We start from the raw sequence: 57,671 nt of genomic DNA, 5'->3' as shown, positions 1-57,671 counted from the left end.
TACTGGGCGGTCACCGGCGGCACCGGCATCGAGCCCGAGGACGAGATGTACACCACCATCGAGAAGGTCCTGTTCCTCCAGCGTGTCCCGCTGTTCTCGCGCGTGGCCGGCGACGATCTCGTCGCGCTGGCGCGCGGCTCGCTCGTGATCTCGCTGGCCCGGGGCGACGTCATCTTCCGCCAGGGCGAGCCGGGCGGCGCGCTCTACTCGATCATCTCGGGCGAGGTGAGCCTCACCCTGGACGGCCGCGAGATCGCGCGGCTCGGCGCGAACGACGTCTTCGGCGAGATGTCGCTGTTCGACAGCGAGCCGCGGGGCTCGACGGCCGTGGTCACCGAGGACGCGGAGCTGCTCCGGGTCTCCGCCGAGGATTTCCACGAGGCGGTGCGGGAGACGGCCGAGATCGCCGACGCCGTGATCCGGGTGCTGAACCGGCGCCTGCGCGAGGCCGATCGCAAGCTGGCCGACGCGCACGCGCGGCTGTCGCTCCTGCCGAAGCCGCCGCCGCTGCCCTCGCGAGAGCCGCCGCCGTCGGACGAGGAGGCGCCGGCGCTCGACGACAGCGACCTCGATTGAGGCAAGGGCCGCGAGGAGCGACGGCGCGCGGGCCGAGCTCCGGAACGAAGCTTGCAGCGCGCGGTGACTGTTCCGGCGCGCGAGGACGTCTGAAGAGACCCGAGGACGCCCGAGGCCAGCCCGACCTCTTCCTGGCATCCCCCTCGAGAAGGACCCATCATGCACCCGATGCCTCTCCCCCCCGCTCCCCCGAAGCGCCCTGCGCCTGCGGCGTCGGGCATCACCAGGGCCCGGCTCCGCCGGCTCGCAGGCGCGCTGCCGCTGCTCGCCGCGCTCGTCGCCGCGCCGTCGAGCGCCGCCGCCCAGGGCCTGCCGCAGGGCTACACGACCGACGAGCCCCTCGCCGCCGGTGAGACCGCGGCTTCACGGCCCACCGAGACCCAGCCGGTCCAGGCCGAGGTCGGCGTGAGCGCCGAGCTCGCGGTGGACGAGTACGAGGACACCGACCCGAGCGCCGTGATCGAGTTCCAGGAGCCGCTCGCCCCGTACGGCACCTGGATCGACGACGCGAGCTACGGCCGGGTCTGGGTGCCTTCCGCGGTCGTGGTCGGCCCGGGCTTCGCGCCCTACCAGACCGCGGGCCGCTGGGAGCTGACCGACGACGGCGAGTGGCTGTGGGTCAGCGATTACGAGTGGGGTCACATCCCCTTCCACTACGGCCGCTGGGTCTGGATCCCCGTCCACGGCTGGGCGTGGATCCCGGGGCGCACCTACGCCCCGGCGTGGGTGGTCTGGCGCGTCGGCGACGGCGGCTACATCGGCTGGGCTCCGATGCCGCCCACCTATTACTGGAGCAGCGGCGTCGCGGTGTCGCTGTGGACGGTGCCGCCGGCGGCGTACGTCTTCTGCCCGACGACCTACGTGTTCCACCACCACGTGCACCGGCACGTCGTCCGGGATCGCGAGGTCGTCCGGCGCATCGCCGCGCATTCGCACCCCTACAGGCCGGCGCGGCCGACCGTGAGCAGGACCGGGCGCGACGACGTCCGCCCGGACGGCAGGCGGGGGCCCTCCAGCCCGTCCCACGGCATCCGTCCTGGCAGCTACCGCCCCGCATCGCCCTCGCTCGCCGAGGCCCGTGTCCCCTCGTCGGCTGCGCCGAAGGCCCGCGGCAAGGCGGATCCCCGCGCCCTCGCCTATGCGCGCAAGAGCACGACGCCGAGCGCGCGCCTCGCGCCCCCGTCGTCGCGCCGTTTCTCGGCGCCCCCGGCGCCGTCGGGCGATCGGCGGGCGTCGCCGTCGCTGCGCACCCCGAGGTCGCACGACGGCGACGCGCCGGCCTCCGTCGCCAGGCCCGGCCTTCCGGGGCGGGGCTTCTCCGGCGCGGGCCCCCTGCCCCGCGCCGGCGCGCCGCACCGCGCCTCGAGGGCGACCGTCGCGCCCCCGTCGGAAGCGCCCGCCCCGACGCCGCGCGCGCTCCCGGCGCCGCGCGTCGCCCCCTCGCCGCGCACCGTCACCGCGCCGCCCGCGCCGCGCGTCGACGCCACGCCGTCCGCGCCGCGCGCCGTCCCGCAGCGGTCGGCGCCGGCGCCGACGCCGGCGCCGCAGCTGAGCGCGCCGGTCGCGAGGCCGCACGCCCTCCCGAGCGCGCCGCCGGCCCCGCGGCCCAGGATCCACCTCCCGTCGGGCTCGGCTCCGGGGCGGGCAGCGCCGGCGCCGCCGGCGCGTCCGCGGTCGAGATAGCGATTGGTCCACGTCTTGCGACGTCCACGGGCAGGAGCAGATGCGATGACGTTTTCCGCTGACTTCGTGAAGCTTCGTTCACTGGGACTGTGGTCGTTCCTTCTCGTCGCCGTGCCCCTGGCTTCGTCCGGCTGCATCATCGTCGACGAGGACGGCCACCACCGGGGCCACCAGCACGGCGATGGGGACGGCTGGGAGGACGACCACGACAACCAGCCTCCCCCGCCCGCGGACGAGCCGAGGCTCGTCGCCATCGACACGGACGCCGCCCTGAGCAGCGAGCCGGGCGAGGGGGTCGGCATCTTCGTCGAGTACGCGGCCGGCGGGACGTGGCGGCTCTGGACGACCTGCGACACGAACCGCTCCAAGGTCGTCTGCAGCTTCGATCTCTACGCCTCGGTGGACACGTCGTCCGAGCTGTTCGACATCGTGGGGACCGACCTCGAGAAGACGGACGCGACGCGCCTCGCCGACGACGGCATCGCGTACCTCCACGCCGAGACCGGCTCGGACATCGACGCGATGACGTTCACCACGACCGAGGGCGCCATCGTCCGGCTGGAGGCGTACCTCGACGGCGCCCAGGAACCTCGCTACGTCTACTGGTTCGGCGACGGCGTCCTGCACGAGGGCGCGCCGACGAACCCGATCGATTTCCAGCCGACCTCGCCCTGAGGGCGCGGGCGCCGACCTCGCCCCGCAGAGCGCGCGGGGACGGCGCCGCTCCTCCCGCTGCCCGCGCGGCGGGAGGAGCGCGGGCAGCGGGGACGCGGGCCGCTCAGGGCGCCTTCTTCGGCTGGATCGGCTGCCCCTCGACGTCCCACGCCTCCGGCTCGCCGAGGCCGATCGTCTGGAGCTGCGGCAAGATCTCCTGCCGCGGGCCCACGAGCACGAGGGTCGCCCCCTTCGGATCCACCGCCCTCGCCAGCTCCGCGAGGCCGGCGAGCGTCGCCTGCTGCCGCGCCTGGCTCGCGGCGCCGTCGAACGTCTCCGGCAGCGAGAGCCGCGCCAGCGTCCCGAGGCGCAGCGCGGTGCGGTTCACCGTCTCGTAGGCGGAGACCAGGTCCGCGCGGTCCTGCGCCTGCACCTTCGCCAGCTCGTCCCGGGTCAGCCCGGAGTCTGCCATCTTGGCAAGCTCGGCGAGCATCTCCTTCAGGGCGGGTCCGGTCGCCTCGGTGACCACGGACGCCCGCGCGACGAAGACGCCCGGCCGCTTCGTCTCGCTGAACGCCGACGCGGCCCCGTAGGACCAGCCGTGATCCTCGCGCAGGTTCTGGTTCAGGCGCGACGTGAACGAGCCGCCGAGCGCGGTGTTGATCAGCTGGAGCAGCGGCCGCCGCGGATCGCTCGCGGTGACCCCCTCCCGCACGACCGCGATCACCGACTGCGGCGCCCCCGGGCGGTCGACGAGCAAGAGGCGCGGCGGCTTCCAGGCCGGGGCCGCGGCGGGCGCGGCGGGCGCGCCCTTGTCGGCCGGCGCGGCGCCGGCGGGCGCGCCCTTGCCGGACCAGGCCCCGAGGTCCCGCGCGATCGCCTGCATCACCTCGTCCCGGGTGATGTCGCCGACCACGGAGATCACCGCGCGATCGGGGCGCCACGCCGCCTTGTAGAACGCCTTGACGGCCGGGAGCCCGATCGATTTGGCGTCCGCGAGCAGGCCCTCGACGGGGTGCCCGTACGGCGTGCCCGGCCCGTAGAGCGCGGCCGTCGAGACCAGCGCCGAGACCCGCGTCGGGTCGTCGCCGCGCTTCCGGAGGTCGTTCTGCCAGAGCTCGCTGACGCGCTTCCACTCCTTCGCCTCGAAGCGCGGGCGCGCGACGACGTCGGCGAGGAGCGAGAACGCCTTGTCGAAGTTCTTCTTCAGCACGGAGAGGGCCGCGACGCTCCCGTCGGCGCGCGCCCCGACCGAGAGCGTCGCGCCGAGATCGTTGATCGCGCTGGACAGCTCCACCGCGCTGCGCTGCCCCGCGCCCTCGTCGAGCATGTCGGCCGTGATGTGGGCGAGGCCCGCGGCGCCCTTCGGGTCGTCCGCCGACCCCGACGCGACGGAGATGGACACCGCCACGATCGGCAGCGCGTGGCGCTCGAGGAGCCACACCTTGATGCCGTTCGGGCCGTCGAGCACCACGGGCGCGGGCGGCGTGAACGGCTCCGGCTTGGGCAGCTCCGGCTTGGGCCCGAGCGGGTCCGCGGGCTGGGCGGCCGCGGCCGGGGGCGCCTTCTGCGGCGCCTCCGCCCGGGCCGGGGACTGCGCCGGCGCCTTCGGCTCGCAGCCGACGGCCGCGGCGAGCAGCGCGATCAGCGCGCCTGCGTTCCTCGCTCTCATTTCGTCACCGCCTTCTTCGCCTCGTCGCTGCCCTTCTTCGCCTCGTCGCTGCCCTTCGGCACGACCCTCACGATCACCCGCGCGTTCGGGTCCAGCGTGCTCTTCGCGGTCGCCTGCAGCGACGCCGCGGTCGCGTCGCGGTAGCGCTTCAGATCTTGCTCCACGAACCCGGGCTGGCCCGTCCACGTCTCGTACCGGTTGAGCATCGAGGCCCGGCCGGCGACCGACTCGAGCGCCGTCACGAAGGCGGTCTCGTACTGGTTCTTGGCCCGATCGAGCTCCTCGCGGCTCAGGTGTTCGTCGCGCACGCGGGCGAGCTCGGCGTCGATGGCGGCCTCGAGCTTGTCGAGCGGCACGCCCGGCCGCGCGATCGCCTCGACGGTGAACGTCGAGCCGAGATCGCCGGAGCTCTGCTGGGCGCTCACCTCCTGGGCGAGCGCCTTGTCGTAGACGAGGGCCTTGTAGAGGCGGCTCGCCTTTCCCTGCTCGAGCGCGGTGGCGAGCAGATCGAGCTCGGCGTCGCCCGGCGCGAAGCGCGCGGGGCTGTGCCAGGCCATGACCACCTTGGGGAGGTTCACGTTGTCCTCGATCGTCTGGCGCACGACGCCGCTCAGCTTCACCGGCGGCGGCGCGGCCACCGTGGGGACCGGCCGCCCCGGGATGCCGCCGAAGTACCGCTCGATGGTGTCGCGCGCCTTCTGCGGATCGAAGTCGCCGGCCACGACCAGCGAGACGTTGTTCGGCACGTACCACCGCCGGAAGAACGCGGTCACGTCGTCGACCGTCGCGGCCTGGAGGTCCTCGTGCGAGCCGATCACCGGGTGATGGTAGGGGTGCCCTTTCGGGTACATCAGCGAGGGCAGGAGGAGCTCGACCTTGCCGTAGGGCTCGTTCTCGCTGGTCTGGCGGCGCTCGTTCCTCACCACGTCGCGCTGCGTGTTGAGCTTGGCGATGTCCATGCTGTCGGCGAGCGACGCGAACCGGTCGGCCTCGAGCCACAGCAGGAGCGGCAGCGCGTGGGCCGGCGCGACCTCGTGGTAGTCGGTGCGGTCCTCGCTGGTCCACGCGTTGTTCCAGCCGCCTTCGGCCTCCATCCACGCGTCGAACTGCTTCGTGGGGACGCGGCGGGTGCCCATGAACATGAGGTGCTCGAACAGGTGCGCGAAGCCGGTGCGCCCCGGCTCCTCGAACCGCGAGCCGACCTTGACCATGAGGTTCAGGGCGACCATCGGCAGCGCGTGGTCCTCGTGCAGGATCACGGTGAGGCCGTTCTTGAGGGCGTACTTGGTGAAGGGGACGTCGAGCTTCGGCGCGGGAGAGGCGGCGGGCGGCGCTCCCGGCGCGGGCTTCGGAGCGGCGGCCTCGGGCGGCGCGGCCGGGGCGGCCTTCGGCCCGGAGAGAGAGAAGGCGGCGGCCACGGCGGCCAGGATCGGCCCCGTGGAGCGCGGGAGCGGCGGGTGACGCGCGCGGGTCTGCATGGGCCCGAGGGTTGCGCCGGTCCCAGGCGGGACGCAAGCGGCCGGGAGCACCGAGGGCGAGATGCGGCCGGCGAGGGTGCCGTTGTCAAGTTGTCACGGACAACGGACGCACGGCGGAAGCGGAAGGAAAGCGCGGCGCGGGCGCGGGACAGCCGGGCTCACGAAGGCGGAGCGCCGGCCGGGCTCGCGGGCGCTGCGGGCGGAGGCGCCGCCCCCTGCCGGTCCTCGATCGGACTGCTCTCCGCGGCCTTGCGGGCCCTCTCGTCTCATTTCCGGATCGTCCGCGCCTCCTGCCCGGAATCCACAACGAGAGCACCTCGGGCGGCACAGGGCCGGTCGAGGGTCGAGGTGGAGCGCTGGGGCAGTCGGGCGCAGCGGCCTCTCTCGCTGCGTGCGCCCACGTGGAGATCGGTGGAATGGGTCAGTACGACATCGCCTTGCGGCACATCGCGCTGCGCTGCGGCGACGAGCTCGCTCGGGGTCTGACGCTCGCATTTGCGGTCGACTCGGTCTCGTGGGTCGAGACGCAGCTGACCGCGCTGGAGCGCAGGATCGACCGGGTCCTCGAGCTCCGCGGCGGCGGTGAGCGGCGCCTGGTGCAGCTGGAGTTCATTGTCGCGCCGGGCAATGACCTCGCGCTCCGCATGTTCGAGTACGCGGTCCTGCTCGTGCTCTCGCTCCGGGCCGCGGTCGACCCGGGCCGGGGCGACGGCGCCATTCCCCCGGTGGAGAGCGTGGCCGTCCTCCTCAGCGGGCGCGCGGCTCCGTGGCCGCTCGAGGGGCAGTTCCGCACGAACTGGCCCGAGAGCGAGCGCTTCTGCGGACAGCGCTTCCGCATCGAGGCTGTCTACCAGCGCAAGGTGGCCGAGCTGATGGCGCGACCGGGCGTGTTCTGGCTGGTCTTCACGCCCCTCGCCGTCGACGCCACGGAGGGCTCGATCCGGCAGGTGGTCGAGGAGATCCGCCGCCGCGAGCCTCGCGACGAGCAGCGCGCGGAGCTGTATGCCGTGATGCAGGTGTTGGCGGAGCTGGCCCCCTGGGGGCACACTTGGCACAAGGAGATCAGGATGCGAGTACAGGAGCTGGATCAGCAATCGATCCTGGCGAGCGAAACCCTGCGGGAGGTGTTCGAGCAGGGTATCGAAAAGGGCGTGGAGCAGGGTATCGAGAAGGGACGCAAGCAGGGTATCGAGGAGATGCTGCGGGGCGTGCTCGCGCGCCGGCTGCGCCGCGAGCTGAGCGCCGTGGAGCAAGCCGCCGTGGCCAACAGGGCGAGCACGCTGGGCGATCCCCAGGCGGCTGCCGCCGTGTTCGAGCTGGACACCGAGGCCCTGCTGGCCTGGTTGCTCGGCCCCGACGCGGAGTGAGCGCGCGCCTCCGCGACCGGCGGCGTCGAGCAGGAGGGCTTCCCTCCCGAACGACCGGTGCTCGATGCGCGGCCGACGACGCGCGGCGCCCCGTCTGGGCGGGCGGAACTACTCCCGCGGCACCCAGCGCGACAGGACGACCCCCGGGATCGACGCGGCGAAGGCGATCGCGAAGAACGCCGTGAACCCCACGCTGGCGGCGAGGTAGCCGCTCACGCTGCCGGCGAACGTCGCCGAGACCGACATCAGCGCCGACCCGATCGCGAAGTGCGACGACTTGTACCCGTCCACGCAGCGCCGCATCAGGAACACCACGAGCACCGCCGTGCCGATCCCGGCGGCGAGCTGCTCGAGCGTGACGAGCGCGACGATCCACGGGAGCGCCGGCCTGAGCCACGCGAGCGCCACGTAGAGCAGGATCGCCAGGCTCTGCAGGAGCGCGATGGGGAAGATCGTGCGCGCGAGCCCCCACCGCTTGATGAGCACACCGCCGAGGGTCGAGCCGGCGATCGAGGCGACCGTGCCGACGCCGGCCACGTTGCCGCGCGCCGCCGTGTCGAGGCCGAGGTCCTTCAGCAGCGGCGACGACATCGCGAACATGAGCGCGTCCCCCGCCCGGTAGCAGAGGATGAACGCGAGGCTCGACGCGATCCGGGGCTGGCGCAGGAACGCACGGAACGGCTCGACGTACCGCCGCAGCCCGGCGGCTCCCGGCGCCGCCACCCCGGGCGCGGCCGCAGCTCCGGACGCCGCGGCAGCTCCGGACGCCGCCGGAGCGCCCGCCGCCGGGGCGCCGGGCGCGGGCGCTACCGCGGGGCGTGGCAATCCCACGGCGTGCGCGCCCGCGAGCAGCGCGAGCGCGGCCGCCGCGACGGCGAACGACGCGCCGAAGGACGCCCAGCCCGCGAACGCGACAAGGAGCGCGCCCGCGAGCAGCGCCAGCCGGTACGCCCCGACCCGCAGCCCCGAGAACGCCGCCTGCGCGTCCTTGTCGAGCGCCTGCAGGTAGAAGCCGTCGACCGCGATGTCGTGCGTCGCCGCCGCGACGGCGACCAGCCCGAACAGCGCCGCGACGAGCCCGAGCGCGCCGCTGTCCGCCGTCGCCGCGAGGCCGAGGAGGATCACCGCGAGCGCGATCTCGGCCCCCACGAGCCAGCGCCGCGCGCTGCCGTGGAGATCGACCAGCGGGCTCCAGAGGAACTTGAGGTTCCACGGGAGCCCGTAGAGCGACACGAGGCCGATGATCTGGAGGCTCGCCCCCGCCGCCGTGAAGAACTCCCCCGCCACCTTGTGCGCGATCGCGTAGGGCAAGCCCTCGGCGAAGTAGGTCGACGAGATCCACAGCCCCCGGCTCGCCGCCCGCTCCGCCGCCGCGCCGGACACCGCCGCCGCGCCGGACACCGCCGCCGCGCCGGGCGCCGCCGCCGCGCCGGACGCTCCCGCGGGGGCGCCGCGCCTCGCGGCCTCCGCGCCCTGATCGGACAGCGCGGTGCGCGCCGGGGCAGCGGGCTCGACGGACTTGTGGGATGTGACGGCAGCCTCCACGCCTACCCTTACACGAAGCGCCCCGGGGCGGAGCAAGTTCCAGGGCGCTCGGGGGCGCAGACCACCGCGCAGCACCGTGCGCGCCGCGCGGAACCGCGCCGACGCCGACGCGAGGGAAGCAGCGGACTCCATTGCGAGCGACGCTGTGGTATCGGTCCGGCATCTGGTTTAACGGTGAACTGCATGCGACGGGCTCGCGCTCCCTCGGTGTCCCCCTGCCGTAACGGCCGCGACGCCGATCGTGGCGCCGCGTGCCCGGACGGCCGCGCGGCCGCCCCGGCGCGCGCGGCCCTCGCGCCGACCTGCCCATCTCCGGTACTTCCGAGGGAGCGAGCGTGAACGAGTACACCCGGCGCGAGGAGGTCCGCGCCACCTTCATCGCCTCGGCCATCCTCGTGCTGTGCATCGCCGTGGCGGTCCTCCGCCTCGTGACCGTGGAGGGCAGGCTCGTCCCCGACCCGGCCGCGCGGCGGCAGGCCGAGGAGTCCGAGGCCCGCATCGCGCCCGCGCGCGCGTGCGCCCTCGCCGGCGAGAAGCTCATCGTCGAGATCGACCTCTTCAAGAAGGCCGCGAAATCCGCGCGCATGCCCGCCCCGGGCGAGGAGCCCCCGGCGCCGCCGCCGGTCACGAAGACGCGCGCGCAGCGCAATACGCCGCCGCCGAAGCCCAAGGAGCCGGACAAGCAGGGCGCCTGGGCCTCCGCCCAGCCGCTCTACAAGCAGGTCAAGACCCTCGCCGGCTGCCGCGAGGCGACCGAGGCGCTCCTCGGGGCGCGCGTGAGCGCGATCCCCGCCTGGGACGCCATCGTCAAGGCGGCCGCGATCACGCCGCCCGGCACCGCCGAGGCCGAGCAGTTCGAGGCGGCGAAGCAGCTGCTCTCGCTCCTCGCCGACATCCCCGCCGACAAGGTCGCCCAGGCCACGAAGGACGCCGAGGCCGCCTACAAGGCGAACGCCGAGCGCGACCGGGAGCGCGCGCTCACCGCGATGGTCCGCGAGCCGCTCCCCCAGGGCGTCTTCTCCCGGCGCGTGGCGGTGAGCGTCGGCGTGGGGCTGACCGTCTGCGCCCTGCTCATCAGCTACCTGGGCGTGCGCGCCGCCTCGATGCGCCGCCTCGCGACGCTGCTGCCGCTGCGCGACGCCGTGCGCAGCGGGCGCCCGGGCATGCAGGCCGTGGAGATCCTGAAGACCGCGGCCGCGCACAACAGCGGCGAGCCCGGCATCGTCATCGGCGCGGCCATCGGCGGGCTCTCCGCCGCGCTCCTCGCGCCGAAGGACGCCGACCTCTTCGTCGCGGGCGTCATGACCGGCCTCCTCATCGGCCTCGGCGGGCAGTGGGCCTTCCGCCTCGCCATCGGGGCGAGCCGCTGGCGCGCCCGCGCCACCGAGCTCGCCGAGGTCGAGAAGCCCGCCATCCCGATCGTGCTCGTCCTGAGCGGCGTGAAGCCCGGCCTCGAGCCGGAGTTCATCCAGTTCCTCCGCTCGCTGCCCCCCGCCGACGCCGCCGCGGCGGTCGAGAAGCTCGCCTCGCAAGCCGAGGAGCGCATCCTCGCCGCCGCCGACGCCGGCGCGGCCTTCCCCCAGGGGAAGCCGCCGCCGGGGTGACGCTCGCCCGGGCAGGGCGCCCCGCCCGCCGCCCGCGCCGCCGCCGGACGCCCGCGCGCCGTCGCGGCGGACGGCGCCGCGGCGGCGCCCCAGCACCGATCGCTCGATCCACACGCGGTTCCATGGAATGGAGGCCCACCCGACATGAAAACTCCTCTGCAGGCCCGCCGGCCCCCCGGGCGATGGGCGCTCCTCTCGCTGCTCGCCGCCACCTGGTGGCTCGCCGCGCCCCCTGCAGCGGCGCAGGACCCGGCCGCCGCGAACGCCGGCGCGCCCCCGGAGCCTCCGCCGGCCGCGCAGGCCGCCCCGCCGGCCGGCGCGGCCCAGGAAGACGGCGCGCCCCAGGAAGACGGCGCGCCCCAGGCCGGCGCGCCCGCGGCGGACGGCGCCGGCGCCCCGCCCTCCGGCGCGGGCGGCGAAGCCCCGGAAGCCGGCCAGCGCGCCGATCGCAGCCCGGCGCGGCGCGACCGGCCGGGGGCGACCAGCAGCCGCGCCACCCCCTCGAAGAAGCGCCGCGGCGACATCAACCCGTGCATGACGCCCGATCCGGGCTGGGGCGTCTACGACCGGTGGTCCCGCGCGCCCTCGGTGGGGCAGATGATCATGCCCCACAAGGGCGGGGTCACGAAGCGCGGCGGCTTCGACGTCCTCATCCACTTCCACGGCCACGAGGCGCTCCGGAAAGAGTTCGTGAAGACGGCCGACGGCGCCGTCCTCGTCGGGATCGATCTCGGCATCGGCTCGGGCGCGTACTCGAGCGCGTTCTCGGCGCCCTACGTCTTCGAGAACCTGCTCGACAGCATCGAGCGCGCGGTGGCGAAGAAGACCGGCAAGAAGAAGGTCTACATCCGGAAGCTCGGCCTCTCGGCGTGGAGCGCGGGCTACGGCGCCGTCGAGCAGATCCTGCGCCAGCCGGCCGGCAAGCGGGTCGACGCGCTCGTGCTGCTCGACTCGCTGCACGCCGGGTACGCCGACGAGCACCAGCGCAAGCTCAAGGTCGCGCAGATCGAGCCGTTCATCGCGTTCGCGCGGCGCGCCGCGGCGGGCGAGGCGTTCATGTTCATGAGCCACTCCTCCATCCTGCCGCCCGGCTACGCGTCGACCGCGGAGACGGCGAACTTCATCGTGCAGCAGCTGCGGGGCAAGCCGCGCGGCTCCTCCCGCCGCGACGTGCTCGGCCTCGACATGATCCAGCGCTTCGACCGCGGCGACTTCCACGTCCGCGGGTACACCGGCGACGACAAGCCCGACCACTGCGCCCACCTCGGCCTGATGGCGGACGTCATGCGGGTCCACCTCAAGCCGCGGTGGAAGACGCCGCAAGGCCGGCGCTAGATGGGCGGCATCGGCGTCATCATCAACCCCCGCTCGCGCCAGAACCTGAGCGACCCCCGCGCGGCCGTCCGGCTCGCGCGCACGCTCGGCGACCACGGCGTCGTCCGCACCGCGCGCACCCGCGAGGACCTCGCCAGGATCGCGGAGGACTTCAGGAAGCTCTCCATCGACGTGCTCGGCATCTCGGGGGGCGACGGCACGAACCACGTCACCATCACGGGCTTCCTCGACGTCTACGAGGACGAGCCGCTGCCGCCGATCGCGTTCCTGCGCGGCGGGACGATGAACACCGTGGCCAACGCCGTCGGCGTCCCCCGCGGGCGGCCCGACGGCCTGCTCGCCGGGCTCATCGCGCGCTACACCGACCGCGGCCGGCACCCGCTGCGCTCGGTCGAGCGCCACGTGATGCGGATCGGCGCCCACTACGGCTTCATCTTCGGCACCGGCTGCGTCCACGGGTTCATCGCCGAGTACAACCGCAGCGAGGAGCGGAGCGCGATCTGGGCCGCGAAGGTCCTCGCCCGCGCGAGCGCCGCCGTGCTCCTCAAGACCGACACCCAGGTCGCCGCGCGCTGGGAGGGCCGCGTCCACTTCGACGACGGCTCGGCCTTCCCGGACCGCGACTACCTCGCCGTCGCCGCCGGCACCGTCGACCAGATCGGCCTCGGGTTCCGCCCGTTCCACCGCTACGACGAGCGCCCCGAGAGCTTCCACATGCTGGGCATCCACACCTCCGCGCTCGGCTTCGTGCGGAAGCTGCGCGACATCTGGCGAGCGCAGCCGATGGGCGAGGCGCACACGTTCGAGAAGATCGCGCAGCGCGCGGTGCTCGAGGCGCGCTCCGGTGTGGTCCGCTACGTGTGCGATGGGGACGTGCACGAGCACGTCGGCCCGCTCACGGTGCGCATCGGCCCGCGGGTAAAAATCCTCGTGGAGCACAAGACCGGCCACCGCCCTGTCGCCGTTCGGCGCACATCGCACGAGGTGTGCGCTCCCGGCGAGGGCGCGCGCCGCGCGGGCTGACCGAGCGCTCCTGCGGCGTGCGCGCGCTCGCTACGCGCGCACGGCCGCGCGAGACCATGGCTGTAGGAGACCGGCAAAGTTAGAATACCCTCGCTCCATGTCGCCGCGCTCAACCTCCGCGCCCGCACCCTCGACGGGATCGACGCTGCGGGCTGATGGCGTGAGCCGCCCCTCGTCGTCCGCGGCCTTCCCGCGCGGCAGCGCTCCCGACGCGGGCGACCCGGAGTCGCTCGATCCGGAGTCGCTCGATCCATCGCTCCTGTCGTCGCTCCGGCAGATCGGCGCGCCGTCGCCCGGGCCGGGGCGGTCGACGCGGCGCATCTACCGCGAGGGCGACGTGATCGGCGGCAAGTACCGGCTGCGCTACGTCCTCGGCGAAGGCGGCATGGGGATGGTGTGGCTCGCCCACAACGACGTGCTGAACATCGACGTCGCGCTCAAGTTCATCCGACGCGAGGTCACCTCGACCGAGGCGACGCTGCGCCTCCAGCAGGAGGCGCGCGCCGCGGCGCGCATCGATCACCCCTCGATCGTCCGGGTGCTCGACTTCGGAGAGTCCGACCACCGCGATCCGTACATCGTGATGGAGGTCCTCCGCGGCGAGCAGCTGGTCGAGGCGATCGAGCGCCGGAAGCGCTTCTCGCCCGCGGCCGCGCTCCGCATCCTGCTGCCGATCGCGAGCGCCCTCGCCGCGGCGCACGACCGCAGGATCGTCCACCGCGATCTCAAGCCCGAGAACATCTTCCTCGTGAAGAACGATCGCGGCGACGTCACCCCCAAGATCGTCGACTTCGGCATCGCCAAGGTGTGGAGCGAGACCGCGGGCGGCGACGTGACCAAGGCGGGCACGGTGCTCGGCAGCCCCGACTACATGTCGCCCGAGCAGGCCCGCGGCATCACCGACGTCGACGGGCAGACCGACGTCTGGGCGTTCTCGGTGGTGCTCTACGAGACGCTCACGGGGCAGCGGCCGTTCCTGGGCGGCAACTACCACGACCTCGTGGCCGCGATCCTCGTGAAGGATCCGGTGCCGATCACCGAGCTCGGCGTCGGCGACGCGGCGCTGTGGAGCATCATCGAGCGCGGGCTCGCGAAGGAGCGCGCCGGGCGGTGGCGGACGATGCGCGACATGGGCGTGGCGCTCGCGCGGTGGGCCACCGAGAACGGGGTCGAGGAGGACGTGACCGGGACGTCGCTCGCCGTGCACTGGCTGAGCGACGGCGGCCAGCGGCGCCTCTCGGAGCGGCCGGCCGCGCGCCCGCTGCGGAGCAGCCCGGACGTGGAGACGCTCGCGCGCGAGGAGCGCGAGGAGATCGCGCTGCCGCCCTCTGGCCGGCGGCGCTCCGCCGTCCTCGCGCTGGCGGCGGTCGCCGCCGTCGTCACGATCGGCCTCGCGCTCTTCGCCCTGAGCGGCGTGACCGCGCGCGACGGCGGCGCCGACCCGCCCCCGGCCGCGACGTCCGCCGCGCCGCGCGATCTGCCCTCGCCCGCCGCCGCCGCGCCGACGGTCGGGCCAAGCGCGGGGAGCCAGGCCCACCCCGCGCCGGCGCGCTCGGCCGGAGCGCCGGCGGCTTCCGGCGAGCCGCGCCGCGAGGCGACGGACGGCGGCGCCGTCCCCGCGGCGGCGCCCCGGAACGCGGGCGCCCGGCGGAGCGCCGCCCCGCGGACGACCTCGAAGACCCCTTCCGCCGCCCTGCCGGTCCCGGCTCGGCCGAACTTCTGAAGCCGGGATGCCGATGAACGTGAGGCCCGCTCGCGGAGCGCGACATCGCGAGCCCACGCTCGGCGCGCGATGGCCGCTGCTGCTCGCCCTCGCCGTGCTCACCGGCGCCTGCTCGCTGCTCGCGGACAGCGCCCTCTCCGACAAGCCGTCCGAGGGCGGCGCCGGCACGCCGGGCAGCACGTCGACCGGCGGCTGCGCGCCGGACTGCCCGGCGGACGCGTGCTGCGGCGGGACGTGCGTCGACCTGAGCCAGGACCCGGGGCACTGCGGCGCCTGCGGCGACGCCTGCGGCGCCGGCGAGTCGTGCTGCGGCGGCGCGTGCACGAGCGTGCTGAACGATCCGTCGAACTGCGGCGCCTGCGGCGCGGCGTGCCTGAACACGCTCTGCGTGGGCGGCCACTGCTCGTCCGAGTGCGTCTTCGGCTTCGACAACTGCGACGGGAACATCGTCACGAACGGCTGCGAGGTCGATCTCACGAGCGATCCCGAGCGCTGCGGCGGCTGCTCCCTCCGCTGCCCCTCGGGCGCGATCTGCGACGCGGGGCGGTGCGCCTGCGCGCCGCCGCTCCTCGACTGCGACGGCCTCTCCGACACGGGGTGCGAGACCGACGGCTCGTCGAACCCCGCGCACTGCGGCGCCTGCGGCGTCACCTGCGGGCCGAACATGGAGTGCCAGGCGGGCGTGTGCGGGTGCCAGGCGGGGTACGCCGACTGCAACCTGTCGCCCGACGACGGCTGCGAGGCCCCGCTCGGCACGACCGAGAGCTGCAAGGCCTGCGGCGACGCCTGCTCGGACGGCATGGCGTGCGACCCGGTCGGCGGCTGCGCCTGCACCAACGGGCTCCTCGACTGCGACGGGCTGCCGGGCTGCGAGTCGATCGTCACCGACCCGGCGACGTGCGGCGCCTGCGGCGTGCAGTGCCCGACGGACACGCCGCGCTGCGACGGCACGTCGTGCGTGGTCACCTGCGCCCCGGGCCTCACCGCGTGCGGCCTCTCGTGCGTCGACACGCAGACCAGCCCGCGCCACTGCGGCGCGTGCGGCGTCGTGGCGGGGCCTCACCAGCACTGCGAGGCCGGCGCGCTGGCCTGCGACGCGGGCTTCGCCGACTGCGACGCGAGCGCGCCGGGCTGCGAGTCCGACCTCGCCCGGAGCCCGCAGCACTGCGGCGCGTGCGGCAACGCCTGCAAGCCGGGCGCCGCGTGCGCCGCCGGCGTGTGCGCGTGCGGCGGGTTCACGCCGCACGACTGCGGCGCAGACTGCCGCGCCTGCTGCTCGGACGCGGACTGCTCGGACGGCGACGGCTGCACCACCGACGTGTGCGAGGCCGGCGGCACGGCGTGCCGGAGCACGGGCTGCGCCGCCGGAGAACAGTGCTGCAGCCTGGTCGCGTGCCGCCAGTGCTGCACCAGCGCCGACTGCAGCGGCAACGAGATCTGCTCCGGCGGGGCCTGCATCCCGCCCTGCGGCGCCGGCCTCGTGGCGTGCGACGGGGAGTGCGTGAGCCTGGGCTCGGTCGAGCACTGCGGCGCGTGCGGCAACGCCTGCCTGAGCGGCCGCGAGTGCCGCGACGGCGAGTGCACGCCGCCGCGGGTCGTCATGACGGCGGCCGGCGCGCCCGCGCCGCGCCAGATGGCCGCGGCGGCCTGGATCGGGGACGCGCTCTTCGTGTGGGGCGGCCGCACGGCGACCAGGGACGTGAACGACGGGGCGCTCTACAACCCGGCGCGCGACGCGTGGTCGCCGCTGGGCGTCGAGGGCGCGCCCTCGGCCCGCGTGCTCGCCGGCGCGGCGTGGACGGGCTCCCGGGTGCTCGTGTGGGGCGGCGGCGCGTTCGGGAGCACGGCGGGCCTGGCCACCGGCGGCGCGTACGACCCGGCGGCGCGGACCTGGCGCGCGATGAGCACCATGAACGCCCCCGCGGCGCGGCGGTCGCCGATCGCCGTGTGGACCGGCACGCGCCTCCTGATCTGGGGCGGCGCCGCGGGCGGCGGCCCGGTGGGCGGCGGCGCGCTCTACGACCCGGTCGCCGACGCGTGGTCGCCGGTGTCCAGCGTGGGCGCGGCCCCGGCGCGCGATGGCGTCGCGTGGGCGTGGTCGGGCGCGGAGCTCTACCTGTTCGGCGGGCGCGCCGGCGACGCGACCGCGAACGACGGGTACGCCTACAACCCCACGACGGACGCGTGGCGATCGCTGCCCAGCGCGGGCGCGCCGAGCCCGCGGGCCGACGCGTTCGCGGTCTGGCTGGGCAGCCGGCTGCTCGTCTGGGGCGGCCTGGACAAGAACGACCGCGATCTCGACGACGGCGCGCTCTACGACCCGGCGGCCGGCACGTGGGCCGCCGTCGACGACAAGGACAAGCTCTCGCGGCGCAGCCGCGGCGAGCGGCGCACCGGCTGGACCGGGTGGACCGGCACGCGCGCGCTCATCGCGGGCGGGCGGAGCGATGCGATGCCCAAAAAGGACGGGAAGCTGTACGATCCCGTGGCAGGGTGGGGCGCGAGCTTGGCGGTGGCGAACAAGCAGCACAGCTACGGCGTGGGGGTCTGGACGGGGACAGAGCTCATCCTGTGGTCCGGGTTCGACGGGTTCTCGCTGCTCGCCGACGGGGAGCGGTTCAGGCCGTGACGCCGCGACGGACGCGGGCCCTCGCGGGCCCCCTCGCGCTCCTCGTCGCCGCGGCGGGGCTCCTCGCGGCGCCCGCGCCCGCCGCGGCGCAGAGCGCGGCCGACGTCGCGGTCGCGCGCGAGATCTTCATCGAGGGCTCCGAGTTCGCCAAGCAGGGCCGCTGGGAGGAGGCGCGCGAGCGGTACGAGCGCTCGCTCGCGATCAAGCGCGCGCCGATCACGCTCTACAGCCTCGGGGTGGCGCAGCAGCAGACCGGCCAGCTCGTCGAGGCGCTGGAGAGCTTCCGCGCGTTCCTGGTCGAGCCGTCCGCGCCGGCGACGAAGGGGTACGAGAAGCTCGCGCGGCAGGCGGTGCAGGAGCTCGAGCGCCACGTCGCCGGGCTCGATCTGAGGCTCTCCCCGGACGACGTCGCGGGCGTGGTGGTGAAGATCGACGGCGTCGAGGTGCCCGCGGCGGCGCTCGATCGGCCTCGGCCGGTCAACCCGGGGAACCACGTGGTGACCGTGAGCGCGCCGGGCTACCGCGAGGCGCGGCGGAGCGTCGCCGCGGCGCCGGGGAGCCGCGTCGTCGTCATGCTGACCCTGGAGCGCGACGCCCCCACGCCGGGCGCGTCCACGCCGGGCGCGCCCACCCCGGGCGCCGCCGCCGGGCCGCGGGCGCCGGCCGCGAGGGCGCTGCCGGGCGGCGCGGCGCCCGACGCCGCGCCCGACGCGGCGACGGTCCGCGTCGTACCGATCGTGCTGCTCGCCGGCGGCCTGACCACCGTCGCGGCCGGCGTGGCGATCGGCCTGCTCGGCGTCGCGAGCGCGTCGGACGCGCCAACGCGGGACGGGGACGCGGCCGACGCCGCGCGGGCCCAGGCGCTCGCGGGCGACATCGTCGCGGGCGCCGGCCTCCTCGCGGCGGGCGCCGGCGTGCTCGTGCTGGTCCTCGACCGCGACCCCGCCGGCGCCCCGCAGAAGCAGGCCCCGCCGCGCGCCGCCGTCGGCCCGCTCCGCCTCACCGTGCGCTTCTGATCGGCCCGCGGGGGCCGGTCGCTACGCCGCCGGCATCTCGCTGCGGTCGAGGCTCACCACCACGAACGCGCCGTAGTTCAGCACCGTGAGCGAGTCCTCGTCGAGGATGAGCACGCGGACGCACTGGGGCGGGGAGGGAGCGAGCAGGTCGGCGTAGGGGTCGAACGGCGCCTCGTCCGTGGGCGGCAGCGCGGCGTGCAGGAACGCGTGGAGCCGCGCCCGATGGCCGAGGATGACGCTCGCGGCCGGCGGCTCCGCGCCGGCGGCCGCCGCGCTGCGGAAGAGCAGCCGGCGCGCCGCCGGGGACACGACCAGGATCGCCGCGTCGGTCACCTCGAGCTCGCTGCACGTGCACAGCTGCTCCACGCGATCGCCCACAGCGTCCTCCACCGTCTGGAACAGCCGCAGCCGCCGCCGCTGTCCCTCGGTGAGCCCCGGCTCCTCGAGGTAGGCCTCGAGGCTGCACCCGTGCGTGTTCCGTCCGCCCCCGTAGCTCATGCCGCCCCGTCGTGGCGCAGTCTGCTCGCCCGCCCTTGCCAGCCGGGTCGGACAGCCGCCACGCCTCCCCGCATGGACGTTCATGCACGGGATTAGCCAACGCCCCGCTGCGCCGCCGCGGCGCGCCAGAGCGAGGCGCGGTCGCCATGCTCTCCAGGCCGGGCGCAGCGGCGCGCACGCGCGCCCTCGCCCGCGCGGCGGGCGGCTACTGCGCTGCGGGCGGCGCGATCTTCGCCGTGAGCTCGACCTGGGCGACGCTGCGCTGGGCGGCTTGCTGGCCGCCGGCGCCGGGGCCGCTGGCGCCGGGGGGCACGAGCAGCGCCTGGAGCCGCTGCGAGGCGTCGGCCGTGCCCGGCGCGTAGCTCGACGGCGACCAGGTGAGCGTGCCCTTGCCGGCGGAGTCGAGCCGGTCGATGGTCAGCGTGACGTCGCCGTTCGGGCCCGGCAGCTTGAGGTCGGCGCCCTCCGCGTACTGGCGCGTGTCCACGCTGAACGAGACGACATCCCCCTCCACCTTCTCGATCTTGAAGACCCGGTAGCGCAGCACCGGCAGCTGCGCGCCCGACACCACGGCGCGGTCGGTGACCATCCAGTAGGCCCCCGCGCCGACGGGCTTGTCCGGCAGGGGCGGCGTGAGGAGCGTGATCGCCTCCCCGAGGGCGGCGAGCAGCGGCTGGAGCCCGGGGTCGGCGTCCTTGGCGAGCTCGGGCTTTTGGTTGCTGACCACGTTCGCCGGCGAGAGATCGTAGCGCAGCGCGCTCCCCTTCAGCTTCGCCAGCGCGTCGGCGAGCTCCTTCGGCGGGCCGCCGATGGACATGGACGCGAGCGTGGCCGACGTGATCTTCGCGGTCACCTTCGTCGGTGCCGCGGGCGCGGGCGCGCCCTCCTTGGGCTTGTCCGCCGGCTTGTCGGCCTTGAGGCTCAGGCCGAGCTCGAGGTTCGGCAACCCCTGCGGCCCGCCCATGCGCAGCCCGAGCGTCATGGCGACCTTCTGCTCGGATTTCGGATCGACCTTCGCGGCGAGCTGGGCGCGCGGCTCGCTGCCGGCGTCGATGACCTCGATCGTGTAGGGCACGTCCTTCGGGAGCACGGCGGCGGCCGCCTGCGGCGAGAACACGCCGTTCTCCGGCGGGCCGTCCTTCGCGCCGCCCGGCGCCGGCCGGCTCTCGGGGCCGCCCGACTTCGCCGCCTCCGCGAGCTCCGCGCCGAGCTTGCCGCCGACGACCGGGAGCGCCGGGCCGGCGTCGAGCGCGCCCGCGTCGGCGGCGGCCTGCGCCTTGCTCTTGTCCCCGTCGCAGCCCGCGAGCCCCGAGAGGGCGACCGCCGCGAGCATCGAAGCCATAACCCCGCGCCACCGAGTGTGCATGACGGCGGGGTGTAGCCAAAACCCGCGCCGCGTTCCAGCGCGCTCTTGCGCCGGCCGGGGAGCCGCGGCGGCGGTCAGGCCCGCCGCGCGGCCTTGAGCCCGCCGATGTGCTCCAGGAGCTCGAGGGGCCGGAACGGCTTCGCGTAGTAGGCGGTCGCGCCGAGCGCCTCGGCGCGGACGCGCGCCTCGCGGTCGTCGAGGGCGCTGATCACGACGATCGGCAGGCTGGCCGTCGCCGGGTCCGCGCGGAGGCGCGCGCAGACCTCGAAGCCGTCCATGCTGCCGGGGAGCATCAGATCGAGCAGGAGGACATCGAAGGGCTCGGTCAAGGCGCGCTCCACCGCCTCGGGGCCGGTGCCGACGCCGATGACCTCATGGCCGCTCGCGCCGACCAGCGCCTCGATCATGCGCCGGATCGCGTCCTGATCTTCACAGAGAAGGATACGCATGGTCGCGAGCTGACGGAGCCTCGCACCGGCGCCGTCGCGCGGTCAAGCGGGAACGCGCCCGCCCCGTCCGCTCGCTGCCGGGTTGGCTGCCCCCGGGCGCCGCTCCCCGGCGTCCGCCGCGCGGCCGTCCAGCCCCGCGCGGCGGCCACCCCTTCCGGGGATCGCACGCTAGGCGCGGAGAGGGCGATCGCGGAGGCGCGCGGCGCTCGCCGGCGGGCGCAGCGCGAGCTCGATGCCCACGCGCGCCCCGCCGCCCTCGCGGCGCTCGGCGAACGCGCGACCCCCGTGCGCCTCGGCGACGCGCTTGCACAGCGCGAGGCCCAGGCCGAGCGAGCCGCGCTCGGCGCCGCTCTCCCCGCCCTGCGCCCGCTCGCGCCGGAAGAACGGCTCGAAGATGCGCGTCTCCTCCCCGTCCGCGAACCCGGGCCCGCGATCCTCGACCTCGAAGACGACGCGGCTCGGACCGCCGGGGCGGACGCGCAGCCGCTCGGCCCCGCCCGCGTGCGCGCGCGCGTTCTCGAGCAGGTTGGCGAGCGCGCGCGCCAGCAGCGTCGCGTCCGCCTCGAACGGCGGCGTCCCCTCGGCGACCTCCAGCAGCGTCGGGTCGAGCCCGGCGCGCTCCAGCGCGCGGATCGCGGCCTCGGCCGGGTCGAGGCGCGTCAAGGTGAGCGCCGCGAAGTCGATGCGCGAGCTCGCCAGGAGGTCGCCGACGAGGGCGTCGATCTCCATGACCTCGCGATCGAGGTCGTCGAACACGGGCGCGCTCGGCCCGCCGTCCCCGCGGGCCATCTCGGTGAGCAGGCGGATCCGGGCGAGCGGCGTGCGGAGCTCGTGCGACACGGCGGCGAGGAGCTCTCGCTGGTCGGCGATCTGGCGCTCGATGCGCGCGGCCATGTCGTTGACCGCCTCGGCGACCACGCCGACCTCGCCGTGGCCGTGGCCGTGGCGGTCGAGCCGGACCCGGCTCGACAGCTTGCCGGCGCCGATCTCGTGGGCGACGTGGGCCAGATCGACGAGCGGGCGGGCGAGGCGGCGCGAGATGAGGCCCGAGGCCGCCCACAGGACGGCGGCCACGGCGAGCAGCGGCAGGGCGAGGCGGAGCGACGCGCCGGACCGGCCGCGCCCGGGGCAGAGGAGCACGGTGCCGAGCGAGCCGCCGTCGCCGGGGACCGGCGCGACCAGGGCCTGCGCCCGACAAGGCTGGCCGTACCGCGCGAGCCGCCGCCCCTTCGCGTCGAGGAGCTCCAGGTCGGTGTCGAAATCCTCCGCGATCACGCGGGCGAGGGCGTCGCGGGCCACGGGATCGCCCCAGACCCGCTGGAACTGGTGGCCCACGAAGGACTGGGCGCGGGCGTGCTCGTGCCGCCAGCCGGAGTTGCCGACGCGGTCGATGGCGCCGACCGTCGCGATCGCCGCGAACGCGGTGAGCAGGATGGTCGCGCCGAACCACATGAAGATCCGGCGGTGCAGCCGGGCGCTGAGGAAGCGGCCGATCGAGACCTTCCGCCCGTTCTCGAAGAGCCAGGAGCGGCAGCGCATCACGCGCGGTCCTTGGCGAGCACGTAGCCGACCCCGCGCACGGTCTTGATGAGCTTCGGCGACCGCGGGTCGTCGGCGAGCTTCTGCCGCAGGTGCGAGATGTGCACGTCGACGGTCCGCCCGCCGACGTTGACGTCGCCGCGGCCGGCCTCCTCGAGGAGCGCCTCGCGGGCGACGACGCGGCCGGCGCGCCGCGCGAGGGCGACGAGGATGTCGAACTCGATGCCGGTGAGCTCCGCGGGCTTGCCCGCGACGGTGACCACGCGGCCGGGCACGTCGATGGCGATGTCGCCGGCCACGATCCGCTCGCCGGCGGCGTCGGGCGTGGCGCGCCGGAGCACGGCGCGGAGGCGCGCGAGCAGCTCGCGCGGGCTGAACGGCTTGGCGATGTAGTCGTCGGCGCCGATCTCGAGGCCGACCACGCGATCGGCCTCGTCGCCGCGGGCGGTGAGCATGAGGATCGGCATCGAGCTCTTCTGCCGGATGCGGCGCACGACCTCGATGCCGTCCATGCCGGGCATCATCACGTCGAGCAGGACGGCGTCGAAGGTGCCCGCGGCGAGCGCCGCGAGGCCGCGCGCGCCGTCGCTCGCGACCGTGACCGTGAAGCCGTTCTGCTCGAGGTAGCTCGCGAGCAGGGCGTGGAGCCTTGAGTCGTCGTCGATGAGCAGGAGCCGCAGCGCCATGGAGGGACCCGAAGGGAAGGGGCGGCAGCGCGCGGCCGCCGCCTCTTTTGTGTATAGCTCAGCGGCCGGGGGCGGTGTCGGCCTCCGGCGCCGCGGGGCGCGCGGGCGCGGCGCTCCGCCACGAGGAGCGCTCGGCCTCCCGCGCGGCGTCCACGCAGAGGGAGGCGACGTGGCGCTGGAAGGCGTCGCGGCGGGCCTCGGCCCGGCAGCGCAGCGCCGAGAAGCCGGAGGCGTAACCGAAGACGGTGCCGAGGACGAGCAGCGTGATCGTGATCTGGCGTCGCATCATGGTCTTCGTCGCCTCCTTCACGCCCACCCGCCGTGCGTCCTGTAGGGATCGGCGCGGTGGCCGCGCCACCCGGCCCTGCCGGACCACAGATCGCGGAACGCGGCCGGCCCGATCTCGATGAGATCCGCGAGCTGCTCGCGCTGGCGGTCCTCGAGCACGGCGTGGACCTTGCCGAGCGCGCCGACCGCGGCCTTGCGCAGCGACTCGATGGCGGTGTCGTGCCGCGCGAAGAGCTCGCCGAGGCGCGTCTCGTCGAAGCTCGGGCTCCGCATGGCGGCCGCGACGTCCGCGCGCGTGCCGCGGATCTCGCCCCGGTGCGCGTCCGCGGCGGCGCGGAGCTCGTCGACGGCCGCGACGATGGCCTTCTCCTGCGACGGCGTGGTGCCGAGCCGGTCGAAGAGGAACGACAGGAAGAAGCGACGGCGGAAGCCGAAGCCGCCGAAGCCGCGCCGGCCGAAGGGGCGCGGCCCCGCGCCCCAGTGCCCGCCGCAATCGTACCGGCCGGCGCGCTTCAGGGTCACGATCAGGCCGATCAGGCAGGCCGTTCCAACGATGAATCCAAACATGATGAGCACCCTCCGTGAGCGTCTCCGCTGTCGATCCGTGCACGGGGCATGTCCGCGCGGCGCCCGGCTCGTCCGGACGCGCGGCCCCGGTCGCAGGAGACCGGAGCCGCGCTCGCGCGGCCCCGGGCTGCGAGGCTGGAGCCGCAGACGCGCGGCCCCGAACCACGACGAAGCTGCGCAGGGCGTGTGAAGGATGTGCAGGAGCGCGCGTGAAGAAAGATGAAGGCGGCCGCGCGCGGCGCGGCGATGTGTGCTGGGCGATACGGCGCAGCGCGCTGCGGTGAGGCGGCGCGCTGCGCTGCGGTGAGGCGGCGCGCTGCGGTGAGGCGGCGCGCTGCGCTGCGGTGAGGCGGCGCGCTGCGCTGCGGTGAGGCGGCGCGCTGCGGTGAGGCGGCGCGCTGCGGTGAGGCGGCCCTACCTCGCCGGCTCCACCTCGCCGAGGTCGTCCAGGTCGTCCACCTCGGCCTTGGCCTTCTCGTCGCTCGAGACCGCCCACGGATTCGTGCGCTCGCTGTCGACAGCAGCGCCGTCGCCCTCGTCGGCGTCCTCCGCTTCGAGATCGTCGAGCGACTCGACCCCGGCCGGCGAGGCGCCCGGCGCCGGCGGCGTCGACGCGCGCGGCGCGGGAGGCGCGGGCGGCGTCGACGCGCGCGGCGCAGGCGGCGTCGACGGGCGCAGCGCGGGCGGCGCGGGCGGCGTCGACGCGCGCGCCGACGAGACGCCGGGGTCGCTCGGGAGCCGGCTGCGCGGCGGCTCGGCCACCTGCGACGAGACGGACGCCGCCGCGGCGCCGCCGGCCGACGGCGGCCGCGTCACGATCGCGCTCGGCGGCGTCGGCGTGATGCCCCCGGCCGGCCTCGAGCCCGCAGGAGCGCCGGCCGGCGGGCTGCTCACCGAGGGCGGGAGCCCCGCCGGCGGCGAGCTCGCCGCCCCGGAGGAGGCCCCGCCTGGCGCGGCGCCCGCGGCGGGCTTGCCGGCCTGGCCGGGATCCGGCGCGCCGCCGGGCGACACCGAGGCAGGCGCCGCCGGCGAAGAGGCGGGCGCGTTGCCGGACGACGCGGGCGCGGACGCCGCCGGCGCCGAGCCGGGCACGCCGGCCGGCGACACCGCCGCGGACGCCGTCGGCTTCGACGCGGGCGCGCCGCCGGGCGAGACCGGCGCCGACGCCGCCGGGGTCGACGCCGGTGCGCCGGCGACCGGCGCGGGCGCGCCGCCGGGCGGCGCGGGCGCGGCGCTGCGGCCCGACGACAGCTCGGCCGGCGCCGCCTTCGGCGCGTCCGCCTTCGGCGTGGCGGCGCGCGCCGCGTCGAAGCGCATCGCCTTCTGCGCGAGCTGCACCACGGGGAGGATCTCGCGCGGCGGGATGTTCGCGGCGATCACGTCCGGCCCGGCGATCGCGAGCTCGCCGTCGGCGTGGAACGGCACGCCCGGGCGCTCGCGCTCCTGCTTGAGCCGCGCGTTGTCGATGGCGACGCGGACCTCGAGCGGGATCCGGGTCTGCCACAGCCGGCCGTCGATCGCCGTGCGCACGTCCCACGGCGTGAGGATCGGCGTCCTGCCGATGCCCTCGAACGGGCTCCGGTCCGCGAGCAGCGCCTTGAGCAGCCAGGCGACGATCTCCTGGTGCTGCGGCGTGTCCTGATCCCACGGCATCGACTCGCGGAAGAACTGCCAGTAGCCGCCGGCCGGGCCGTACACGGCGAGATCGCGCGGATCGAACGCGGCCTCGAACGCGCGCGGGGTGATGTCGCCCTCGTCGATGACGGAGTCGATGAGCGCGCCCTGGAAGTCCGGCGTCTTGCGCCGGGCGGCCCGCGGCGACAGGCCCGTGAGGGAGGTCGTGATCTGCTGGCGAACGTCGCTCCGCTCGCGGAACCAGCCCATCCGCTCGACCGCGCCGAACCGCTCGCGCAGCTTGACCGGCGTCCACCACGGCAGATCGAGCTCGCGCAGCCGCGCGATCAGCTCCGCCACGAGCTGCAGCGCAGGCTCGCTCGCGAGGTGCACGCGCGCCTCTCTCCTCAGCGTCTCGTCGTCCTTGCTATCGGGATCCCGGTGCTGCAGCGATCGCTCCGCCATCGTTCCTCCGTGTTCCCCCGGCCGCTCCGCTGAATACCAGAACCGGATCCGCGCCGGCAGCCCGCGCGCGGCGGTGGAGCGCGCGCGAGCCCGGCGGGAACCGAGCCTCGACGCGCGCGGCGCGCGTCTCCCGCGGACCGCCAGGATGTCGTTCTGCAACGACGCGCGAACGCGGGCGCGGGGCGTCGCGCGCCGATCGAGCGCGGCACGCGGCGCGTCACCGCGCGGCGCGTCGTGTCGGCGTCGAGGAGGAAGCGCCGGAGCCGAGGAGAGCGCGCCGGGCGCCTCGCCACGCTCGGCCGGCCTCGACGAGCTGCGCGGCGGGCCGCGGCCGACCTTCGAAGGCGCCCCCTCCGCGTGGCCGCGGCCAGCGCCCGGGATCACCCGGCCGCGGCGCGCGCCGCCTTGGATCTCGGCGCCGGGTCGATCCGGGCTTAGGCTCTCGCGGCCATGCAGGAGAACGCGGGAGAGGCGGCGCGCGAGCGCGCAGCGCGAGGGCTCGATCGGCTGGACCGCCCCGGGCGCGGGCTCTCGCCCTGGGCGCGCCGCGTCGCGTGGGCCGCCGCGGAGGCGATGCTCTGCGACGAGGACGAGCGCGGCGAGCTCGCCCCGCCGGGCGCCGAGGTGTGCGAGCGCGCGGTCGCGGCGCTGGATCTCTCGCTGGGGCAGGCCAGCCCCGAGACCCGGCGCGGCTTCGCGCTGCTGGCCGCCTGCCTCGAGCTGCTGCCGCCCTTCGTCATCGGCGCCTTCAGCCGGATGAGCCGGCTCCCGCTGGGCCGGCGGCTCGCCTACCTCGAGGCGCTGGAGTCGAGCCGCTCCGGGCTCCTCGCGATGCTGCTCGTCGCCTTCAAAGTGCCGATGTGCATCCCCGCCTTCGAGGAGGGCGCGGAGCTCGCGCTGACGGGCCTCGATCGCGAGAGCACCGCGGCGCGGCGCCGCCTGCCCGCGCTCCGCCCGGCCGCGGGCGCTCCCGCCGCGCCCCGCGCCGACGCGGGCGAGGCTCCGCGCGCGGCGCCCGCCGCACGGGGCGACGCGTGAGCGGCGCCATCGCGTCGGGCGAGCCGATCGTCCGCGGGCGCGATCTGCCGGCGGGGTTCGACGAGGCGTGCGACGTCGCCGTGGTCGGCTCGGGCGCCGGCGGCGCGGTCGTGGCGGCGCTGCTCGCCGAGGCGGGGCGCCGCGTGATCGTGCTCGAGGAGGGCCCCTATTACCGCCCCGACGACTACCAGCGCTGGAAGCCCAGCGAGTCGCTGCGGCGGCTGTTCCGCGAGGGCGGCATGGTCACGGCGTTCGGCGTGGGCGAGACGCCGATCATCTCCCTCACGCTCGGGCGCGCGGTCGGCGGCTCGTCGGTGGTGACCGGCGGGGTCTGCTTCCGCATCCCGGGCAGCGTCCACGCGCGGTGGGTGCGCGACCTCGGCCTCGACGAGCTCTCGGAGCGGGCGCTCGAGGCGGCGTACGAGAGCGTCGAGGAGCGGCTCCACGTCCGCGAGGTGCCGGAGGCGATGCGCTCCGCGTCGACGGCGCGGTTCGTCGAGGGGGCGCGGCGGCTCGGCATCCCGATGCGCCCGCTCCGCCGCAACACCGGCGACGCGTGCGAGGGGAACGGCCGGTGCAACTTCACCTGCCCCGCCGGGGCGAAGCGCTCGGTCGACGTCGCCTACCTGCCGTCGGCCACGGCGCGCGGCGCGCGCGTCGTCGCCGACGCGCTGGTCGAGCGGATCACCGTGCGGCGCGGGCGCGCCGCCGGCGTCGAGGGGACGCTGCTCGGCGGCGAGCCCGGCGCCCCGCCGCGCCGCTTCCGCGTGCGCGCCAAGGTCGTGGTCGCCGCGTGCGGCACGCTGCACACGCCGCTGCTCCTCCGCACGGCGGGCGCCTTCAGGGCGAGCGGCGCGCTCGGCAACGACGTGACGCTGCACCCCGCGGTGCGCGTGGTCGCGCGGTTCGACGACGCGCTGAACGGCTGGGACGGCGCGCTCCAGAGCGTCTACTCCGACCACTTCGACGCCGAGGGGATCAAGCTCGTCGGCGTCTACTCGGCGGTCAACGTGCTCGCGGCCGGGCTCCCGGGCGTCGGGCCCGCGCTGCGGCGGCGGGTCCGCGCGCTGCCGCGCTGCGCGGTCTTCGGCGCGATGATCCACGACGAGGGCGGCGGCCGCGTCCGCCCCGGCCCCGGCCGCGAGCCGCTCGTCTCCTACGCGATGGCGCCGCGGGATCTCGCGCGGCTGCGCCGCTCGATCACCCTCCTCAGCGAGATGGCGATCGCCGCCGGCGCGCGCGAGGTCTACACCGCGATGATCGGCGCCCCGCCGATCACGTCGATGGACGCCGCGCTCGCGGCCGAGCGCGCGCCCATCGACGCGCGCCGCATCGAGTGCATGGCGTTCCACCCGCTCGGGAGCGCGCGCGTCGCGAACGATCCGCGGCGCGGGATCGTCGATCAGAGCGGCGAGTGCTTCGAGCTGCCGGGGCTCTTCGTGGCCGACGGCTCCATCCTCCCCACGAGCATCGGCGTGAACTCGCAGGTGCCGATCATGGCGATGGCGACGCGCATCGCGTGGCGGATGGCCGAGCGGTTCCCGCGGCTCGCGGCGGAGGGCCCCGCGTAGGGGCGAGGGGGCGCGGTGCTAGCATGTCGGCCGGGCCGGCAGCCGAGGTTTTCAGGAGGCAAGCGATGATCGATCTCCGCTCCGACACGGTGACCCGACCGACCGCGGCCATGCGCGCGGCGATGGCGGCGGCCGAGGTCGGCGACGACGTGTACCGGGAGGACCCCACCGTGCGCAGGCTCGAGGAGCGCGTCGCGGAGCTCACGGGCAAGGAGGCCGCGCTGTTCGTGCCCAGCGGGACGATGGGCAACCAGATCGCGCTGCTCTGCCACACGCAGCGCGGCGACGAGGTGATCGCGGGCGAGGGCGCGCACTGCGCGTTCTACGAGAGCGGCGCCGGGGCCGCGTGGAGCGGCGTGCAGTTCGCCTTCGCCGGGCGCGGCGGCCTGTTCACGGCGGCGGACGTCGAGGACGCGATCAAGCCGCCGCAGTACACCCTGCCGCGCACGCGCGTCGTCGCGATCGAGAACACCCACAACCGCGCCGGCGGGCGCGTCTTCCCGCAGGACGACGTCCTCGCCATCGCGGAGGTCGCGCGCGCGCACAAGCTCGCGCTCCACCTCGACGGCGCGCGCCTCTGGAACGCGGCGGTCGCGTCGGGCCGGACGGTCGCCGAGCTCGCGGCGCCGTTCGACACGGTGAGCGTCTGCTTCTCGAAGGGGCTCGGCGCCCCGGTCGGCTCCGCGCTGTGCGGCGGCGCCGACGCGATCCGCGCCGCGCTGCGCTTCCGGAAGATGCTCGGCGGCGGCATGCGGCAGGCCGGCGTGCTCGCCGCCGCCGCCCTGCACGCGCTCGCGCACCACCAGGGCCGCATCGCCGAGGACCACGAGGCCGCGCGCGCCATCGCGCGGGCGATGCGCGACGCCGCGCGCCGCGCCGCCCGGTCGGGCGCGATCGCACAGCCCGCGGAGATCGAGGAGCCCGAGACGAACATCCTCTACGTCGACACGCCCGGGATCCCGGCCGAGCGGCTCGTCGACGCCGCGCGGCGGCGCGGCGTGCTGATCGGGGCGACCGGCAAGAGCACCGTCCGCGCCGTGACGCACCTCGACGTCGCGCCCGAGCAGGTCGCGCCCGCGGCGAGCGCCCTCGCCGAGGCGCTCGCCGAGGTGCTCTCGGCGCCGCGCGATCGCGGCCACGAGGGCGCGCGCGCATGAGCCGCCGCGCCGCCGCCTCGGCGCTCGCCCTCGCGATCGCCGCGCTGCTCGGCCCCGCGTGCGCGCCGGCGCGCGGCGACGCCTACGTCGCCGCGATGGCCGCCGGCGAGCGCGCCTACCACGCGGGGCGCTACCGCGAGGCGGCCCGCTCGTTCGACGGCGCCGCGTCGCGCGCGCTGCGCGTCAAGGACCGCGACGAGGCGCGCCTCCTGCAAGCGCGCTCCTTCGAGCGCGCCGAGGCCTGGACCGAGGCGCGCGCGTCGTACGAGCGGCTGCTCGCCGACTCGCCGCGCGGGCCGCGCTCGGCGCGCGCGGAGTTCGAGCTCGCCGATCTCGCGATCGAGCACGGCGACGCCGACGCGGGCTACGCGATGCTCCTCGCGGCGACGCGGCGGAACCCGTCGCACGGGCTCGCGCGCAACGCGCTGAAGCGGCTCCTCCGGCGCGAGGAGGAGCGCGCCGGCGCGGGCGGCGCGCTCGCGTGGCTGCGGCAGCACGGCCCGGCGTTCCGCGGGACGGAGCTCGATCAGGACGTCGCCTACCACACGGGGCTGCTCCTCGAGCGGACCGGCGATCGCGAGGGCGCGCTGCGCACGCTCGTCGCCGCCGCGCGCGCGCACCCGTACCCCGTCGGCAGCCTGACCGACGACGCGCTGTTCCGCGCGGCGGAGCTCGCCGCCGCCCTCGGGCGCCCCGAGGAGGCCATCGGCTACCTGAGGGAGCTGCTCGCGCCGCGCGAGTCCGCGGCGACCGGCAGCTACGACCGCGAGCGGTTCGACGACGCGCAGCTGGAGATCGCGCGCCTCTACCGCGACGCGCTCGGCGATCGCGCGGCCGCGCGCCGCGAGCTGCGCAAGCTCTACACGAACCACCCCGCGTCCATCTTGCGCGACGACGCGCTCTGGGCCGAGGCGAAGCTGTGGCGCGAGGACGGCCGGACCCAGGAGGCGTGCGCGACCGCGGCGCTCATCGCCCGGGAGCTCCCCGAGTCGCGCTACGCGCGCTGCGCGCACGCGATCTGCCCGTCGCTCCCGGCGCCGCAGCGCCCGTGCGCGGACTACATCGTGCGAGAGCTCGACGGCGACAAGGAAGGCGAAAAGGACCGCTGACGCGGGGCGCCGCACGGCGCATCGCCGTGTCGGCGGCCGGCCGTGGCAGCGGCCGGCCGTGGCGACGGACCGCCCTCTCGGCGGCCCGCCCCGCGGTCAGTCGTCCTCGTCGTCCTCGGGCTCGAGCTCGGCGTCGTCGTCGCCCTCCTCGTCGTCATCGTCGCCGAGGTCGTCGTCCTCGGCCTCGTCGAGGTCGTCGTCGTCCTCGCGCGGCTCGTACTTCAGGTCGATGCCGATGTCGCCGAGCTGCGTCTCGAGGAGCTCGAAGAGCTCGTCTACGTCGTCGCCCCCCCACTCGTCGAGCACGTCGGTCAAGAACTCAAAAAAATCACCGCTGTCCAGACGACGCTCGATCTCTTCGACCTGCTCTTCCGAGAACGCCTCGAGGACGTCCTCGCGCAGCGCCTCGGTGTCGCCTTCCTCAACGGCATCCGCCGCAGAGAGGCGGATCTGCTTTACGGCACGCTTGTCGAGGTGAATCTCCATGAAGGTGGCTTCGTTTAGGCGACCCTCGCAGCTGCCGTCAAGCGGCGTATGGAGTCGAGCTTCACGAGACCGCCCGCCTCCCCCTCCCGTCCCCTCTTTTCCTGGCGTCGCGGCGGGGGCCTGACAGCCGCCCCCGGGCACCGCCGCTCGCGCGCGGACGGGCGTTGCCGGCGACAGATCTCTCGCGTATCTCAAGCAACTCGTGCGTTTACGACCTCCGCCCGGCGCGCTCCCGGCCGCGACCCTCGCGGCCAGCGCGCTGCTGTCCTTGACAGCGCCTGCCGCGCCGCCGGAGGGCAAGGCCGAGGGCGACCTCCCCTCCGCAACACCCGACGCTCCCGTCGGCGCCCGGACAGGCGAGGCCGCGGGCGACGGGGTCGACGGCGCGCAGGCGAGCGACGCCGCCGCCGCGCGGCCGCCGCCTCCTCCCGTCAAGCCGCGCGTCGAGCTGGCCGCGCGACCGCCGCCGCTGCACGTCGAGTACGCGCAGTACGGCGTCGCCCTCGTGGCGGAGATCAGCCTCGACCCCGGCGCCGTCTGCCCGAGATCGGGGCCGCTGTACTCGTGCATCCTGGGCAGCGGCGGCGGGCTCGCGATCCGCGGCGGCTACCGATCGCCGGGCCCCTGGTACTTCGGCGGCGCGTACCAGTTCACCAAGATGGACTCGAGCAACCTCTACCGGCTCGGCATCTTCCAGCAGCTGCGCGCCGAGATGAGGTACATGCCGGACATCGGCTACCGAGCGGCCCCGTACTTTTCCGCCGGCGTCGGCGGCGTCGTCTACGGCAACGAGTGGGGCGTCGAGACGGGCGGCGCGCTCATCTTCGGCGGCGTCGGCGTCGAGCTGGAGGTGTCGCGCCGCGCGGTGCTCGGCGTCAGCTGCGTCTACCGGCCGGTGCTGATCGCGGGCTGGAAGGACACGGCCAACTACGAGCGGGGCACCGGCATCGCGCAGTTCGTGGGCTTCGAGCTCCTGCTCGAGGTGCGGACCGAGCTCGGTCGGCGCTGAGCGGCTCCCCCTGCCCGCTCGAGAGAACGCACCGTCCACTTGACTCGACCGTCGCTCCGCGGTCCCCTCGGCAGCGTGATCTGCGATGTGTGCGGTCGCGACAACGCTGCCGATCTGACGTTCTGTCAGGATTGCGGCCGACGGCTCAAGGCGCGCGAGGCGCGCGTCGCCCCGCCGACGCCGCCGAGCGGCCTGCCCCAGGTGTCGCTCCCGGCGCTGCCTTCGCCCGCGCAGGCCGACTCGCCGCCCACGAACGACGCCCGCTCGGCCGCCCGGGCGCCGGGGGCCCGCGGCGCGCCGGGGCGCCTTCGCCCGGAGGCGCCGGTGTTCTCGTTCAGCCCCATAGGCTCGGCGAGGACGGAGCCTGCCATGCCGGCGGCGCACGGCCGCGCGGAGATCGCCGCGCGCCTCGCGCCCGCGCCCACGCGCGAGGGCGCCGCGACGCCGGCCGCGGGCGCGCTGGACAGCGCCATCCAGATGGCGCCGGCGCTGCAAGGGCCGCGGCCCGCGGATCGGAGCGACGCGGAGGCGCCGTCCATGGCGCAGGCGACGCCGTCGATCACCGAGGCGCTGCTGGGGCTCTCGTGCGCGAGCTGTGGCGGGGACAACCCGCCGGGCTACCGCTACTGCGTGACGTGCGGCGCGCCGCTCCACCGGAAGGACGGCGCCGCGCCGGCGGGCGCGCCGCAGCCGGCGAGCGTCGTGCCCAGGCGAGCGAGGGGCAGCGACCCGGACGCCGGGCCGTCCCCCGCCGCGCCGTATGTGGCGCACCCGCCGCTCGAGGAGACCAAGACGACGGCGCGGGGGATCCAGGACGCCGCGCCCCGGCACGCGCCTGCGCCCGAGGCCGCGCCGCCGCCCGCGCCGCGCGACGAGCGCCCCGGCGCCGGGGACGCGCCGCGGCAGGGCCCCGGCGCCTCGCCGCCGGCCAAGCCGGCGCCGCCTCCGCTGCCGCCCGTCGCCCAGCCGCCCCCGCGGCTGCCCCCTCCCCCGGCCAGCGGGAGCACCCCCGACAAGATCGTCGGCTCGCCGGTCCTCGACATCGCGTCGTCGCAGAAGGCGCCGGCCCGGCCGGTCGAGTGCGCGCGCTGCCATGGCCAGTGCCTCGCGGGCACGCGGTTCTGCAAGTACTGCGGGGCGCCGCTCGAGGGCGAGCGGCCCGTCTCCGAGCGCCCGTCCAGGCCCGCCGCCGACCGCCCGCAGCCCGCGCCCGCCCCGGAGGTCGGGCGCGACCCGCCGCGGCCCCCGCCGGGCGACGCCCCCGGGCCGCTCTCGACCGAGGCGGGCAGCGCGCCGCCGCCCTCCCAGGTGCCGCTCGCTCCGCTGCGGGCGTCTTATTCGGTCCGCCCGCCGGCGTGGGTCCCGGCCGACACGCGGCCGGCCCGGGCGCCCGAAGGCAAGCTCATCGTGATCGTCGAAGACGGGACCGAGGGGAAGAGCTTTCCCCTCACCGGGCCGCAGGTCGACATCGGCCGCACCGAGGGGGATATCGTCCTCGAGGACGACCTGTACGTCTCGCCGCGGCACGCGCGGCTCATTCCGCAGAGCGGGTCCTGGGTTCTCCGTGACCTGGGCAGCGTCAACCGCATCTACCTGCGCATCCGGAAGACGCACCCCCTTCGAGATGGCGACTTGCTCCTCCTGGGGCTCGAGGTGTTACAGTTTCAGACCGTGAGCGACGGGGAGCGAGGCCTCGGCCATGCGATCCAGCATGGAACGTTGCTGTTTGGCTCGCCCGCCATCCACCGGCGGGCGCGACTGTGCCAGCGGACGGTGGAGGGCGTGACGCGGGACGTGTACCACCTCTACCGGGACGAGACGGTGATCGGACGGGAAACGGGAGACATCGTGTTCACGGCCGATCCGTTCCTCTCGCGACGCCACGCCGCCATCCGGAGGAACCCGGCCACGGGGGAGTTCTCGCTCACCGACCTGGAGTCGTCGAACGGGACGTACGTCGCCATCCGCGAGGACGTCAGCCTCCACGATCGCGATTTCGTGCGCATCGGGCAGCACTTGTTCCGCGTGGATCTCTCCCGATGAGCGACCCGACCGTCCGCGAAACGCCGACCGAGGCGCTGGAAGTCGAGGGGCTCTCGAGCGCGGCGTCGGTGGGGACCGACCCGAGCGGCAACGCGGGCAAGGTCCTTGGTGATTCCCCGCACGGCGCCGCGTCGCTCGAGGCCGGCAAGGCGGGGTCTCTGGAAGCAGGCAAGCCCGTGAACTGGAAGCCGCCCACGCCGCCCAAGGTGCGCCCGGCCGCGAACGCCGCGCGCGAGCAGAAGGCTGGCATCGCCGTGAAATCCGTGAAGGCGCCCGGCGCCCCGAGCCCCGACAAGGTCGGGAGGAAGCTCCCTCCGCCGCCGCGGGTGCGGCTCACCGCCGGCGGGCTGCGCGAAGACGACGCCGATGGAAGCGCGACGCGGTCGGACGACCTCGCGGACGCGGCGACCCCCGACGCGCCGCCGGCCGGCGTCCACGCGCACGCGTCCCCCGGGGCCCCGGCGGTCGCCGCGTCGCACGACGGCGCGCTCGACGAGACCCCGGCCGCGGAGGCCATCGGCGACGGCTCGACCCTGCGCCCCGCCGCGGGCGACGAGCCGGCCGAGGGCGGGCAGCGCCCCGACGACATGGACGGCGGGGCGGCAGCGCCGGCCGAGCCGCGTCGACCCGAGGTCGTGCTGCGGCTGTTCGGCCGGACCGACGTGGGGCAGGTCCGCGAGCACAACGAGGACAACTTCATCGTCGCGGATCTCACCAAGGCGAGCCGCGGCCTGATGGAGATGGACCGCTACCAGGTGATCGGCGAGCGCGGCGCGCTGCTCGGCGTGTGCGACGGCATGGGCGGCGCCGCGGCCGGCGAGGTCGCGAGCCAGCTCGCGGTCGACATCATCTACCAGCGGATGAGCGCCGGCGGTCCCCCGCAGAACCACGACGAGCTCGCGGCGCGGCTCGTGCAGGCGATCGAGGCCGCGGGCCTCAGGATCTTCAGCGAGGCGAAGCTCGATCGCACCCGGCGCGGGATGGGCACGACGTCGACCATCGCCGCGCTCATGGACGATCACCTGTTCCTCGGCCAGGTCGGCGACAGCCGCGCGTACGTCCTGCGCGGCGATCGGCTGGTGCAGGTGACGCGCGATCAGTCGCTCGTGAACCAGCTCATCGAGGCGGGCCAGCTCACCGAGGAGGAGGCCGAGACCTTCGAGCACAACAACATCATCCTCCAGGCGCTCGGCACGGCCGACTCGGTGCAGGTCGACCTCACCTACGTGCAGCTCAAGCAGGGCGACACGCTGATGCTCTGCTCCGACGGGCTCTCGGGCATGGTGAGGAACGAGGAGATCCGCGAGGTGCTGCGGACCGTCGACGATCCGATCGAGGCCTGCAAGGTGCTGACGGATCGGGCCAACCAGGCGGGCGGCCACGACAACATCACGGTGGTGGTCGCGAAGTTCGACGGCGACGGGCTCGCCGAGCCGGACCTCGCGGACATCGAGGAGCTCCGTTACCAGAAGTACTCGCTGCCCGAGCACCTCCTCGCGCAGAACGCCGCCGCGTCCGAGCCGGCGCGCAAGGTGAAGGAGCTCGACGAGAAGAAGATCTCGCAGCGCCCCCCCTCGCCGAAGTCGTGGCTGAGCGCCGCGGACAGCGACCTGGACGAGGACGGCGACGACTACGACCCCGTCATCTCGCCCCTGCCGCCGGACGACGCGCTGGAGGAGCGCAAGGCCCGCGCCCCCGTCCAGGGCGACGAGCCGATCATGATCCCGACCGACGGCGCGCCGCAGTGGCTCGTGATCTTGATGATCGTGAGCGCCGTCGCGTGCGTTACCATCGCCGGCTACTACCTGCTCCGTTAGGCCGCGCGCAGCGCACGTGCGCGCGCCACCCACCGCGATGCTGCGCAGCAACGACAAGCGTGGCCGGCAGGCTCCGGCCGCCCCGCAGGAAGGGCCGCCCCCGCGGGGACCGGACGCGGACGGCCGCGTCGACGTCGAGACCGCGCAGCGCATCGTCAGGGACGCCGTCGTGCAGGCGATGCGGCGCGAGGACAAGGCGGTCGCGCTCGTGCGGGCCACGGCGGACGAGGCGCGGCGGCGGGTGGCGCGCCACAACCTGCTGCTCGGGCTCGGCGTCGCCGCGGCGCTCGTCGCGGTGGCGGTGGCGGGCGTCGTCGCGTACCGGTCGCGCCGGGCGGCCGACGCGCTGGCGCGCGAGGTCGGCCTCGGCGTCGCGCCCGCGGCGCGGCCGACGGGCGAGATCCCGGATCAGGTGCTCTCGGGCCGCGCCATCTTCGAACAGAACCGGCTGGCCCTCTACGTGATGGGCTACAAGGTGGACAACCGCATCGGCGGCTGCTGCTCGGCCTTCGCCGTCGCGCCCGATCTGCTCGCCACGAACGCGCACTGCGTTCGCGACTGCCGCGCGCTCGGCGGCACCCCGATCGTCACGCAGAACGACTCGATGGGGAAGACGCGGTTCCGCATCGTCGCGATGTCGGCCCACCCGGCGTACAAGCCCGGGCAGGCGGGGTCCGGCTCGCCGGACGTCGCGCTGCTGCGCATCGACGGCAGGGCGTCGCACACGGTGAAGCTCGCGAACGACGCCGAGCTGCGGGCGATCGGGCCGGGCGACGACGCCTACGTCCTCGGCTTCCCCGGCCGGCTGATGGATCCGCTGAGCCCCTCGGCGACGTTCCTCGAGGGCCGCATCGGGCGGGTGACCGGCGTCGACCACGAGGCGACGACGCCGGACCGCGCCGTCGTCATCCAGCACGACGCGGTCACGCGCGGGGGCAACAGCGGGAGCCCGATCTTCAACCAGTACGGGCACGTGATCGGCATCCACGCCGCGCACATCGACGACGAGGACGACGTGACGATCGACGGGCGCAAGACGACGGTGACGCAGAGCTCGCCGTTCCGGATCGGGATGCGCATCGATCTGCTGAAGGGGGTCCCCGCGCCGTGATGCTGCGCGTCGTGCACACGTTCGGGCGCAACGCCGGGTCCGTGGAGCTCCATGACAAGCGCGTGGTGCGCTTCGGCCGCGCGCCGGACAACGACGTCGTGTTCGACCCGAACCACGATCGCGACGCGAGCAGCCACCACGCCGAGGCGCGCCTCGAGGCGGCGGGCTGGGTGCTCTACGACCTCGACAGCCGCAACGGGACCTACGCGGGCGGGCAGCGGATCAAGCGGCACCCGATCGCCTCGGGCGACGAGGTCACGTTCGGCACGAAGGGCCCGCGGGTGCGGATCGAGCTCGTCGAGCGCCGGCCGCCGGGGCCGCCGCAGGCGCACGCGGCGCCGCCTCCCCCCGCGCACGCCGCGGCCTACCCGGCGCCCGCTGCGTACCCGGCGCCCGCTGCGTACCCGGCGGGCGCTGCGTACCCGGCGCCCGCCGCCGGTTACCCGGCGCACGCCGCCGGCCATCCCGCGCCGGCCGCGTACCCGGCGCCGGGCACCGGCCACCCCGCGCCGGCCGCCGCTCTCCCGGCGCAGGCCGCGGGCTACGCCGCGCACGCCGCGGCCTACCCCGGGCACGTCGCGGCCGCGCCGCCGGCCGGCGCGCGGCGGGTCGGCGAGCGGACGATCGCCATGATGATCTCCTCGGCCGTCTCGGCCGCCACGGGGCGCGCGAAGCCCCGCGGCACCGTCGAGCTCAACGCCATGCTCCACAAGGAGGTGCACGCCGCGACCGCGGGCCAGCGTCGCACGACCTACATCCTCGCCTCGCTCCTCGTGGTCGCGCTCGCGAGCCTCGCCGGGCTCATCGTCTACAACCGCTCCTCCCACGACGAGATCAGCCAGCTGCGCGCCGAGCTCGCGCGCCTGCCGCCGGAGGACCCGCGGCGCAAGGAGATCGAGCGGCGCCTCGGCACGCTCCACCCCTCGAACGCCAACTTCGGGCGCAACCTCCACGACCGCTTCAGAAAGGGGATCTTCATGCTCGCCTCGGGGCGCGAGGGGTTCTGCACGGCGTTCGCGGTGCGGCCCTCGGTCCTCGCGACGAACGCGCACTGCATCACGGCGGCCAAGCGCCGCGGCGGCACGATCGTGGCGCTCGAGAACGAGGGCCGGGGCCAGATAAGCTTCGCCGTGACCAGCATGCGGACGCACCCCCAGTACCGCGACAGCGCGGACCAGCTCACCCCGGACATCGGCGTCGTGTCGATCGCGGGGCGCGCCGCCGCCGTCCTGGAGCTCGCCACCCGGGAGGAGCTCGCCGCGGCCGGCGCGGGCGACGACGTGTACCTGATCGGCTTCCCCGAGCGCCTCACCGACACCGCGAACCCCGTCGCCACGTTCCTCGCGGCCAACATCGGCCGGATCACCGGCGCGAACGGCCGGCCCGCGGGCGCGGCCGACGCCTGGCTGATCCAGCACGACGCCCGCAGCACGAGCGGCATGAACGGGAGCCCCATCTTCGACGGCCAGGGCAAGGTCATCGGCATCAACGCCGGCGGCTACCTGGAGGGCAACGACGAGACGATCTCCGGCCAGAAGACGGAGGTGGTCAAGGCCTCCCCCTACAAGTTCGGGATGCGCATCGACCTGCTCGACGCCATCCTGCGCTGACCCCGCGCGAGAGAGATGCTCCGCCACGCGCTCCGACGGCTCCTCTGGACGCTGCCCACCCTCGTCGGCGTCTCGCTGCTGACGTTCTTCGTGCTCTCGTTCGTCCCGGATCCCACGGACGATCCGCTCCTCGCCAGCTCGCTCTCCAGCGCGGAGCTCGCGCGGCTGCGCCGGGAGCGCTTCCTCGACCTCCCGCGCTTCATCAACCTGGACCCGCGCGACGTGCGCCTGCGCGCCCTCGCGGCCGTGCAGGCCGTCGCGGCCGGCGGCGACGGCGCGGCCGCCGCGGCCGACGAGCTTCGGCGGCTCGGCGGCGCCGCGCTGCCGCACATCCTGCCGCTCGACGCGCTCGCGCCCGAGCCGCGCACCCGCGTCGCCCTCGCGCTCGCGCCGGTCGCGGCGCGGATGGGCCTGCCGCGCGCCGACGAGGCCGCGGCCCCGGCGCACGCGGTCGCCTTCTGGACGCGCTTCTGGGACGACCGCGGCATCGAGTTCCGGAGCGCGTCGGTCCGGAGCGCGGTGCGCCGCCTGGTCCGCTACGGCTCCGAGTCGCGCGCCGCCGAGCTGCTCGAGCTCGACACGTTCGCCCTGCAGCCGGTGATCGCCGCGCTCCAGCCGCCGCGCGACGCGGCGACGCTCGATCAGGCGCGCGCCCTCGTCGACGTCGCCGCCCACATCACGGAGATCGACGACCGGATCGCGCCGGGCGAGGACCTCGCGGAGGCGCGCGCGTGCGTCACGCGGTGGAAGTCCTTCTGGAACGTCTACCGCAGCGACTTCGAGGTGTTCTCCGGCCCGGCGCGGCTCGCGGCGACGGTGCTGGAGACGCGGTACGGCAAGTGGGCGCTCGGCGCGGTCACCCACCGCCTCGGCGTCGCCGCGACCGGCGAGCCGGTGCTCGACGAGCTCGAGCGGCGCGCGCCGGTCACGCTCACGCTCGTCTTCGGCGCGATCGCCCTGGCCTACGCCGTGGCCGTCCCGCTCGGCGCGCTGAGCGCGGCCTCGCGCGGCCGGCGGAGCGACTCCGCCATCGCGGCCGCCGTGCTCACGCTCGCCGTCCTCCCGACCGCCATCGTGGCCGTGGCCGCCGCGCTCCTCGCGGGCGGCGCGGAATCGCTGCTCCTGCCGACGTGCCTCATCGCGCTCTCGCTCATCGCCGCGCCGACGCGTCAGCAGCGCGCGGCGCTCGTCGCCGTGCTCACGCAGGACTTCATCCGGGCCGCGCGGGCGCGCGGCGCCGGCGCCGCGCGCGCCATCGCCGTCCACGGGCTGCGCAACGCCGTGCTCCCGGTCGTGACGCTCGCGATGCTCGAGCCGCCGATGGCGCTCGGCGGCGCGTTCGTCGTGGAGCGCGTCTTCGAGCTCCACGGCCTCGGCGAGCTCACCCTCCTCGCCGTGCAGGCGCGCGACGTGAGCTGGCTCATGGCCATCTCCATCGGCGCCGCGGGCATCGCCGCGCTCGGCGTGATCGCCACCGATCTCGCGTACGTGCTCGTCGACCCGCGGCTCGGCCCGGCGGTGCTGTCGCGGAGGAGCGGGGCGTGACGCACGCGGCGGCGTTCCTCCGCCGGATGGTCGGCAGCAAGCGCGTCGCCGCGGGCACCGTCCTGCTCGGCGTGCTCGCGCTGCTCGCCATCTTCGCCGAGCTGCTCGCCGCCCCTGCGCCGATCGCCCGGTTCGGGCCGGACGGCGCCGAGATCCTGCCCGCGATCACCGACGCCGCGGAGCTCGAGTCGCTCACCGAGGCCGAGCTCCGGGTGCGCTTCGAGGTGGGCGTCGCGATCTGGCCGCCCATCCGTTACGGCCCGGAGCAGCGCACCGACGCCGGCCCGAACGCGTCGCCCTCGCTCGACCACCCGCTCGGCACCGACTTCGAGAGCCGCGATCTCGCCGCGCGGCTGATCTACGGCGCGCGCACCGCGCTCGGCCTGTCGCTGAGCGCGGTGCTCGTGGGCATGTTCCTCGGCGTCGTGCTCGGCGGGCTCGCCGGCACGCTGCGCGGCTTCTGGAACGACGGGCTCGTCCGCCTCGTCGAGACGGTCGACACCTTCCCGGCGATCCTCGTCGTGGCGATCGTGCGCGCCATCGAGCGCGAGCCCTCCGCGCTGTCGCTGGTGCTCGCCGTCGCCTTCGTCCGCTGGGCGGAGATCGCGCGCCTCGTGCGCGCCGAGGTGCTGCGCGCCTCGAGCGAGGAGTACGTGATGGCCGCGCGCGCGCTCGGCAGCACCCGGCTGCGCGTCTTCTACCGCCACATCCTCCCGAACGCGCTCGGGCCCACGATCGTGAGCTCGGTGCTCGGCGTGGCGTCCGTGGTCCTGCTCGAGGCGGCGATCTCGTTCCTCGGGATGGGCGCGCCCACCCGCGTGGCGTCGTGGGGGGAGACGCTGGGCCAGGCGGCGCGGCACCCGAGCGAGATCCGGCTGCTCGTGCTCCCCGGCCTGCTGCTCCTGGCGACGGTCGGCGGCTCGTACCTCATCGCCGACGCGCTGCGCGACGCCGTCGACGCGCGCACCGTGCGCGCGCGGACGCCGCGCTGAGGGCGCGCGCGGCGGGGCGGAGCGCCCGCGGCCGTCTCCGCTGCGCCCGCCGCCCGCCTCGCGCCGAGGCCGCGCCGGGATTTCGCCGAAATCGGGCTCATCTGCGCGATCTCGGCGGCGGGGGCCTCGCGCCACTCGATCTCGATGGGAAGGCCCGCTATGAATTCGCCCGCCATGGCCGTTCCCGAGATCAGCGAGCAGGAGTTCGAGCGCGAGGTGCTCCGCAGCGAGTTGCCCGTGCTCATCGATTTCACCGCCACCTGGTGCGGGCCGTGCAAAACGGTCGCGCCGGAGGTCGACGCCATCGCGCGCGAGCTCGAGGGCAAGGCCAAGGTGGTCAAGATCGACATCGACAAGTCGAAGCGCATCGCCACCATGCTGCGCATCCAGGCCGTCCCGATGTTCATGGTCTTTCACCGGGGCCGCCCGGCGGCCGCGGAGCAGGGCGTCCTCAACCGCAAGCAGCTCCGCGAGCTCCTCGATCCGTTCCTCCCGCGCGCCGAGGGCGCCATCCGGGCGGCCGAGCTGGCGCAGCTGATCCGCGAGGGTCAGGTGGTCGCCGTCGACACGCGCGAGGGCCCCGCGTACGGGCGCGCCCACATCCCCGGCGCGGTGCACATCCCGCTGGACGAGATCGAGGGCCGGCTCGCCGAGCTCCACATGCTGGCCGGCGCGCCGGTCCTCTACTGTCGCTCCGGCGACAAGTCGAAGGACGTGGCCGCGAAGCTCGCGGAGGAGGGCGTCCCCGTCGCGTTCCTCGAGGGAGGCTTCCTCGGGTGGGAGGCCGAGGCGCTGCCGATCCAGCGCCCCGACTGAGCGCTCGCGCGCGTTCGGCCCCGTCCGGTGAGCGCGGCGGTCGCCCGGGCGCGCGCGCGGCGCCGGGGCGTTGCGTCGCCGCCGGCGGCCCCGGCGGCGTCATCGACCGGCGGCCGTCGCGTCACCCCTTGGCGGCCGCGAGCGCCGCCGAGACGACCTCGCGCACCGGGACGCCGTGGGTCCTCGCCGCCGCGGCGCAGTCGTCGAACTCCGGCTTGATCTGCGGCGGCCCGAACGGCCCCTCGCTGATCTTCACCCGGATGGCGCCGTACGCGGTCTTCACGGTGGTGATCCGCCGCGGCCGCTCCGTGCGGGCGACCGGGATCTTCCGGAGCCCGATGCTGGTCGTCTCGCGGAGCAGCGCCGTCGCCACCGCGTCGGCCTGGGGGGCGGCGGCGAGCGCCGCGATCGTCAGCGCGGGCCGCCCTTTCTTCATCGTGATCGGCGCCGCCCACGCGTCGAGCGCGCCGGCCGCGAACAGCGCCTCGATCGCGTGTCCCGCCACCTCGCCGGTGAGGTCGTCGACGTTCGCCTCGATGATCACGTGCGACGCGCTGCCGAGGCTCTCCTCCCCGCCCGAGCGCGTCCCGAGGACGACCCGCAGCAGGTTGGGGCGGTCCGGGAGCTCTCGCTGGCCGGCGCCGAAGCCGATCCGGTCGGGCGCGAACGTCGGCCAGCGCTCGAACCGGGTCGCCAGCGCGGCGATGATGGCCGCGCCGGTGGGCGTGACCAGCTCGGCGTCGAGGTCGACGCCGTAGGTCGGGACGCCGCGGAGGCACGCGACCGCGGCGGGCGGCGGCAGCGGGAGGATCCCGTGCCGCGCCTTCACGAAGCCGCGCCCCATGGGCAGCGGCGAGCCGACGACCTCCGCCCCGATGTGCACGATGGCCGCGGCGGCGCCCACGATGTCGACGATCGCGTCGACGGCGCCGACCTCGTGGAAGTGCACGTCCTCCAGGCGGATCCGGTGCACGGCGGCCTCCGCCTCGCCGAGGCGCCGGAAGATCCGGCGCGCCAGCGCGGCGACGGGCGGATCGAGCGGCGCCGCGGCGAGCATGGCGTCGATCGATCCGTAGGTGCGCTCCGGCTGCGGCGCCTCGACGTGCACGTCGAACGAGGTCGCCACGATGCCGCTGCGGTGGGCGTGACCGCGGTGCAGGTGGAACCCCTCGATGGGCAGCGCCGCGACGGCGCGCTCGATGACGAGGAGCGGCACCCCGAGATCGAGCAGCGCGGCGATGGTCATGTCGCCGGCGATCCCGCTGAAGGCGTCGAAGAACAGGATCTTGCCGGCGCCCGCGCCTTCCTCGAGGAGCGGCGCGCGCGGGTGATCGTGCCCGTGCGCAGGGTCGTGCCCCTGCCCGTGCGCGTGATCGTGGTCGTGCCCGTGCGCGTGATCGTGATCGTGCCCGTGCGCATGGTCGTGCCCGTGCGCATGGTCGTGCCCGTGCCCGTGCGCATGGTCGTGCCCGTGCCCATGCGCATGGTCGTGATCGTGCCCGTGTCCCATGTCTCGCCTGCTCCGTTCGCCGGGCGTCTGTGCCTCGCGGCGCTCCCGCGGTCGCGCTCGTCGAGCGCTCACTCCTTCGGCAACATGCGATGCACCACCATCGCCGCGCCGAAGCCGCTGTCGATGTTGACCACGGCGACGCCGGAGGCGCACGACGTGAGCATGCAGAAGAGCGCGGTGAAGCCGCCCAGGGCCGCGCCGTAGCCGACCGCCGTCGGGACCGCGACGACCGGAGCCGCCACGAGCCCGCCGACCACGCTCGGCAGCGCGCCCTCCATGCCCGCGACGACGATCACGGCGGACGCCTTGCGCAGCTCCTCGACGCGATGGAGGAAGCGATGCAGCCCCGCGACCCCCACGTCGTACAGCCGCTTCGCCTCGAGCCCCACGGCGCGCAGCGTCTCGATGGCCTCCTCGGCGACCGGGAGGTCGCTCGTGCCCGCGGTCACCACCGCGACCGGACCGGCGGCGCGCTTCGGCGTCGGCGCGACCTCGACGGTGCCGGTCCGCGCCAGCGGGACGTAGCGGAACGCGGGCAAGAGCGACGCCACCGCCGCGCCCTTCGCGGCGTCGACCCGGGTCACGAGCACGTTCTGCCCGGCCCCCGAGATCTCCTGGGCGATCAGGGCGATCTGCTCGGGTGTCTTCCCTTCGCCGAAGATCACCTCGGGCACGCCCTGCCGGAGGGCGCGGTGGTGATCGACGGTCGCGACGCCAAGATCCCGGAAAGGCAGGCCTCGGAGCGCCTCGAGCGCCTCCTCGACGGCGAGCTCGCCGGTGCGAACGCGCTCAAGCATGTCCCGGACGAGGCGCGGCTCCATGTGCGCAGCCGCTTAGCGCGGCGGCGCCGCCAGAGCAAACGTTCCGCCCCGTCCGCCCGTTCCTCCCGTCACCCCCTCGCGCCCGCGGCGCACCTGGCCGTGCGCCTCCGGCGGCTCGGTGCGCGCCCCTCTCGCGCGGCGCGCCGTCCCCCGGGCGCGCCGTCCCGGCGCGCTCCCCTCGCGCGTCCTTGTGCCGCCCCACGCAAACTCTCCAGGCTCTTTGCGCAGGAGGGGGCGACGGGACTACGTTCCGCGCCGCGTGCCCGCCTTCGTCGCTCCCCTCGTCGGCTTTGCTCTCGGCGCGCTGCTCGCCTGGTTCAGCGCAGCAGCCTCTCACCGCCCAGGCGCGCTCCGCGCGGCGGAGCCACGGCTCGCGTCCGGCGCACCCGATCGGCCGCTCGCCCTCGTTTGCCTGTTCGCCGTCCTCGTCTTCGCCCCGGTCTGCGCCTATTTCCTCGTCTTCGCGCCCGACTGGAGCTTCGCGTACCTCGTCGACACCCGCCGGATCCCGTCCGCCGTCGACCTCGTGCTGCTCCTCCTCGACGCCGCCTCGGTGCCCGCCGGGTTCGTCGCCGCGCAGCGCTTCGCCGCGAGCGCCGGCGGCCGGCCCACCGCGCAGCGCTCGATCCGCGCGCTGGCCGTCTTCGCCGGCGCGCCGCTCGCGATCGCCCTGCTCGCCGTCCTCGCCCTGTCCCGGCGCCTCGCGCTCGACGGCACCTACCGGCAGGTCGAGGGCGACTTCGGCGTCCATCCGATCGCCGGAGGTCCGCTCGGCTACGCGCTCCTCTGGATGTACACCATGCTCGCCGCCGGCTTCGCGGTCACCGTGAGCGCCCTCCTCCGGCGCGAGCCCCCGGGCGGCGGACAGAAGGGCGAGCCCCCCGCCGCCCCGCGCCCCCGCGCCGTCCCGAGCGCGCCGTCTTCAGCGGTCGAGCCGCCGCGGTCCGCCTCGACGCGCCCGCAGCGCCGGCTCGGCCTCGGCAAGGGTGGCCGCTCGAACCGGCCGGGCTGAGGCGCTTCCCGCGAGCGCGGCCCGCCGCGTCACCGCATCGACGGACCGTCGCGGCGGCGCGGCCCGCCGCGTCACCGCGGCGGCGGACCGTCGCGGCGGCCGGCCCGCCGCGTCACCGCGTTGACGGAGCCACCGCGCTCCACCACCCTGTCGCCTCATGTCCGAACGAGCCCGCATGGATCGTCAGATCGAAGAACTGATGGAGCTGGCCGAGCAGGTGGTGACCCGCGCCAGAAAAGGCGGCGCCGACGTCGCCGAGGCGATCGCCCGCTCCGGCTCCGAGCTCACCACCAAGGTGCGGCTCGGCGAGCCCGAGCTCGTCGAGGAGGCCGTCCACAAGGGCCTCGGCATGCGGATCATCAAGAAGCAGCGCGTCGCGCTGACCTCGACCTCCGACCTCACGCCCCGCGGCCTCGATCGGTTCGTCGCGGACGCGCTGGAGCTCGCCGACATCTCTCAAGAGGACGAGTTCGCCGGCCCCGCCGACCCGGAGCTCATCGCCAAGGGGAACTTCCCCGCGCTCGATCTCTACGACCCCTCGGGCGGCGAGGTCACGGCCGCGCAGGCCATCGACCTCGCGCGCCGCGGCGAGCAGGCCGCGCGCGACGCCGACCCCCGCATCACGAACAGCGAGGGCGCGACGTTCTCGCGGAGCGCGGGCGCCTACGCCCTCGTCCTGTCCGGCGGGTTCCGCGGCGGCGTCGCCGGCTCCTACGCCCAGCTCGTGGTCTCCCCCGTCGCCGACGACAGCGACGACAAGAAGCGCCGCGGCTTCTACTTCACCGCCCGCCGCCACCTCGCGGACCTGGACGCCCCGGAGGCCGTGGGCCGCGAGGCAGCCCGCCGAACGCTGCGCAAGCTCGGCGCCCGCAAGGTGCCGACCTGCGAGGCGCCCGTCGTCTTCGACCCGGACGTCGCCCGCTCGATGCTCGGGCTGCTCGGCTCCTGCCTCATGGGCAGCGCGATCTGGCGCAAGTCGAGCTACCTCATCGGCCGCGAGGGGACGCGCGTCGCCAGCGATCTCATCACCGTCGTCGACGACCCCTTGATCCCGCGCGCGCCCGGCTCGCGCCCGTTCGATGGCGAGGGCCTCCCGTCCAGGCGCAACGTCGTGGTCGAGCAAGGTATTTTGAAGACCTACCTCTGCGACAGCTACAGCGGCCGGAAGCTCAAGCGCCCCTCGACCGGCAGCGCCTCGCGCGGCGCCGGCGGCGGCGTGGGCCCGTCGACCTCGAACTTCATCCTGCAGCCCACCTCCACGCCGGCGGAAGAGATCGTCCGCTCCACGCCGCGCGGGCTGTACGTCACCGAGATGATGGGCTTCGGCTTCAACGCCGTGACCGGCGATTTCTCCCGCGGCGCCGCCGGCTTCTGGATCGAGAACGGTGAGCTGACATACCCCGTCAGCGAGGTGACCATCTCGCTGAACCTCGACGAGCTCTTGCAGCGGATCGACGCGGTCGGGAACGACCTCGATCTCCGGACGGCGACGTCATCTCCGACGTTCCGGGTCTCCGCCATGACCATCGCCGGCAGCTGAGCGCGCTGATCCGCCGTCGTTCGAGCGGCCCGCGCTCCTCGACGCCTTCTTCTCCAGCTCATTCAGGAAAGCGTGGGAGCGGGCTCGGCAGCTGGGTTGCGAGCGACCCTTCAACCGGCCCCAGGTTGCGCTGCGGAGGGGGGTTCTGTCCTCAGCGGGTCGTGCTTGCAGTGCTGCGCTCGGTGGCGGGCTCTCCTCCGTCGCCCGCGGCCGTCCTCGCCGAGCCTGTCGAGCTGGGCGTAGGACGGCCGCGGCCCTCGCTCAGCGCGAGGACCCGCCTGCGGCCAAGCTCCGCGGCGGCTCTTCCGAGGCTGCGCCGGCGCTCGCCTGGAGGGGCGCCCCCGGTTGCGCGGCCGCTTCAGGCATCAGGAAGGCCTTCAGCTGCTGCGCGTCGTTGCGGCCGATCCTCCCCACGAACGGCGGCAGGCTGATCGGCTCGTCCGACAGCGCGACGAACGTCCCCTGGGAGTTCGCCCGGTGGAGCGCCTCGAACAGGGAGGTGACGTCCACGTCGCCGGACACGGCCCGAACGTCGACGATGTACACGTCCGCGGGGTCCGCCCCCGCGTAGATCAGCGCGTCGTACGGGTGGCTCGCGTGCCGGATGGGCACGCCTTCCCCGAGGGATCGCGCCACGTGGGCCATCGTGTCCTTGGTGCCGATGGCCATCATCGACTTGGAGGTCGCCTTGGCGAGCTCCCGGGGCACCGAATAGCCCCATGCGCGGAGGAACTCGGCCACATCCGCCGCCTTGAAGCGCAAGTGTCTCCCTGGCGTACGGAAATGGGCAATCCTCCCTCGATCCACCCAGTTATGGATTGTCTTCAAGTCGACCTCGCACAGGGCTGCCAGGTCGGATGCGGTCAACAGCTTCTCACGAACACCAGCCATCGCCGAACTCCACGCGAAAGGCACCTGCCGCACAGCTCGCGTTCACAGCGCGGCAGCGTCTCCTCAGGTGGCGGCCCCCCCCACCCGTCTGTCTACTCGATTGAAACCTAGCTCTCATAGACGGGTCCGTCACCCGCTTTGCTCGAATTTTCTCGGCCCCTCGGAGAGATCGCCCCGTACGGAGGCGAACTCCCCATCCTTCAGGGGATCTCCTGGTTCATTATGTTCACGCGCCCGGGTGTCGGCCAGCTGGTCACGAAGGAGCCAGCCGAGCCGTCGGGAGCGCGCGGCCCTACGCGGGCCAAGCTCATCCCTGCTTTCGGCTCGGGCATGGCGGGCGACCTGGACAAGACTGCACCTCCTCCATCCATCAATTTGAGCGGTTCTCCCGAGTTCGACAGCCCATGGTTGCCAAGTTTTGGCACGCGGAGCAGGAGCGCCTCGGGAGGAGCCGGGGGATCGAGCTCATCATCGGAGACAAATCCCTCGTTGACGACCAGCGCGTACGCGCCGGGAGCCAGCGAAATGGAGGGCAATTCGGTCTCTCCGCCCACATCGGCCAGCACATACCCTGTAAGGTCAGCTGGGACGTCGCCATCGTTGTAGAGCTCGACCCATTCCTGCCCCGGCTCCGGACCGACGGGATTTGCCAGCACCTCGTTGATGATCACGTGGGGCATGGGCGCGCGCGTCACGGCAGAGAACGTCCGCCGTTCCACGCGGCCGGCGTTGTCGACGGTGGCAATGGCGAGCTCCACGGGGGAGAGGGGCGGCAAGGGCCCGAGGACGAACGGCTCGCCCGGCCGTAGGGCGAGGACCTCGTCCAGCCCTTCGCCCGCGATCGCCCAGAGCAGCGGCGCGTCCGCCGACCGGACCCGGATCCGATCGTCGGCGACCTGGGCGCACCCCGGCCCGAGAGGCACTTCGTCCGGCGCGCACGCCGCGGCGACGGCGGGGAGGGGCTCCGACTCCAGCGCAAACGGACGCGGGTCGAGGCTCACGGCCGCCGGCTCGCCCTCGAACGCGACGGGCGGCCCCACGAGGCGCAGCTCGTCCGCTTCGCCCGGCGCCGGGGGCAGCTCCCCCTCGAAGCGCAGGCAGCGCGCGCCGACGCCTTCGACGGCGCCGCGGCGCAACTCGCCCGCCGGCCCGCTCGGCTCGAGGGTCGCCGCGGCGATGGTCTCCGGGAGCGGCGCGTCGCCGCACCAGACGCCGAGGCCGAGGCTCGCCCCGGCGTCGGGCGGCGGCCAGATCCGCGGGAGCACGGGCGGCGAGCCCTCCGCGGCGATCTGGAGGTGGTGCGAGAAGACGGGGCTGCCGCTCGCGACGGCGTACGTCTCGCCGGGCGCGAGCGGGACGAGCGGCGCCACGGTCAGCGTGAGGTCTCCCGGGGGCGTCCCGTCCAGCCAGGCGATCGACGGGACGACGCGCTCCGAGAGCGCCTTCGACAGCTCGCCCTGCTCGATCTGGCGGAGGTGCGCCGCGCCGACCTTGCCGCGGACGACCAGCGCACGGGCAGGATCGACGCCCTCGAGCGAGGCGCCCGGGAGGCGCACCCGCAGCCGCAGCACCGGCGGCGCGGCGTGCAGGGGCGCTTCGGGCTCGATGTGGAGCTCGGGGCCCGCGCCCGCGGGGTCGGCGAGCTCGGCGTCCTCTTCCTCAGGATGGGAGCGAGGGGGAGCCGCGAGCTCCGGCGCGCAGGACAGGGCGGAGGCCGCGAGCGGCGCGAGCGTGAGCGGCAGGGCGGAGGCCGCGAGCGGCGCGAGCGCGAGCGGCAGGGCCCGGCGAGCGCGGGGAGTGCACGAGGGGCGAGTCGGCGGGTGCTGGGTCATGACGCGGAGTTCGGCAGGAGCGCGCCGCCGGTTGCTCGCCGTCGCTTTTTTTTTCGAGGCCGCTACCCTCGCCTCTGCATGGCCCCCGAGGACATCAAGAAGCTCCGGCAGGAGCTTGGGTGCACGGCCCGCGAGCTCGCCGGAGCGCTGGGCATCGAGCAGGAGACGGTGCTCGCCTGGGAGCACGGCGATCTCTTCCCGACCAAGCGCTTCGTCGGAATGATGGAGGAGCTGCGGCGCAAAGGTCCGGAGGCGATCCCCCGCAAGAAGAAGAAGCAGGCGACCGCCTCGCCGCTCCAGCTGCTCTCCGACCCCGAGCTCTGGCGGCTCTTCCGCAAGCTCCTCGCCCACCCCGAGCTGAGGAGCGCAGCGATGAAGCTGGCCGAAACCTATCCGGATCCGATGGACGCCCCGCCGTCGTGAACGACGGGCCGATGGGCCTGAGGGTCAGGAGGAGATGACGATTCAGTCGTCGTCCTCGTCGTCCTCGTCCTCGTCCTCGTCCTCGTCCTCCTCGTCCTCGTCGTCCTCGTCGTCCTCGTCCTCGTCGTCCTCGTCCTCGCTCTCCTCGTCGTCGTCCTCGCCCTCTTCGTCCTCGTCTTCTCCCCCGTCCTCGTCCTCGTCCTCGTCCTCGTCCTCGTCGTCGTCCTCGTCCTCGTCCTCGTCCTCTTCGTCTTCGCCCTCGTCGTCTTCGTCTTCCTTGTCCTCGTCTTCCTCGTCCTCTCCGTCGCGCAACGCATCCTCCTCGGCAGGGTTGTCGTGCCGGGCGGCGGCCTCCTCGACAGCCCCAGCATCCTCCCCAGCGACCGAGCTCCCCTCACGCACGTGGTTTTCCATGGCTTCCATCACAACATCTCCCTCCCGCGGCGCAGTAGGCGACACGCCGACGTCTTCCGGTAGATCCTCGGCCGCGCTGGCGACCGTCGTCCGGATTGATCCCTCCGCGCCGGCGAAGCTCTCCTGGCCCGCGGTCGCCACCGCGGTCTCCGGCGGCTCTTCGCCGAGCTCGCGCTCGTAGGCGCGTCGCGACTCCTCGGTCAGCTCGGTGAACTCGCGCAGGGTCGGCAGCTCGCCGAGCGCCTTCAGGCCGAAGAACTCGAGGAACTGCGCCGTCGTGCCGTACAGCATCGGGCGCCCAGGCTCGTCCTTCTTGCCCAGGATCCTCACGAGGTCTCGTTCCAGGAGCGACTTGAGCGCCGCGCCGGAATCGACGCCGCGGATCTCGTCGATCTCGGGCCGCGTGATCGGCTGCCGGTAGGCCACGATCGCGAGCGTCTCGGTCTGGGCGCGCGACATCTTGACCGGCTTCTGATCGGTCACCTCGCGAACGAACGGCGCGAATGCGGGGCTCGTCCGGAAGACGTACCCTCCGGCGACCTCGTCCAGCCGGAACCCCCGCCCGTCGTACTCCGCGACGAGCTCGGCCAAGAGCTCGCGCACGACGCGGTGCTCTGCGTTCGCCGAGCGCGCGAGCTCGCGGGCCGGCACCGGCCGCTCCGCCACGAAGATGAGCGCTTCCAGCACGCCCTTCAGATGCTTGCGCGCGACCGCGGAGAGCCCCGGCACCTGCGCGGGCCCCGAGGCCGCGCTCCGGACGGGAGCATCGGTGCGACGCGCCGGATCGCCGAGCTGGGACCAGGCGCCTGCGCGGAAGCGGGCGAGCGGATCTTGACGCGTCGCCCTGGGCGCGCGCGGCTCTTTCTTCGCGCCGCGCGTTCGCTTCGCTCCGCCGAGCCACGCGTACGCCGCCGCCCTCAACCGCGCCGGCGTGCCCCGCCCGCTCGCCCGCGCCGGCGCGGCCTGCTTCGGCGCGCCCTGCGCCGACGTCTTCGGCGCACGCGGCTCCTTCTTCGCCCCCCTGGGCCGCTTGGCTCCGCCGAGCCACGCGTACGCCGCCGCCCTCAGGTGCGCCGGCGTGCCCTGCGCGTTCGCCTTCGCTGACGCGCCCTGCCCCAGCGTCTTCGGCGCGCGCGGCTCCTTCTTTGCGCCTCGCGACCGCTTCGCTCCGCCGAGCCATGCGTGCGCCGCCGCCCTCAGGTGCGCCGGCGTGCCCTGTCCTGTCGTCTTCGCTGACGCGCCCTGCCCCGGCGTCTTCGGCGCGCGCGGCTCCTTCTTTGCGCCTCGCGACCGCTTGGCTCCGCCGAGCCACGCATGCGCCGCCGCCCTCAGCTGCGCCAGCGCGCCCTGTCCTGTCGTCTTCGCCACGCGCCGCCGCTTCGCCGCGGCATCAGCCACCGTCACGGCCACTCCCTGCGTCTACCTCATCCACCTCTTCCGCCGGCGCAGCCCCTTCCGGCGGCATCGCGGCCTCCTCCGAGGCCGGCAGGTCGCTCGGATTCGCGGCCGCATCGCGCTCTGTCTGCTCCAGGGCGGGACCGGCGTCTGGTTCCGCCGCTGGCTCGCCCCCTGCGAGGTCGTGCGCGCGGCTCGTCTCCTCCGCCGGCTCGGCACGCTCCGGCCCTGCAGGTTCGCCGCTCGATGGCTCGGCTGGCTCGGTCAGCTCCGGCCACGTGGCCGCCTCCGCAGCCTCCGCAAGCTCCGGTGCCTCCGCAGCCTCCGCAGCCTCCGCAAGCTCCGGCGCCTCCGCAGCCTCCGGCGCCTCCACCTCGGCGCTCCTGTCCTCCACGGGCGCGGCCAGCTCCGGCCACGCCGGCTCTTCGCTCGCCGCCTGCGCCGCTTCCGCAAGCTCAGGCGTCTCCGCAGCCTCCGCAAGCTCCGCAAGCTCCGCAGCCTCCGCAAGCTCCGCAGCCTCCGCAAGCTCCGCAGCCTCCGCAAGCTCCGCAGCCTCCGCAAGCTCCGCAGGCTCAGGCGCCTCCACCTCCGCAAGCTCCGGCGCCTCCGCAAGCTCAGGCGCCTCCGCAGCCTCCGCAAGCTCCGGCGCCTCCGCCGCGATGCTCCGGTCCTCCACGGGCGCGGCCGGCTCCGGCCACGCCAGCTCTTCGCTCGCTTCCTCCGAAAGCTCAGGCGTCTTCGCAACCTCCGCAAGCTCGGGCGCCTCCGAAAGCTCAGGCGTCTTCGCAACCTCCGCAAGCTCGGGCGCCTCCGCCTCGACGCTCCTGTCCTCCAAGAGCGCCGCCAGCTCCGTGCCCGACAATTCGTCGCTCGGCGCCTCCGCAGTCTCTGCCGCCTCAGGCGCCTCCGCCGCCTCAGCCGCCTCAGGCGCCTCCGCCGCCTCAGCCGCCTCAGGCGCCTCCGCCGCCTCCGCCGCCTCCGCCGCCTCAGGCGCCCCCACAATCTCCGCAGGCTCAGGCGCCTCCGCCTCGACGCTCCTGTCCTCCGCGGGCTCGACCAGCTCCGCGCTGGACAATTCGTCGCTCGGCGCCTCTGCAATCTCCGCGAGCTCCGGCTCCTCCGCCTCGACGCTCCTGTCCTCCGCGGGCTCGACCAGCTCCGCGCTGGACAATTCGTCGCTCGGCGCCTCTGCAATCTCCGCGAGCTCCGGCTCCTCCGCCTCGACGCTCCTGTCCTCCACGTCCTCCGTGGACTCGGGCGGCTTCGGGCTCGCCGATTCGCCGCTCAGCGCCTCCGCAGCCTCCGAGACCTCCGTTCCCTCGGGCTCGACGAGCTCCGACTCCGCCGCCTCGACGAGCTCCAGCTCCGCCGCCTCGACGAGCTCCAGCTCCGCCGCCTCGACGAGCTCCAGCTCCGCCGCCTCGACGAGCTCCAGCTCCGCCGCCTCGACGAGCTCCGGCTCCGCGAGCTCGCCGCCCCCCACGCTCTCGGCCTCAGCTCCCCCACCCTCGCCGGCAGCAGGCGGCGCGCCCGCCTCTTCGCCCCCGGCCACCTCGACCCGCTCCGCCGCCGGCGCCCCTTCGTCGACCTCGAAATCTGGCGGAGGCGTGCCGTCCGGCACCGAGAGCTGGATGTGGATCGGCGCCAGCGAGTCCGTCTGGTGGACCCGGATGAGCCTCAGCTTGCACATCTCGAGCACGGCCAGAAACGTGATGACGACCTCGAAGCGGGGAATGACGCCCCCCTTCGAGACGCTGTCGAGCAGCAGATCCTCGAAGCGCATCGACCGCCGCGCCGAGAGCTTCTCCGTGAGCTCCACGATGCGATCCGTGATGCTGATGCGATCGAAGACGACCTCGTGATCAATCTGGACGTTCGTCCGCTTCAGCACCCGCTCGAAGGCGTCCAGCAGGCCGAAGATGGCCATCGACGCGAACGGCGCGGGGCCCTTGGGCACCTCGCTCTCGCTCATGCCGCGCGTGAACACGTCCCGCCCCAGCGTGCCGCGCTCGGCCAGCTCGGCCGCGGCCACCTTGTACTTCTGGTACTCCAGCAGCCGCCGGACGAGCTCGGCCCGCGGATCCTCCTCCTCGCCCGGCATCCCGTCGTCGTCCTGCCCCGCAGGGACGCTCGGCAGCAGCATCTTCGACTTGATGTGCGCCAGCGTCGCCGCCATCACGAGGTACTCGCTCGCAAGATCGATCGACAGCGAGCGCATGAGCTTCAGGTACTCAAGGTACTTTTCCGTGACGAAGCTCACGGGGATGTCGAGGATGTCGAGCTCGTGCTGCTGGATGAGGTGCAGCAGCAGGTCGAGCGGCCCCTCGAACGAGGGAAGCGTGACGACGTACTCGCCCTCCCGCGGCCCCGCGTCCGCCGCCTCCTCGCGCGCAGCCGCCGCGGCCTCGCGGGCCGAGGCGGCCTCGCGGGCAGGCGAGGCGGCGTCCCGGGCCGAAGCGCCCTGGCGGGCGGCGGACGCAGGAGCGGCGCCCGCATTGCCGCGCCCTTTGCCGCCGCGCGCCCTCGCTGCGCCCGCCTTGGAACCGCTCACGCCGCGACCGTAGTCGCAAGGCGCCGGTCGGTCCACGCCCGAGCGTCCCCCGGCGGCGCGACGCGCCGAAACGCCGCTCCCTCCGAGAATTTATGGCGGGACCGGTGCTAGGATCAGCGCGGTCGATGAAGCCGTCCCCCGCGAAGAGCTGCCCCTCGTGCGGTGAGCGCTACGACGCGGGCGTGCTCTATTGCCCGCGCGACGGCACCCCGCTCGCGAGCTCGCGCAAGAGCGCCTCGTTCGGCGCCGCCGAGCGCGATCCGTACGTGGGCCTCACCCTCGGCGGGCAGATCCAGACCCGCCACCTCATCGGCATCGGCTCGATGGGCCGCGTCTACCGCGCCTTCCAGGCAGGGATCGAGCGCGACGTGGCCGTGAAGGTCCTCCACCGCGAGCTCAGCAGCAACGCCGAGCTCGTGAGCCGCTTCCACCGCGAGGCCAAGATCGCGAGCCGGCTCGTCCACCCGAACGTCGTCCAGGTGCTCATGACCGGGAGCATCCCCGCCACGGCCGACGCCCGGATCGGCGGCGAGCTCTACCTCGTCATGGAGCACCTCGACGGCATCTCGCTGCTCTCGGCGCTCGCCGCCGCCGGCACGGCCGGCGAGAGCGAGGCGCTCCCGCTCCCGAGGGCGCTCCACATCATCCTCCAGGTGTGCGACGCGGTCGGCGAGGCGCACGCGCAGGGCATCGTCCACCGCGATCTCAAGCCCGAGAACATCATGCTCGTCCGCCGCGGCGAGGACCCGGATTACGTGAAGGTGCTCGACTTCGGCATCGCCCGCCTCGACTGGGCCGACAAGGCGATGACCACCCAGGCCGGGCTCATCTTCGGCACGGCCAAGTACATCTCGCCCGAAGGCGCCGAGGGGCAGCGGGTCGGCCCGCCCGCGGACGTCTACTCGATCGCGACGATGCTCTACCAGTGCCTCGCCGGCCGCGCGCCGTTCGAGGGCGACTCGCCCGTCGCGCTGCTCGTCCAGCACACCCACGCCCCGCCGGCGGACCTGCGCAGCATCGCGCGCTCGAGCTACGTGCCCGCGCCGATCGCAGAGGTCGTGATGCAGAACCTCGCCAAGAAGCCCTCGGACCGCGCCCCGGACGCGCGCGCCCTCGGCCGCGACCTCGCCCTCGCCGTGCGCGCGAGCGGCCTCGACCCCGACGAGATCGCCGCCCAGCCCGGGCTCCTGCGCGCCAGCGCGGTCATGAAGCTGGCGTCGAAGTCGCGCACCAAGTCGCTCGACCTCTCCCCCGCGCTCGCCGCCAAGATCGGAGGCATCGCCGCGCCCACGCTGGAGAGCGCCCGCGTCAGCGACCTCGATCCGCTCCTCCCGGCCAGCGAGGCGGCGCTCTACGGGGGCCCCGCGTCGCCTCGCCACGAGGAAGATCGCTCCTCGACGAGCGACGAGGAGCGCTGTTCGTCGCCTCGAGCGAGCGGCGTCGAGCGGTACTCCACGGGCGGCGTCGAGCGCGCCTCGTCGCCTCGAGCGAGCGGCGTCGAGCGCTCCTCGACGAGCGACGAGGAGCGCTGTTCGTCGCCCCGAGCGAGCGGCGTCGAGCGCTCCTCCTTCAGCAGCGCAGACTTCAGCGGCGCGCCGGACGAGCCCGCGCGGACGGCGGTCGGCCTCGGCATCGACCACCCCGCGCGAGACTCCGCGCCCGCGCCGTCGACCATGCAGGGCGTCGCGTCCGCGCCGCCGCAGCTCCCCCGCCGCGCGGTGATCGCCCGCGCCACCGCGCTCCTCGCGTGCGCCGGCGCGGTGGGGCTCGTCGCGTTCCTCGGCGGGCGGCACCTCGGCGCCTTCGGGGGGAACGCCGCGCGAGACTCCCTGGAAGGGCACATCGACCGCGCGCGCGACTGCATGGGCAGGCACGCGTGGGACACGCCGCCCGGCGAGAACGTGAAGGACATCATCGCGCAGGCGCTCGCGCGGTGGCCCAGGGACGCGCGGCTCGGCGCGCTCCGGCGCGAGTCCGCCGAGCGCATCGTCGCCGACGCCCTCGGGCGGAAGTACGCCGGCGACAGGTCCGGCGCCATCCGCCTGGCGAAGCTCGCGATCGAGCTGCACCCGGAGCTCACCACGGCCCAGCACCTCGCCGCCGAGCTCTCGGCCCCGCCGCAAGACGCCCCCGCGGAGCCGCCGCCGCAGGTCTCCCCGCAGAGCAGCGGGCTCCGGGACACCGGCCCCGATCGCCGGCCGCCCCCGCGCCGTCCGGCGCCGGCCGGCGATCGCGGCTCGACCGCCGGCCAGCCGCCGGCGCCGGGTCCCCGCGGCGCGCCGGCCCCGCCGCCAGCGTCGGGAGCCGCGGGCGCGCCCGCGAAGACCGGCGCCGCCCCGCCGCCGGCCAGCGACGCGCCGGTCCTGCCGCCGTCGCCGCCCCCGCTGCCCACGGAAGGCTCCTCGCCGCTCCCCTCGTCCACCGGTCCTTGGCTATAATTCGACGAAGGTGAATCGAGGCCGCTGGTACCCGACGTCGCGCGCACCCACGGACGTCCGCGCCGGGGAGGGCGACCGAGCAGCGCCGCCGCGCCGAGACGGGGCCCGATCGAAGCGCCGCGCCGCGGGCGCAGCGAGCGCCGCCGCGCTCGCCCTGCTCCTCTGCGCGGCCCCCGGCCGCGCCGACGAGAGCAGGGCGGCCCGCCGCGCCGCCGCCGCGCGCGAGCGGGATCGCCCCTACACCATGGTCGAGATGAGCGGCGGCGTGATGACGCTCCCCGGCGCCGACGTCTGCCCCGTCCTGGCCCCGGAGGCGTGCGAGCAAGGCGAGACGAGCGTCTCCTTCGGCATCCACAACCTCTACCGCTGGGGCGACATCGGCTTCGGCGCGGGCATCTTCTGGGCGGCGTCGCTGAGCACCGACGCCGCGCACGGGGCCAGCAGCCTCGAGCGCGATCACTCGCGCCGCTACTTCATGCTCGACGGGGTGTTCCGCTACTACGCCCTCCGCACGCCCAAGACGGAGTGGTGGGTCGGCGCGACGGTCGGCGGCGTCGTCGTCAACGACTCCTGGTCGGTCGAGGCCGATCGCAACCCGTACTCGGACACGGCGTACGTCGGTCCCAGGGCAGCGACGATCGGCACCGAAGGGGTCGCCGCGGGGCTCGCGATCGGCGGGGACTGGGCGTTCGCCGAGAACTGGAGCGTCGGGAGCCACCTCCGCTACTCGAGCTGGTTCCTCCCGGCGCAGCGCAAGATCTCG

At 74.9% G+C, this 57,671-nt stretch carries 45 protein-coding genes (2 of these 45 cut by a window edge); 27 read left to right on the top strand and 18 right to left on the bottom strand.

Annotated elements, in window-relative coordinates; genetic code table 11:
- The 3 genes from WMF20_RS11880 to WMF20_RS11870 all read left to right on the top strand — a co-directional run.
- Nucleotides 1-576, top strand: partial view of a HEAT repeat domain-containing protein gene (locus tag WMF20_RS11880; protein WP_437613321.1) — the end only. It extends 3,006 nt beyond the left edge of the window; the window shows 576 of its 3,582 coding nt (coding positions 3,007-3,582); its start codon lies off the left edge, out of view; it ends in the stop codon at nucleotides 574-576.
- Between the two features lie 159 nt (nucleotides 577-735).
- Nucleotides 736-2,259, top strand: a complete 1,524-nt coding sequence (locus tag WMF20_RS11875; RefSeq protein WP_437613319.1) for a DUF6600 domain-containing protein — start codon at nucleotides 736-738, stop codon at nucleotides 2,257-2,259.
- 45 nt (nucleotides 2,260-2,304) lie between these two features.
- The gene (locus tag WMF20_RS11870) at nucleotides 2,305-2,934 is read left to right on the top strand and encodes a hypothetical protein (protein ID WP_437613316.1); all 630 of its coding nucleotides are present in this window, start codon (nucleotides 2,305-2,307) and stop codon (nucleotides 2,932-2,934) included.
- 103 nt (nucleotides 2,935-3,037) lie between these two features.
- Here the strand turns inward: WMF20_RS11870 and WMF20_RS11865 are convergent, their stop codons facing one another.
- On the bottom strand, nucleotides 3,038-4,585 hold the full coding sequence (locus WMF20_RS11865; protein WP_437613314.1) for a M16 family metallopeptidase: 1,548 nt from the start codon (nucleotides 4,583-4,585) through the stop codon (nucleotides 3,038-3,040).
- On the bottom strand, nucleotides 4,582-6,063 hold the full coding sequence (locus tag WMF20_RS11860; protein ID WP_437613312.1) for a M16 family metallopeptidase: 1,482 nt from the start codon (nucleotides 6,061-6,063) through the stop codon (nucleotides 4,582-4,584). The genes WMF20_RS11865 and WMF20_RS11860 overlap by 4 nt, the downstream gene beginning before the upstream one ends.
- A gap of 416 nt (nucleotides 6,064-6,479) precedes the next feature.
- Here WMF20_RS11860 and WMF20_RS11855 point away from each other — a divergent pair, with 416 nt between their 5' ends.
- Complete coding sequence (locus WMF20_RS11855) at nucleotides 6,480-7,430, top strand: hypothetical protein (protein WP_437613310.1); 951 nt, start codon at nucleotides 6,480-6,482, stop codon at nucleotides 7,428-7,430.
- A 108-nt stretch (nucleotides 7,431-7,538) separates the two neighbouring features.
- Here WMF20_RS11855 and WMF20_RS11850 read toward each other — a convergent pair whose 3' ends face one another.
- Nucleotides 7,539-8,975, bottom strand: a complete 1,437-nt coding sequence (locus WMF20_RS11850) for an MFS transporter (RefSeq protein ID WP_437613308.1) — start codon at nucleotides 8,973-8,975, stop codon at nucleotides 7,539-7,541.
- A gap of 335 nt (nucleotides 8,976-9,310) precedes the next feature.
- Between WMF20_RS11850 and WMF20_RS11845 the strand changes: the two genes are divergently transcribed.
- From WMF20_RS11845 to WMF20_RS11820, 6 genes are all read left to right on the top strand, one after another.
- On the top strand, nucleotides 9,311-10,579 hold the full coding sequence (locus WMF20_RS11845) for a hypothetical protein (protein ID WP_437613306.1): 1,269 nt from the start codon (nucleotides 9,311-9,313) through the stop codon (nucleotides 10,577-10,579).
- A 144-nt stretch (nucleotides 10,580-10,723) separates the two neighbouring features.
- Entirely contained in the window at nucleotides 10,724-11,914 is a 1,191-nt protein-coding gene (locus WMF20_RS11840) for a hypothetical protein (protein WP_437613304.1), read from the top strand.
- Nucleotides 11,915-12,937 (top strand): diacylglycerol/lipid kinase family protein, encoded by a 1,023-nt coding sequence (locus WMF20_RS11835; RefSeq protein WP_437613302.1) that lies wholly within the window; start codon nucleotides 11,915-11,917, stop codon nucleotides 12,935-12,937. It abuts the gene before it with no gap.
- A 160-nt stretch (nucleotides 12,938-13,097) separates the two neighbouring features.
- A complete protein-coding gene (locus WMF20_RS11830; protein WP_437613300.1) occupies nucleotides 13,098-14,660 on the top strand; it encodes a protein kinase domain-containing protein in 1,563 nt (520 codons plus the stop codon).
- Nucleotides 14,661-14,673: 13 nt separating this feature from the next.
- Nucleotides 14,674-17,289 (top strand): Kelch repeat-containing protein, encoded by a 2,616-nt coding sequence (locus tag WMF20_RS11825; RefSeq protein WP_437613298.1) that lies wholly within the window; start codon nucleotides 14,674-14,676, stop codon nucleotides 17,287-17,289.
- Nucleotides 17,286-18,305, top strand: a complete 1,020-nt coding sequence (locus WMF20_RS11820; protein WP_272828267.1) for a PEGA domain-containing protein — start codon at nucleotides 17,286-17,288, stop codon at nucleotides 18,303-18,305. Before WMF20_RS11825 ends, WMF20_RS11820 begins: the two co-directional genes overlap by 4 nt.
- A 21-nt stretch (nucleotides 18,306-18,326) precedes the next feature.
- Here WMF20_RS11820 and WMF20_RS11815 read toward each other — a convergent pair whose 3' ends face one another.
- The 8 genes from WMF20_RS11815 to WMF20_RS11780 all read right to left on the bottom strand — a co-directional run bounded on the left by WMF20_RS11815 (nucleotide 18,327) and on the right by WMF20_RS11780 (nucleotide 25,777).
- Nucleotides 18,327-18,803: a hypothetical protein gene (locus tag WMF20_RS11815; RefSeq protein WP_437613296.1), complete on the bottom strand. Its 477-nt coding sequence runs from the start codon at nucleotides 18,801-18,803 to the stop codon at nucleotides 18,327-18,329.
- A gap of 205 nt (nucleotides 18,804-19,008) precedes the next feature.
- Nucleotides 19,009-20,145 carry a hypothetical protein gene (locus WMF20_RS11810; RefSeq protein WP_437613294.1) on the bottom strand — a complete coding sequence of 379 codons (1,137 nt, stop codon included), beginning with the start codon at nucleotides 20,143-20,145 and terminating at the stop codon, nucleotides 19,009-19,011.
- 98 nt (nucleotides 20,146-20,243) lie between these two features.
- Entirely contained in the window at nucleotides 20,244-20,618 is a 375-nt protein-coding gene (locus WMF20_RS11805) for a response regulator (protein ID WP_129574443.1), read from the bottom strand.
- 168 nt (nucleotides 20,619-20,786) lie between these two features.
- Complete coding sequence (locus WMF20_RS11800) at nucleotides 20,787-22,157, bottom strand: sensor histidine kinase (protein WP_129581317.1); 1,371 nt, start codon at nucleotides 22,155-22,157, stop codon at nucleotides 20,787-20,789.
- Nucleotides 22,157-22,843 (bottom strand): response regulator transcription factor, encoded by a 687-nt coding sequence (locus WMF20_RS11795; protein ID WP_129574442.1) that lies wholly within the window; start codon nucleotides 22,841-22,843, stop codon nucleotides 22,157-22,159. The genes WMF20_RS11800 and WMF20_RS11795 overlap by 1 nt, the downstream gene beginning before the upstream one ends.
- Before the next feature lie 58 nt (nucleotides 22,844-22,901).
- Complete coding sequence (locus tag WMF20_RS11790; protein ID WP_437613290.1) at nucleotides 22,902-23,132, bottom strand: hypothetical protein; 231 nt, start codon at nucleotides 23,130-23,132, stop codon at nucleotides 22,902-22,904.
- A 17-nt stretch (nucleotides 23,133-23,149) separates the two neighbouring features.
- Nucleotides 23,150-23,698: a Spy/CpxP family protein refolding chaperone gene (locus WMF20_RS11785; protein WP_129574440.1), complete on the bottom strand. Its 549-nt coding sequence runs from the start codon at nucleotides 23,696-23,698 to the stop codon at nucleotides 23,150-23,152.
- Between the two features lie 414 nt (nucleotides 23,699-24,112).
- On the bottom strand, nucleotides 24,113-25,777 hold the full coding sequence (locus WMF20_RS11780; RefSeq protein ID WP_437613288.1) for a hypothetical protein: 1,665 nt from the start codon (nucleotides 25,775-25,777) through the stop codon (nucleotides 24,113-24,115).
- 450 nt (nucleotides 25,778-26,227) lie between these two features.
- Between WMF20_RS11780 and WMF20_RS11775 the strand changes: the two genes are divergently transcribed.
- The 4 genes from WMF20_RS11775 (at nucleotide 26,228) to WMF20_RS11760 (ending at nucleotide 30,652) form a co-directional block, all read left to right on the top strand.
- Complete coding sequence (locus WMF20_RS11775; protein ID WP_129574438.1) at nucleotides 26,228-26,815, top strand: hypothetical protein; 588 nt, start codon at nucleotides 26,228-26,230, stop codon at nucleotides 26,813-26,815.
- Entirely contained in the window at nucleotides 26,812-28,386 is a 1,575-nt protein-coding gene (locus tag WMF20_RS11770) for a GMC family oxidoreductase (protein WP_129574437.1), read from the top strand. Before WMF20_RS11775 ends, WMF20_RS11770 begins: the two co-directional genes overlap by 4 nt.
- Before the next feature lie 65 nt (nucleotides 28,387-28,451).
- Nucleotides 28,452-29,543, top strand: coding sequence for a low-specificity L-threonine aldolase (gene ltaE / locus WMF20_RS11765; protein ID WP_437613285.1), 1,092 nt, complete (start codon nucleotides 28,452-28,454; stop codon nucleotides 29,541-29,543).
- A complete protein-coding gene (locus WMF20_RS11760) occupies nucleotides 29,540-30,652 on the top strand; it encodes a tetratricopeptide repeat protein (RefSeq protein ID WP_437613283.1) in 1,113 nt (370 codons plus the stop codon). Before ltaE ends, WMF20_RS11760 begins: the two co-directional genes overlap by 4 nt.
- Before the next feature lie 96 nt (nucleotides 30,653-30,748).
- On the opposite strand, the gene WMF20_RS11755 is transcribed toward WMF20_RS11760, so the two are convergent.
- Nucleotides 30,749-31,138, bottom strand: coding sequence for a hypothetical protein (locus WMF20_RS11755; protein ID WP_061621352.1), 390 nt, complete (start codon nucleotides 31,136-31,138; stop codon nucleotides 30,749-30,751).
- A 202-nt stretch (nucleotides 31,139-31,340) separates the two neighbouring features.
- On the opposite strand from WMF20_RS11755, the gene WMF20_RS11750 reads away from it, so the two are divergent.
- From WMF20_RS11750 to WMF20_RS11715, 8 genes are all read left to right on the top strand, one after another.
- Nucleotides 31,341-32,147: a hypothetical protein gene (locus WMF20_RS11750; RefSeq protein ID WP_437613281.1), complete on the top strand. Its 807-nt coding sequence runs from the start codon at nucleotides 31,341-31,343 to the stop codon at nucleotides 32,145-32,147.
- Nucleotides 32,148-32,186: 39 nt separating this feature from the next.
- A complete protein-coding gene (locus WMF20_RS11745) occupies nucleotides 32,187-34,190 on the top strand; it encodes an FHA domain-containing protein (RefSeq protein ID WP_437613279.1) in 2,004 nt (667 codons plus the stop codon).
- Nucleotides 34,187-36,007, top strand: coding sequence for a Stp1/IreP family PP2C-type Ser/Thr phosphatase (locus WMF20_RS11740; protein WP_437613277.1), 1,821 nt, complete (start codon nucleotides 34,187-34,189; stop codon nucleotides 36,005-36,007). The genes WMF20_RS11745 and WMF20_RS11740 overlap by 4 nt, the downstream gene beginning before the upstream one ends.
- A 16-nt stretch (nucleotides 36,008-36,023) precedes the next feature.
- Nucleotides 36,024-37,118 (top strand): S1 family peptidase, encoded by a 1,095-nt coding sequence (locus tag WMF20_RS11735; protein ID WP_437613275.1) that lies wholly within the window; start codon nucleotides 36,024-36,026, stop codon nucleotides 37,116-37,118.
- Entirely contained in the window at nucleotides 37,118-38,728 is a 1,611-nt protein-coding gene (locus WMF20_RS11730; RefSeq protein ID WP_437617104.1) for a trypsin-like peptidase domain-containing protein, read from the top strand. The genes WMF20_RS11735 and WMF20_RS11730 overlap by 1 nt, the downstream gene beginning before the upstream one ends.
- A gap of 15 nt (nucleotides 38,729-38,743) precedes the next feature.
- Nucleotides 38,744-40,273, top strand: a complete 1,530-nt coding sequence (locus WMF20_RS11725; protein ID WP_237245264.1) for an ABC transporter permease — start codon at nucleotides 38,744-38,746, stop codon at nucleotides 40,271-40,273.
- A complete protein-coding gene (locus WMF20_RS11720; RefSeq protein WP_129574428.1) occupies nucleotides 40,270-41,265 on the top strand; it encodes an ABC transporter permease in 996 nt (331 codons plus the stop codon). Before WMF20_RS11725 ends, WMF20_RS11720 begins: the two co-directional genes overlap by 4 nt.
- 174 nt (nucleotides 41,266-41,439) lie before the next feature.
- The gene (locus tag WMF20_RS11715; protein WP_237245263.1) at nucleotides 41,440-42,081 is read left to right on the top strand and encodes a thioredoxin domain-containing protein; all 642 of its coding nucleotides are present in this window, start codon (nucleotides 41,440-41,442) and stop codon (nucleotides 42,079-42,081) included.
- A gap of 121 nt (nucleotides 42,082-42,202) precedes the next feature.
- On the opposite strand, the gene larC is transcribed toward WMF20_RS11715, so the two are convergent.
- Both larC and larB read right to left on the bottom strand, forming a co-directional pair.
- Nucleotides 42,203-43,591, bottom strand: a complete 1,389-nt coding sequence (gene larC, locus WMF20_RS11710; RefSeq protein ID WP_437613272.1) for a nickel pincer cofactor biosynthesis protein LarC — start codon at nucleotides 43,589-43,591, stop codon at nucleotides 42,203-42,205.
- A gap of 68 nt (nucleotides 43,592-43,659) precedes the next feature.
- Nucleotides 43,660-44,412 (bottom strand): nickel pincer cofactor biosynthesis protein LarB, encoded by a 753-nt coding sequence (gene larB / locus WMF20_RS11705; protein ID WP_129574425.1) that lies wholly within the window; start codon nucleotides 44,410-44,412, stop codon nucleotides 43,660-43,662.
- A 259-nt stretch (nucleotides 44,413-44,671) separates the two neighbouring features.
- Between larB and WMF20_RS11700 the strand changes: the two genes are divergently transcribed.
- Together WMF20_RS11700 and WMF20_RS11695 are read left to right on the top strand one after the other, a co-directional pair.
- Nucleotides 44,672-45,424 carry a hypothetical protein gene (locus WMF20_RS11700; RefSeq protein WP_437613269.1) on the top strand — a complete coding sequence of 251 codons (753 nt, stop codon included), beginning with the start codon at nucleotides 44,672-44,674 and terminating at the stop codon, nucleotides 45,422-45,424.
- 175 nt (nucleotides 45,425-45,599) lie between these two features.
- The gene (locus WMF20_RS11695) at nucleotides 45,600-46,964 is read left to right on the top strand and encodes a TldD/PmbA family protein (protein WP_437613267.1); all 1,365 of its coding nucleotides are present in this window, start codon (nucleotides 45,600-45,602) and stop codon (nucleotides 46,962-46,964) included.
- A gap of 261 nt (nucleotides 46,965-47,225) precedes the next feature.
- On the opposite strand, the gene WMF20_RS11690 is transcribed toward WMF20_RS11695, so the two are convergent.
- Both WMF20_RS11690 and WMF20_RS11685 read right to left on the bottom strand, forming a co-directional pair.
- Nucleotides 47,226-47,855 carry a helix-turn-helix domain-containing protein gene (locus WMF20_RS11690; protein ID WP_129574423.1) on the bottom strand — a complete coding sequence of 210 codons (630 nt, stop codon included), beginning with the start codon at nucleotides 47,853-47,855 and terminating at the stop codon, nucleotides 47,226-47,228.
- 200 nt (nucleotides 47,856-48,055) lie between these two features.
- On the bottom strand, nucleotides 48,056-49,687 hold the full coding sequence (locus WMF20_RS11685) for a lamin tail domain-containing protein (RefSeq protein ID WP_437613264.1): 1,632 nt from the start codon (nucleotides 49,685-49,687) through the stop codon (nucleotides 48,056-48,058).
- Between the two features lie 78 nt (nucleotides 49,688-49,765).
- On the opposite strand from WMF20_RS11685, the gene WMF20_RS11680 reads away from it, so the two are divergent.
- Complete coding sequence (locus WMF20_RS11680) at nucleotides 49,766-50,110, top strand: helix-turn-helix domain-containing protein (protein WP_129574422.1); 345 nt, start codon at nucleotides 49,766-49,768, stop codon at nucleotides 50,108-50,110.
- Between the two features lie 42 nt (nucleotides 50,111-50,152).
- Here the strand turns inward: WMF20_RS11680 and scpB are convergent, their stop codons facing one another.
- Together scpB and WMF20_RS11670 are read right to left on the bottom strand one after the other, a co-directional pair.
- Nucleotides 50,153-51,928, bottom strand: coding sequence for an SMC-Scp complex subunit ScpB (scpB, locus tag WMF20_RS11675; protein ID WP_437613262.1), 1,776 nt, complete (start codon nucleotides 51,926-51,928; stop codon nucleotides 50,153-50,155).
- Nucleotides 51,915-54,470, bottom strand: a complete 2,556-nt coding sequence (locus WMF20_RS11670) for a segregation/condensation protein A (RefSeq protein ID WP_437613260.1) — start codon at nucleotides 54,468-54,470, stop codon at nucleotides 51,915-51,917. The genes scpB and WMF20_RS11670 overlap by 14 nt, the downstream gene beginning before the upstream one ends.
- 125 nt (nucleotides 54,471-54,595) lie before the next feature.
- Between WMF20_RS11670 and WMF20_RS11665 the strand changes: the two genes are divergently transcribed.
- Both WMF20_RS11665 and WMF20_RS11660 read left to right on the top strand, forming a co-directional pair.
- Nucleotides 54,596-56,908: a serine/threonine-protein kinase gene (locus WMF20_RS11665; RefSeq protein WP_437613258.1), complete on the top strand. Its 2,313-nt coding sequence runs from the start codon at nucleotides 54,596-54,598 to the stop codon at nucleotides 56,906-56,908.
- A gap of 10 nt (nucleotides 56,909-56,918) precedes the next feature.
- Nucleotides 56,919-57,671 carry the 5' portion of a hypothetical protein gene (locus tag WMF20_RS11660; RefSeq protein WP_437613256.1) on the top strand. The gene runs 84 nt beyond the window's last position, so the window shows 753 of its 837 coding nt (coding positions 1-753); its start codon is at nucleotides 56,919-56,921; its stop codon lies off the right edge, out of view.

Origin of the sequence: Sorangium sp. So ce834 (assembly GCF_051521425.1) — a bacterium.
Taxonomy (GTDB): Bacteria; Myxococcota_A; Polyangia; order Polyangiales; family Polyangiaceae; genus Sorangium; species Sorangium cellulosum_D.
Note: the sequence above shows the minus strand (reverse complement) of the source record. Positions and strands in the feature narration are given on the sequence as shown.

Coding starts and splice junctions, on each gene's coding strand:
- WMF20_RS11875 (WP_437613319.1), top strand. CDS start 736: ATGCACCCGATGCCTCTCCCCCCCGCTCCCCCGAAGCGCCCTGCGCCT.
- WMF20_RS11870 (WP_437613316.1), top strand. CDS start 2,305: ATGACGTTTTCCGCTGACTTCGTGAAGCTTCGTTCACTGGGACTGTGG.
- WMF20_RS11865 (WP_437613314.1), bottom strand. CDS start 4,585: ATGAGAGCGAGGAACGCAGGCGCGCTGATCGCGCTGCTCGCCGCGGCC.
- WMF20_RS11860 (WP_437613312.1), bottom strand. CDS start 6,063: ATGCAGACCCGCGCGCGTCACCCGCCGCTCCCGCGCTCCACGGGGCCG.
- WMF20_RS11855 (WP_437613310.1), top strand. CDS start 6,480: ATGGGTCAGTACGACATCGCCTTGCGGCACATCGCGCTGCGCTGCGGC.
- WMF20_RS11840 (WP_437613304.1), top strand. CDS start 10,724: ATGAAAACTCCTCTGCAGGCCCGCCGGCCCCCCGGGCGATGGGCGCTC.
- WMF20_RS11835 (WP_437613302.1), top strand. CDS start 11,915: ATGGGCGGCATCGGCGTCATCATCAACCCCCGCTCGCGCCAGAACCTG.
- WMF20_RS11825 (WP_437613298.1), top strand. CDS start 14,674: ATGAACGTGAGGCCCGCTCGCGGAGCGCGACATCGCGAGCCCACGCTC.
- WMF20_RS11815 (WP_437613296.1), bottom strand. CDS start 18,803: ATGAGCTACGGGGGCGGACGGAACACGCACGGGTGCAGCCTCGAGGCC.
- WMF20_RS11810 (WP_437613294.1), bottom strand. CDS start 20,145: ATGGCTTCGATGCTCGCGGCGGTCGCCCTCTCGGGGCTCGCGGGCTGC.
- WMF20_RS11805 (WP_129574443.1), bottom strand. CDS start 20,618: ATGCGTATCCTTCTCTGTGAAGATCAGGACGCGATCCGGCGCATGATC.
- WMF20_RS11800 (WP_129581317.1), bottom strand. CDS start 22,157: ATGCGCTGCCGCTCCTGGCTCTTCGAGAACGGGCGGAAGGTCTCGATC.
- WMF20_RS11795 (WP_129574442.1), bottom strand. CDS start 22,843: ATGGCGCTGCGGCTCCTGCTCATCGACGACGACTCAAGGCTCCACGCC.
- WMF20_RS11790 (WP_437613290.1), bottom strand. CDS start 23,132: ATGATGCGACGCCAGATCACGATCACGCTGCTCGTCCTCGGCACCGTC.
- WMF20_RS11785 (WP_129574440.1), bottom strand. CDS start 23,698: ATGTTTGGATTCATCGTTGGAACGGCCTGCCTGATCGGCCTGATCGTG.
- WMF20_RS11780 (WP_437613288.1), bottom strand. CDS start 25,777: ATGGCGGAGCGATCGCTGCAGCACCGGGATCCCGATAGCAAGGACGAC.
- WMF20_RS11775 (WP_129574438.1), top strand. CDS start 26,228: ATGCAGGAGAACGCGGGAGAGGCGGCGCGCGAGCGCGCAGCGCGAGGG.
- ltaE (WP_437613285.1), top strand. CDS start 28,452: ATGATCGATCTCCGCTCCGACACGGTGACCCGACCGACCGCGGCCATG.
- WMF20_RS11760 (WP_437613283.1), top strand. CDS start 29,540: ATGAGCCGCCGCGCCGCCGCCTCGGCGCTCGCCCTCGCGATCGCCGCG.
- WMF20_RS11755 (WP_061621352.1), bottom strand. CDS start 31,138: ATGGAGATTCACCTCGACAAGCGTGCCGTAAAGCAGATCCGCCTCTCT.
- WMF20_RS11740 (WP_437613277.1), top strand. CDS start 34,187: ATGAGCGACCCGACCGTCCGCGAAACGCCGACCGAGGCGCTGGAAGTC.
- WMF20_RS11730 (WP_437617104.1), top strand. CDS start 37,118: ATGCTGCGCGTCGTGCACACGTTCGGGCGCAACGCCGGGTCCGTGGAG.
- WMF20_RS11725 (WP_237245264.1), top strand. CDS start 38,744: ATGCTCCGCCACGCGCTCCGACGGCTCCTCTGGACGCTGCCCACCCTC.
- WMF20_RS11715 (WP_237245263.1), top strand. CDS start 41,440: ATGGCCGTTCCCGAGATCAGCGAGCAGGAGTTCGAGCGCGAGGTGCTC.
- larC (WP_437613272.1), bottom strand. CDS start 43,591: ATGGGACACGGGCACGATCACGACCATGCGCATGGGCACGGGCACGAC.
- larB (WP_129574425.1), bottom strand. CDS start 44,412: ATGGAGCCGCGCCTCGTCCGGGACATGCTTGAGCGCGTTCGCACCGGC.
- WMF20_RS11695 (WP_437613267.1), top strand. CDS start 45,600: ATGGATCGTCAGATCGAAGAACTGATGGAGCTGGCCGAGCAGGTGGTG.
- WMF20_RS11690 (WP_129574423.1), bottom strand. CDS start 47,855: ATGGCTGGTGTTCGTGAGAAGCTGTTGACCGCATCCGACCTGGCAGCC.
- WMF20_RS11685 (WP_437613264.1), bottom strand. CDS start 49,687: ATGACCCAGCACCCGCCGACTCGCCCCTCGTGCACTCCCCGCGCTCGC.
- WMF20_RS11680 (WP_129574422.1), top strand. CDS start 49,766: ATGGCCCCCGAGGACATCAAGAAGCTCCGGCAGGAGCTTGGGTGCACG.
- WMF20_RS11665 (WP_437613258.1), top strand. CDS start 54,596: ATGAAGCCGTCCCCCGCGAAGAGCTGCCCCTCGTGCGGTGAGCGCTAC.